Source organism: Paraburkholderia sp. CNPSo 3076 (assembly GCF_026343935.1).
Classification (GTDB): Bacteria; Pseudomonadota; Gammaproteobacteria; order Burkholderiales; family Burkholderiaceae; genus Paraburkholderia; species Paraburkholderia nodosa.
On sequence record NZ_JAPMAL010000014.1, the window covers coordinates 114,836 to 171,256 of the forward strand.

51 protein-coding genes and 1 pseudogene (2 of these 52 only partly in view) are annotated in these 56,421 nt (G+C 65.8%); 26 read left to right on the forward strand and 26 right to left on the reverse strand.

All coding sequences use genetic code 11. The features are described 5' to 3' along the window. On the reverse strand, positions 1 to 1,218 hold the 5' end (the start) of the coding sequence (locus M3A49_RS17690) for a penicillin acylase family protein (protein ID WP_266229881.1). The gene continues 1,305 nt to the left of window position 1, outside the view; only the first 1,218 of its 2,523 coding nucleotides appear in the window; its start codon is at positions 1,216 to 1,218; the stop codon falls past the left edge of the window. A gap of 232 nt (positions 1,219 to 1,450) precedes the next feature. On the opposite strand from M3A49_RS17690, the gene M3A49_RS17695 reads away from it, so the two are divergent. After that, a complete protein-coding gene (locus tag M3A49_RS17695) occupies positions 1,451 to 1,654 on the forward strand; it encodes a DUF3079 domain-containing protein (RefSeq protein ID WP_266229882.1) in 204 nt (67 codons plus the stop codon). A gap of 9 nt (positions 1,655 to 1,663) precedes the next feature. On the opposite strand, the gene M3A49_RS17700 is transcribed toward M3A49_RS17695, so the two are convergent. After that, complete coding sequence (locus M3A49_RS17700; protein WP_266229883.1) at positions 1,664 to 2,443, reverse strand: SDR family NAD(P)-dependent oxidoreductase; 780 nt, start codon at positions 2,441 to 2,443, stop codon at positions 1,664 to 1,666. A gap of 154 nt (positions 2,444 to 2,597) precedes the next feature. Here M3A49_RS17700 and M3A49_RS17705 point away from each other — a divergent pair, with 154 nt between their 5' ends. Further along, the gene (locus tag M3A49_RS17705; protein ID WP_266229884.1) at positions 2,598 to 3,494 is read left to right on the forward strand and encodes an AraC family transcriptional regulator; all 897 of its coding nucleotides are present in this window, start codon (positions 2,598 to 2,600) and stop codon (positions 3,492 to 3,494) included. Between the two features lie 77 nt (positions 3,495 to 3,571). Here the strand turns inward: M3A49_RS17705 and M3A49_RS17710 are convergent, their stop codons facing one another. The 3 genes from M3A49_RS17710 to M3A49_RS17720 all read right to left on the reverse strand — a co-directional run bounded on the left by M3A49_RS17710 (position 3,572) and on the right by M3A49_RS17720 (position 6,206). Then, positions 3,572 to 4,351, reverse strand: a complete 780-nt coding sequence (locus M3A49_RS17710) for an ABC transporter substrate-binding protein (RefSeq protein ID WP_266229885.1) — start codon at positions 4,349 to 4,351, stop codon at positions 3,572 to 3,574. 318 nt (positions 4,352 to 4,669) lie between these two features. After that, entirely contained in the window at positions 4,670 to 4,918 is a 249-nt protein-coding gene (locus tag M3A49_RS17715; protein ID WP_266229886.1) for a hypothetical protein, read from the reverse strand. A gap of 157 nt (positions 4,919 to 5,075) precedes the next feature. Then, positions 5,076 to 6,206 carry a sensor domain-containing diguanylate cyclase gene (locus M3A49_RS17720; RefSeq protein ID WP_266229887.1) on the reverse strand — a complete coding sequence of 377 codons (1,131 nt, stop codon included), beginning with the start codon at positions 6,204 to 6,206 and terminating at the stop codon, positions 5,076 to 5,078. A 349-nt stretch (positions 6,207 to 6,555) separates the two neighbouring features. On the opposite strand from M3A49_RS17720, the gene M3A49_RS17725 reads away from it, so the two are divergent. The 6 genes from M3A49_RS17725 to M3A49_RS17750 all read left to right on the forward strand — a co-directional run bounded on the left by M3A49_RS17725 (position 6,556) and on the right by M3A49_RS17750 (position 11,133). After that, positions 6,556 to 7,047 (forward strand): LEA type 2 family protein, encoded by a 492-nt coding sequence (locus M3A49_RS17725; protein ID WP_416338970.1) that lies wholly within the window; start codon positions 6,556 to 6,558, stop codon positions 7,045 to 7,047. Positions 7,048 to 7,174: 127 nt separating this feature from the next. Next, positions 7,175 to 7,528, forward strand: coding sequence for a response regulator (locus M3A49_RS17730; protein WP_266229889.1), 354 nt, complete (start codon positions 7,175 to 7,177; stop codon positions 7,526 to 7,528). A gap of 114 nt (positions 7,529 to 7,642) precedes the next feature. Continuing rightward, positions 7,643 to 7,912 (forward strand): CsbD family protein, encoded by a 270-nt coding sequence (locus M3A49_RS17735; RefSeq protein ID WP_266229890.1) that lies wholly within the window; start codon positions 7,643 to 7,645, stop codon positions 7,910 to 7,912. A gap of 100 nt (positions 7,913 to 8,012) precedes the next feature. Then, the gene (locus M3A49_RS17740) at positions 8,013 to 9,218 is read left to right on the forward strand and encodes a paraquat-inducible protein A (protein ID WP_266229891.1); all 1,206 of its coding nucleotides are present in this window, start codon (positions 8,013 to 8,015) and stop codon (positions 9,216 to 9,218) included. Next, positions 9,215 to 10,510, forward strand: a complete 1,296-nt coding sequence (locus tag M3A49_RS17745; RefSeq protein WP_266229892.1) for an MlaD family protein — start codon at positions 9,215 to 9,217, stop codon at positions 10,508 to 10,510. Before M3A49_RS17740 ends, M3A49_RS17745 begins: the two co-directional genes overlap by 4 nt. Further along, positions 10,507 to 11,133 carry a PqiC family protein gene (locus M3A49_RS17750; RefSeq protein ID WP_266229893.1) on the forward strand — a complete coding sequence of 209 codons (627 nt, stop codon included), beginning with the start codon at positions 10,507 to 10,509 and terminating at the stop codon, positions 11,131 to 11,133. Before M3A49_RS17745 ends, M3A49_RS17750 begins: the two co-directional genes overlap by 4 nt. Positions 11,134 to 11,169: 36 nt before the next feature. Here the strand turns inward: M3A49_RS17750 and M3A49_RS17755 are convergent, their stop codons facing one another. Next, positions 11,170 to 12,621 (reverse strand): alkaline phosphatase family protein, encoded by a 1,452-nt coding sequence (locus M3A49_RS17755; protein ID WP_266229894.1) that lies wholly within the window; start codon positions 12,619 to 12,621, stop codon positions 11,170 to 11,172. 195 nt (positions 12,622 to 12,816) lie between these two features. Then, positions 12,817 to 13,662, reverse strand: a complete 846-nt coding sequence (locus M3A49_RS17760; RefSeq protein ID WP_266229895.1) for a helix-turn-helix transcriptional regulator — start codon at positions 13,660 to 13,662, stop codon at positions 12,817 to 12,819. 80 nt (positions 13,663 to 13,742) lie between these two features. Between M3A49_RS17760 and M3A49_RS17765 the strand changes: the two genes are divergently transcribed. Continuing rightward, entirely contained in the window at positions 13,743 to 14,648 is a 906-nt protein-coding gene (locus tag M3A49_RS17765; protein WP_266229896.1) for an SDR family oxidoreductase, read from the forward strand. A 93-nt stretch (positions 14,649 to 14,741) separates the two neighbouring features. Here the strand turns inward: M3A49_RS17765 and M3A49_RS17770 are convergent, their stop codons facing one another. Continuing rightward, complete coding sequence (locus tag M3A49_RS17770) at positions 14,742 to 15,938, reverse strand: phytanoyl-CoA dioxygenase family protein (RefSeq protein WP_266229897.1); 1,197 nt, start codon at positions 15,936 to 15,938, stop codon at positions 14,742 to 14,744. A 109-nt stretch (positions 15,939 to 16,047) separates the two neighbouring features. Next, positions 16,048 to 16,989 carry a LysR family transcriptional regulator gene (locus M3A49_RS17775; protein WP_254354796.1) on the reverse strand — a complete coding sequence of 314 codons (942 nt, stop codon included), beginning with the start codon at positions 16,987 to 16,989 and terminating at the stop codon, positions 16,048 to 16,050. Between the two features lie 185 nt (positions 16,990 to 17,174). Between M3A49_RS17775 and M3A49_RS17780 the strand changes: the two genes are divergently transcribed. Then, positions 17,175 to 18,686, forward strand: a complete 1,512-nt coding sequence (locus M3A49_RS17780; RefSeq protein ID WP_266229898.1) for a CoA-acylating methylmalonate-semialdehyde dehydrogenase — start codon at positions 17,175 to 17,177, stop codon at positions 18,684 to 18,686. A 67-nt stretch (positions 18,687 to 18,753) separates the two neighbouring features. Here the strand turns inward: M3A49_RS17780 and M3A49_RS17785 are convergent, their stop codons facing one another. Continuing rightward, on the reverse strand, positions 18,754 to 19,071 hold the full coding sequence (locus tag M3A49_RS17785; RefSeq protein ID WP_266229899.1) for a VF_A0006 family four-cysteine protein: 318 nt from the start codon (positions 19,069 to 19,071) through the stop codon (positions 18,754 to 18,756). A gap of 217 nt (positions 19,072 to 19,288) precedes the next feature. On the opposite strand from M3A49_RS17785, the gene M3A49_RS17790 reads away from it, so the two are divergent. Continuing rightward, on the forward strand, positions 19,289 to 20,353 hold the full coding sequence (locus tag M3A49_RS17790; RefSeq protein ID WP_266229900.1) for a LacI family DNA-binding transcriptional regulator: 1,065 nt from the start codon (positions 19,289 to 19,291) through the stop codon (positions 20,351 to 20,353). A 10-nt stretch (positions 20,354 to 20,363) separates the two neighbouring features. Here the strand turns inward: M3A49_RS17790 and M3A49_RS17795 are convergent, their stop codons facing one another. Then, complete coding sequence (locus tag M3A49_RS17795; protein WP_266229901.1) at positions 20,364 to 21,227, reverse strand: sugar phosphate isomerase/epimerase family protein; 864 nt, start codon at positions 21,225 to 21,227, stop codon at positions 20,364 to 20,366. Between the two features lie 151 nt (positions 21,228 to 21,378). Continuing rightward, positions 21,379 to 22,350, reverse strand: coding sequence for a LysR family transcriptional regulator (locus M3A49_RS17800; protein ID WP_266229902.1), 972 nt, complete (start codon positions 22,348 to 22,350; stop codon positions 21,379 to 21,381). A gap of 110 nt (positions 22,351 to 22,460) precedes the next feature. Between M3A49_RS17800 and M3A49_RS17805 the strand changes: the two genes are divergently transcribed. Further along, on the forward strand, positions 22,461 to 23,477 hold the full coding sequence (locus M3A49_RS17805) for a zinc-dependent alcohol dehydrogenase family protein (RefSeq protein WP_266229903.1): 1,017 nt from the start codon (positions 22,461 to 22,463) through the stop codon (positions 23,475 to 23,477). A 68-nt stretch (positions 23,478 to 23,545) separates the two neighbouring features. On the opposite strand, the gene M3A49_RS17810 is transcribed toward M3A49_RS17805, so the two are convergent. From M3A49_RS17810 to M3A49_RS17830, 5 genes and pseudogenes are all read right to left on the reverse strand, one after another. After that, positions 23,546 to 24,898: a TRAP transporter large permease gene (locus tag M3A49_RS17810; RefSeq protein WP_266229904.1), complete on the reverse strand. Its 1,353-nt coding sequence runs from the start codon at positions 24,896 to 24,898 to the stop codon at positions 23,546 to 23,548. A 7-nt stretch (positions 24,899 to 24,905) separates the two neighbouring features. Then, positions 24,906 to 25,385, reverse strand: coding sequence for a TRAP transporter small permease (locus M3A49_RS17815; protein WP_266229905.1), 480 nt, complete (start codon positions 25,383 to 25,385; stop codon positions 24,906 to 24,908). Positions 25,386 to 25,463: 78 nt separating this feature from the next. Then, the gene (locus tag M3A49_RS17820; protein WP_266229968.1) at positions 25,464 to 26,423 is read right to left on the reverse strand and encodes a TRAP transporter substrate-binding protein; all 960 of its coding nucleotides are present in this window, start codon (positions 26,421 to 26,423) and stop codon (positions 25,464 to 25,466) included. 121 nt (positions 26,424 to 26,544) lie between these two features. Then, positions 26,545 to 26,736: pseudogene (locus tag M3A49_RS17825) on the reverse strand (porin); the annotation flags it as partial. 204 nt (positions 26,737 to 26,940) lie between these two features. After that, positions 26,941 to 27,933, reverse strand: coding sequence for a LacI family DNA-binding transcriptional regulator (locus M3A49_RS17830; RefSeq protein ID WP_254354787.1), 993 nt, complete (start codon positions 27,931 to 27,933; stop codon positions 26,941 to 26,943). 174 nt (positions 27,934 to 28,107) lie between these two features. On the opposite strand from M3A49_RS17830, the gene M3A49_RS17835 reads away from it, so the two are divergent. From M3A49_RS17835 to M3A49_RS17845, 3 genes are all read left to right on the forward strand, one after another. After that, a complete protein-coding gene (locus M3A49_RS17835; protein WP_266229906.1) occupies positions 28,108 to 28,953 on the forward strand; it encodes an NAD-dependent epimerase/dehydratase family protein in 846 nt (281 codons plus the stop codon). A 294-nt stretch (positions 28,954 to 29,247) separates the two neighbouring features. Next, positions 29,248 to 29,646: a helix-turn-helix transcriptional regulator gene (locus tag M3A49_RS17840; RefSeq protein ID WP_266229908.1), complete on the forward strand. Its 399-nt coding sequence runs from the start codon at positions 29,248 to 29,250 to the stop codon at positions 29,644 to 29,646. Continuing rightward, positions 29,643 to 30,974, forward strand: coding sequence for a type II toxin-antitoxin system HipA family toxin (locus tag M3A49_RS17845; protein WP_416338971.1), 1,332 nt, complete (start codon positions 29,643 to 29,645; stop codon positions 30,972 to 30,974). Before M3A49_RS17840 ends, M3A49_RS17845 begins: the two co-directional genes overlap by 4 nt. Before the next feature lie 6 nt (positions 30,975 to 30,980). Here M3A49_RS17845 and M3A49_RS17850 read toward each other — a convergent pair whose 3' ends face one another. Beyond that, positions 30,981 to 31,889 carry a LysR family transcriptional regulator gene (locus tag M3A49_RS17850; RefSeq protein WP_266229909.1) on the reverse strand — a complete coding sequence of 303 codons (909 nt, stop codon included), beginning with the start codon at positions 31,887 to 31,889 and terminating at the stop codon, positions 30,981 to 30,983. A 134-nt stretch (positions 31,890 to 32,023) separates the two neighbouring features. On the opposite strand from M3A49_RS17850, the gene M3A49_RS17855 reads away from it, so the two are divergent. From M3A49_RS17855 to M3A49_RS17865, 3 genes are read left to right on the forward strand one after another with little or no spacing between them, the layout of a single operon-like run. After that, complete coding sequence (locus M3A49_RS17855) at positions 32,024 to 33,442, forward strand: M20 family metallopeptidase (RefSeq protein ID WP_266229910.1); 1,419 nt, start codon at positions 32,024 to 32,026, stop codon at positions 33,440 to 33,442. A gap of 10 nt (positions 33,443 to 33,452) precedes the next feature. Continuing rightward, a complete protein-coding gene (locus tag M3A49_RS17860; RefSeq protein ID WP_266229911.1) occupies positions 33,453 to 34,763 on the forward strand; it encodes an MFS transporter in 1,311 nt (436 codons plus the stop codon). Positions 34,764 to 34,803: 40 nt separating this feature from the next. After that, on the forward strand, positions 34,804 to 35,898 hold the full coding sequence (locus M3A49_RS17865; RefSeq protein ID WP_266229912.1) for a serine hydrolase domain-containing protein: 1,095 nt from the start codon (positions 34,804 to 34,806) through the stop codon (positions 35,896 to 35,898). Here the strand turns inward: M3A49_RS17865 and M3A49_RS17870 are convergent. The 3 genes from M3A49_RS17870 to M3A49_RS17880 all read right to left on the reverse strand — a co-directional run bounded on the left by M3A49_RS17870 (position 35,895) and on the right by M3A49_RS17880 (position 41,564). Continuing rightward, a complete protein-coding gene (locus tag M3A49_RS17870) occupies positions 35,895 to 38,918 on the reverse strand; it encodes an FAD-binding and (Fe-S)-binding domain-containing protein (RefSeq protein ID WP_266229913.1) in 3,024 nt (1,007 codons plus the stop codon). The two genes, M3A49_RS17865 and M3A49_RS17870, sit on opposite strands and share 4 nt — an antisense overlap. Positions 38,919 to 38,924: 6 nt before the next feature. After that, complete coding sequence (locus M3A49_RS17875) at positions 38,925 to 40,211, reverse strand: MFS transporter (protein WP_266229914.1); 1,287 nt, start codon at positions 40,209 to 40,211, stop codon at positions 38,925 to 38,927. A 135-nt stretch (positions 40,212 to 40,346) separates the two neighbouring features. Beyond that, positions 40,347 to 41,564 (reverse strand): pyridoxal-phosphate-dependent aminotransferase family protein, encoded by a 1,218-nt coding sequence (locus M3A49_RS17880; RefSeq protein ID WP_266229915.1) that lies wholly within the window; start codon positions 41,562 to 41,564, stop codon positions 40,347 to 40,349. A 162-nt stretch (positions 41,565 to 41,726) separates the two neighbouring features. Between M3A49_RS17880 and M3A49_RS17885 the strand changes: the two genes are divergently transcribed. After that, positions 41,727 to 42,491 carry a GntR family transcriptional regulator gene (locus M3A49_RS17885; RefSeq protein ID WP_266229917.1) on the forward strand — a complete coding sequence of 255 codons (765 nt, stop codon included), beginning with the start codon at positions 41,727 to 41,729 and terminating at the stop codon, positions 42,489 to 42,491. Between the two features lie 26 nt (positions 42,492 to 42,517). On the opposite strand, the gene M3A49_RS17890 is transcribed toward M3A49_RS17885, so the two are convergent. Continuing rightward, positions 42,518 to 43,471, reverse strand: a complete 954-nt coding sequence (locus M3A49_RS17890; protein ID WP_051481797.1) for a LysR family transcriptional regulator — start codon at positions 43,469 to 43,471, stop codon at positions 42,518 to 42,520. A gap of 165 nt (positions 43,472 to 43,636) precedes the next feature. Here M3A49_RS17890 and M3A49_RS17895 point away from each other — a divergent pair, with 165 nt between their 5' ends. Together M3A49_RS17895 and M3A49_RS17900 are read left to right on the forward strand one after the other, a co-directional pair. After that, a complete protein-coding gene (locus tag M3A49_RS17895; RefSeq protein WP_266229918.1) occupies positions 43,637 to 44,827 on the forward strand; it encodes a M20 aminoacylase family protein in 1,191 nt (396 codons plus the stop codon). After that, positions 44,824 to 46,128, forward strand: coding sequence for an MFS transporter (locus tag M3A49_RS17900; protein WP_266229919.1), 1,305 nt, complete (start codon positions 44,824 to 44,826; stop codon positions 46,126 to 46,128). The genes M3A49_RS17895 and M3A49_RS17900 overlap by 4 nt, the downstream gene beginning before the upstream one ends. A gap of 133 nt (positions 46,129 to 46,261) precedes the next feature. Here the strand turns inward: M3A49_RS17900 and M3A49_RS17905 are convergent, their stop codons facing one another. Beyond that, complete coding sequence (locus M3A49_RS17905; protein WP_266229920.1) at positions 46,262 to 46,651, reverse strand: hypothetical protein; 390 nt, start codon at positions 46,649 to 46,651, stop codon at positions 46,262 to 46,264. 221 nt (positions 46,652 to 46,872) lie between these two features. Between M3A49_RS17905 and M3A49_RS17910 the strand changes: the two genes are divergently transcribed. After that, complete coding sequence (locus tag M3A49_RS17910) at positions 46,873 to 47,427, forward strand: type 1 glutamine amidotransferase domain-containing protein (RefSeq protein WP_266229921.1); 555 nt, start codon at positions 46,873 to 46,875, stop codon at positions 47,425 to 47,427. A 21-nt stretch (positions 47,428 to 47,448) separates the two neighbouring features. Here M3A49_RS17910 and M3A49_RS17915 read toward each other — a convergent pair whose 3' ends face one another. Next, entirely contained in the window at positions 47,449 to 49,383 is a 1,935-nt protein-coding gene (locus M3A49_RS17915) for a potassium transporter Kup (RefSeq protein ID WP_266229922.1), read from the reverse strand. 191 nt (positions 49,384 to 49,574) lie between these two features. Between M3A49_RS17915 and M3A49_RS17920 the strand changes: the two genes are divergently transcribed. Continuing rightward, entirely contained in the window at positions 49,575 to 50,555 is a 981-nt protein-coding gene (locus M3A49_RS17920) for a bifunctional helix-turn-helix transcriptional regulator/GNAT family N-acetyltransferase (RefSeq protein ID WP_266229923.1), read from the forward strand. A gap of 6 nt (positions 50,556 to 50,561) precedes the next feature. On the opposite strand, the gene M3A49_RS17925 is transcribed toward M3A49_RS17920, so the two are convergent. Further along, positions 50,562 to 51,887: an MFS transporter gene (locus tag M3A49_RS17925; RefSeq protein ID WP_266229924.1), complete on the reverse strand. Its 1,326-nt coding sequence runs from the start codon at positions 51,885 to 51,887 to the stop codon at positions 50,562 to 50,564. 43 nt (positions 51,888 to 51,930) lie between these two features. After that, positions 51,931 to 52,815, reverse strand: a complete 885-nt coding sequence (locus M3A49_RS17930) for an isocitrate lyase/PEP mutase family protein (RefSeq protein WP_266229926.1) — start codon at positions 52,813 to 52,815, stop codon at positions 51,931 to 51,933. Between the two features lie 197 nt (positions 52,816 to 53,012). Between M3A49_RS17930 and prpR the strand changes: the two genes are divergently transcribed. From prpR to M3A49_RS17945, 3 genes are all read left to right on the forward strand, one after another. Next, positions 53,013 to 54,974: a propionate catabolism operon regulatory protein PrpR gene (prpR, locus tag M3A49_RS17935; protein WP_266229927.1), complete on the forward strand. Its 1,962-nt coding sequence runs from the start codon at positions 53,013 to 53,015 to the stop codon at positions 54,972 to 54,974. Between the two features lie 139 nt (positions 54,975 to 55,113). After that, positions 55,114 to 55,725, forward strand: a complete 612-nt coding sequence (locus M3A49_RS17940) for a LysE family translocator (protein ID WP_416338972.1) — start codon at positions 55,114 to 55,116, stop codon at positions 55,723 to 55,725. Between the two features lie 28 nt (positions 55,726 to 55,753). Next, on the forward strand, positions 55,754 to 56,421 hold the 5' portion of the coding sequence (locus tag M3A49_RS17945; RefSeq protein ID WP_266229929.1) for an alpha/beta hydrolase. The gene runs 166 nt beyond the window's last position; only the first 668 of its 834 coding nucleotides appear in the window; its start codon is at positions 55,754 to 55,756; its stop codon lies off the right edge, out of view.

Genomic DNA, 56,421 nt, shown 5'->3' on the forward strand with positions numbered 1-56,421 from the left:
GCTCGCACCGCCGTTCACGCCGAGCCGCTCGTGAATCACCTGCGCACGCTCCCATCCGCCGCCCGGGACACGGTAGCGCAGTGGATCGGCCGGATCGCGTTGAAGTTCGACCAGATCGACGAAGCGCCCGTAGCTGTTCGTGAAGCCCCACGCGATATGACCATTGCTGCCGGCCACGACGAACGGCGTACCCGGCAAACTGACGCCCGTGACACGCCGCTCGCCGCCGTTGGGCGCGGGATAGACGAGCGAGATCCGGTACCAGATGTTCGGCAGCGACAGGCCGAGGTGCATGTCGCTCGCGAGCAGCGCGCCGCCGTGTGCGCTGTGCGCGCCGTCGACCGCGCAACCGTTGCTGCCGACCATCGAATCGACCGCGCTCCCGGCGCCCGCGAAGGCGTTCACGAAACCAGGCAGGCCGGCGAGCAGCGCGGTGGTATCCGGTTCGGCATCGGCAGCGGACTGCGTTGACGGCAGCCATGATGGCGGCGCAGCGGGCAGCGCCGCCGGCGGCTGCGCCATCGCGCGCTGCCCGTCGAGCGGGGCGTCCCAACGGCTCGTCTCAGGCAGCAGGAACGCAAGCAGATCGGCCGGCACGCGCTCGCGCAGCGCTGCGCGCGAGAGCACGCGCCTCACCTGGTCATACTGAAGATCGAAGTACATCGCGTAGACGGCGAGCACCGTGTCTTCCGGACGCCACGGCGCCGGTTGCGCGCGCAACAGCCAGTATTCGAACGGCCGCGCGCGAAGCGAGCGCAGGCCGTCGTTGACGCCCGCCGTATAGCGCTCGATTAGTTCCCGCTGGTCGGCGGAGAGCCCGGCGAGCGCCGCCTGCGCGTGTTCGCGAAAGCGCAAGGGCCGGTCGCGGCGGTCCAGCGGCAGCGGCGCCGGGCCGATGAGCGCCGCCATCTCGCCGGCCGCGACCCGGCGCAGCAAGTCCATCTGGAAGAAGCGGTCCTGCGCGTGAAGGAAGCCGCTCGCATACGCAACGTCGCCACGCGTGCCGCCCTGCACCGTCGGCACGCCAAGTGCGTCGCGCCCGATCGTCACCGGTGCGGAGAGCGGCGCGGCACGCGTGCCGTCCAGCTGCGGCAAGCTGCCGCGCAACGTCAGCCAGCCCGCCAGCACCATGGCAGCCAGGACGATGACGACGGCGCACAACAGGATCAGCGGCCACGCACGGCGCCGCTTTGGCGGGAGAAGACTCGAACGGGTCATGGAGAAGCACGCGGGTCGTTGTGTTCAGCGCTTCCAGGCGCGGCGACCGGATCGGCCGGACGCCGTACGACCATAGCATGACCCTGTGGCAACAACACGCAGGGAGAGCGACGCGACTTTTATCCCCTTCACCGAGCTTCCTGCGCGCGACACTCTGCCATCTGCCACCTTGCCGCGGAAGGAAGACAATCTCAATATTGCGTTCTGTCCGAGATCGCACAGGGGCGACGACATGGCAAAGAAGTTTCCGATTCACCCGCTGCACCCCGAGCGCCTGTGCTGGGGCTGCGACCACTACTGCCCGGCCAACGACATGCGATGCGGCAACGGCCAGAGCCGCACGCAGCATCCGGCCGAACTCCTCGGCGACGACTGGCTCGAACAGGGCGACTGGGGTATCGAAGTCGACGCCTCCGGCATAAGCGTCACACCTTAACCCGCGAAATCAAATATGAATGCCGCCGGCCACCTCGATGCGCTGCGCGTTCACCCAGCCAAAGTCATCCGACAGTAGACCCGCAATCACGGGCCCCACGTCAGTCGGCAATCCCGCGCGGCCCAGCGCGGTATGTTCCGCCACCGCCTTGTTGACCTCCGGATTGTCCCGCACGATGCCGCCACTGAAGTCGGTCGCAATGGCGCCCGGCGCCACGACGTTGACCGCGATCCGGCGCGGCGCGAGTTCGAGCGCCATATAGCGCGTGAGCGCTTCGACGGCCGCCTTCATCGGGCCATAAATCGCGCGGCCCGGAAACGCGAAGCGCGCAAGGCCCGAGGAGAGGTTCACGATCCGGCCGCCGTCATGAATGAGCGGCAGCAGCTTTTGCGTCAGCAGAAACGGCCCCTTGAAATGCACCGCGAACTGCGCGTCGAGCTCCGCTTCGGTGCCGGCTGCAAGCGTGGCCGTCGAGGAAATACCGGCGTTGTTCACCAGATAATCGAAGCCCTTTGCATTCAGCGTCCCAAGCGCTTCCCCAAGCCGCGCGACGAAGTCGTCGAACGTGCCTGAATTCGCGATGTTCAATTGCAGTGCGATCGCCCGGCTGCCCGCTTGCGCGACCTCGGCACAGACCTTCTCTGCCTCGGCGCGATTGGTGTGGTAACTGAGAACCGAGTGGACGCCGCGGCTTGCCAGCCGCAGCACCGTGTCGCGGCCGATCCCGCGGCTGCCTCCGGTGACAACCGCGATTTTCGGGCCCGACTGACTGCCGTTCTTCGTTGCCATTTGGCACCTCTCGCTGTGTTGGATAGCGTCGATTCTGCGCCCGACGCCACCGGCGAGTGAATACCCGAACCTGCCCGATTCTTGCCTAATCCTGCTTCGCTGACTAAGATGGGTCGGCGCGCACCTTCCATCGCGCGTTTCTTGTCGAGCCCCCATGACGAACGAACTCGCCGCCGCCCTCCTGCGCTACACGCAAACGCAGCCAGGCACGAGCCCATACAGCACCGCTGTCGACGGACTGCTCATCCTGCGCTCCGACCACCCCGCGCCGCCTACGTTTCGCTCGGCGCGCCCGGCTTTGTGCATCGTCGCTCAGGGCGCCAAATGGGCCAGTTTCGGCGGGGCGCAACTCGAGTACCGGGCCGGTCAAGCGCTCGTGGTCGGCGTGGAAACGCCGTCGCGGGGCCGCGTGTTCGAGGCGAGCCCGGACAAACCTTGCCTGGTTCTGATTCTCGAGCTGGACCTGGCCATGTTGCGCGCCGTGGCAAAGGAGATGTCGCCTGCGCCCGTGCCGGCGGCGGACGCAAGCCGCGGCGTGTTCGTCGCGAACTTCGACGGCCCCCTCGCCGAATGCGCGCTGCGCGCCGTGCGCCTGCTGGACACGCCCGACGCCATCGGCATGCTGTACCCCATGCTCATGCGCGAGATCTGCTACTGGTTGCTAAGCGGTCCGAATGGATCGAAAATCGCGAGGCTGGCGTCGACCGAAAGCCCTTCTCACAGCCTGCTGCGCGCGGTGGAAAATTTGCGGGCGCGGTTCGCCGAAACCGTGCGCGTGGAAGACCTGGCGGCAGTCGCCCAGCTCAGCGCCTCGGCGTTCCACCGGCAGTTCAAGGCGCTGACGGGGCTGCCGCCCCTTCAATACCAGAAGCAGTTGCGGCTTCTGGAAGCGCGCAGACTGCTGCTTTCGCTGTCGATGAGCGTACAGGCCGCCGCATTCGAAGTGGGATACGAGAGCGCCTCGCAGTTCAGCCGCGAATACACGCGGATGTTTGGCGCGCCGCCGAAAAAGGACTCGTCGCAAGCGCGGGCACTGCGCGAGGCCGCGTAGCCTGCTCCGGCGACACGCGGCGCGAGAGCGGGGCGTCCGCTTTCGCGCCGTGCACACGTCACGCTGGACGCATCACATCACTTGCCGTACACGTCGAAGTCGAAGTACTTCTTCTCGATCTTCTTGTACGTGCCGTCCTTGATGATGCCGGCGATCGCGCCGTCGATCTTCGTCTTGAGCGCCGTGTCTTCCTTGCGCAGGCCGATGCCGGCGCCGTTGCCGAGAGTGACCGGATCGTCGAGGTCGCCGCCCGCGAAGCTGTAGCCCTGGCCGCGCGGCGTCTTCAGGAAGCCCACTTCGGCCTGCACGGCGTCTTGCAGCGCCGCGTCCACGCGGCCGGCCAGCAGGTCCTGATAGACCTGGTCCTGGTTCTGGTAAGGCACGACCTCTACGCCAGCCGTTGCCCAATGCGCCTTTGCGTAGGTCTCCTGAATCGTGCCCTGCTCCACGCCCACACGCTTGCCCTTGAGCGATTCCGCCGTCGGCATGATGCCCGAACCCGTCTTCGCGACAAGGCGCGTCGGCGTATTGAACAGTTTGTCCGAGAACGCAATCTGCTCCCTGCGCGCCGGGGTCATCGACATCGACGAGAGCACGCCGTCGAACTTGCGCGCCTTCAGCGCCGGGATCATGCCGTCGAAGTCGTTCTCGATCCACACGCATTTGGCATTCAGGCGGTGGCAGATCTCGTTGCCGAGATCGATGTCGAAGCCGACCAGTTTGCCGTCCGGTGCTTTCGATTCAAACGGCGGATAGCTTGCATCGACACCGAAGCGAATGGTGTCCGCCGCAAAGGCGCCGGCGCTGGCCGTGGAGGCGATCAAGGCAATAGAGACGGCTGCAAACAACTTTTTCATGGGATCCCCTCGGTTCTGGATATCAGGGTGGTCAAGACACGGACACCGCCCGCATGGTTGCGGCGCGGACATTCCCCCGCGGCGCACACCACAAGCGTGATCGACGCTGCGGATGCACCTGCGCCCGGCAAGGTAGCAGTCCAGAATACTCGCGTCGAGTCGTCAAAAACAGGCGGAAACACCTATGGCCTGGGAGAACCCTGGGGGGGAAAACTCGGGACGAGCCGGGCCAGCCCGCCTTCATGGCAGGGAAGACCCTAAAGCGGTTGAGAGCGGCGGTTGAGAGCGGCAGTTGAAGGCCGCCGACGTATGGCCGCATTAAAGGCGCGGCGCCGGATGCATTTCGCGGCGGAGATCGCGGCGAACTTCGCGAAGCCGCCAGACGCGGCGGCGCGAGCGGGCCGCACGCATGCCCGCACTGTCACGCAATCGGGACAGACCGTTTTCCTTCTCGATGGCGGCGTCGTCTAACGCGCAGCACGGGAAGTCGATCAGAGCGGAGAAGTCGGGATTTCGCCCAGCCGGAACGAAGACGCGGGCGAGTTCGGAAAAGAGGCGCTTGAACATGGGCAGTTATCCGGCATGACCACCGTTGCGGACGCCATTGCCCGGGAAATGATTGACCTGCCCGGTACGACGCGCCGGGTCGCACGAAGCCGGCATCGATGCCAGTTTTCGTCAGCGCGAATTTTCCCTGGAATAAATTTGCCGGGCAAGCATTTCTTTAGCGCGATTCGGCGAGGTAGCGGGCTTCGCCTTCTTCGGTATCCGATGTCATGACGACGCGATTGCGCCCCGCCGCCTTCGCCACATAAAGCGCCGCGTCGGCGCGCACTATCGCGCTCTCCAGCGTATCGGCCGGCACGAACCTGCCGACGCCCGCGCTGAGCGTGCAGCGCACGCCTTCGGCGGACGAACGTTCGACCGCAAGCCGCAGCGTATTCGTCAACGTCGCCGCGTCGTGCTTTTGCGCGTATGCAAAGAGGATCGCAAACTCTTCGCCGCCCAGCCGGCCGAACAGATCGCATGACCGCAATTGCGCGGTGACGACCGAGGCGACGTGCGCCAGGATGCGATCGCCGACCGCATGGCCGAAGCCGTCGTTGACGGCCTTGAAGTTATCGATGTCGAGAATCGCGATCGACAAGGGATCGCCCTTCTCCCGCGCCTGCGCAAGCAGGACCTGCGCCCTGGCAATGAACGCCCGCCGCGTGAGCGTGCCCGTCAGTTCGTCGATCGTCGCGATCTTTTCCATGCGCCCAAGGATCCGGTCGTGAGCGAGCATCACCATACCGATCGACATGCAGGGCAACGTGACGATCGCAAGGCCGAGCAGCGCCACGTTCCATGGCGACGGCTGCACGAACGTAAGCGACGGCACGGCCCCGGAAACGATCGCGCCGATCCGCGCGACATAAACGAGCGCACCGAGCCCGGCGGCCACGGCGATCAGCCGGCACGCGTAGCGCGTACCCTCGCGCGAAGCATGCCGCAGCACCAGCGTACCTATCGCGAGCCGCCCATAGATGAGACCCAGTGAAACGAGCACGCCTCGCGCGCCGTTACTGGGCGACACCCACATGAAATAGACCAGCGCAGCGCACATCATGACCAACGCCGCGGATTCCGTGCGGCATACGGCGCGCATGCCGAAGAACTGACGCGTGCCCTGCACGAGGAGCACGACCGCGCCCAGGGTCGCGACCGACGTCGCGACGATCGTGATCGCGCCAGCACGCGGTCCGGCGAGCACGATCCAGGTGGATACCGCGGCCACCAGCGCATAACCCAGACACCAGCGGCCCACGCCCGGCAAGGCGGTTCGAATCAGCGAGCCCAGGACGGCGACGCTCATCAGGCAAGATACGATCAAGATCCCGAATAGAGCGAAGGCGCTGAGCATGAGAACGGGCCGGGCAACGAAAGGAGAAAGTCAGGAGGCGTGAGGCGGCACTCGACCGATGAAAGCCAATTGAAACGATTTTCGGCCGCGTGTGGCGCATCCTGCTTGAGCGCCGGGGACGTATCGTATCGCAGGTTTGGCCTGGATCCATGCAATCCAGATCGATCTGGTCGACCTGGCCCGCTCGAGCACGCGAATCGAAACGCGACGACCGGCGACCGCCCGGCGCACGGCAGAAACCCGCGAACGATCGACGCTACACTAAGCGACACCCGCGGACTCGACCAACGAGGTACTTCCCATGCCAGCACCTGACGCCAGGCGTTCAATGCGACTTGTCTGCGCCTTGCTTTGCGTGCTGTTCTGGCTTGGCGGCTGCGCGGGGTTGATCGGAGACCCGCTGCGGGTCAACGTGGCGGGGCTCGAGCCGCTGCAGGGCGAAGGCATGGAGATGCGCTTCAACGTGAAGCTGCGCATCCAGAATCCCAACGACACGCCGGTCGAATTCAGCGGCGTGTCGCTGCAACTGGACCTGAACGGTCAATCGTTCGCCAGCGGCGTGAGCGACCAAAGCGGCGTCGTGCCGCGCTTCGGTGAAGCGGTGATCGTCGTGCCGCTGACCGTCCCGGCATTCGCCGCCGTGCGCCAGGCTTTCGCCTTTGCGGGCAGCGCACAGGCCGGCAACATTCCCTACGAAATACGCGGACGCCTCGCAGGCGGCATCGGCGGCGGCACGCGCTTCGCCGATCACGGCAAACTGTCGCTGCCAACGCAGGGCCTGCTCGGCCCGTGACCACCGGGCGGGCTCGTTGCAAACGCAACTGGATATAACCCTATTTACCGGTCGGCAATACACGGCTATGACAAAGCCGCATAGAACATGCGGATTGCCGGCACTGGGCGCCCCGTACGGAACCACGATGACGACGCGAGACGCAGATCCGTTGATGAACCCGGCCCCGGTGGTCAGTACCGACCCGGCAACGCTGATCGCCCTGCTCAACGAGGATCTGTCCGCGAGCCGATCGTTGCACGAACCCACGCACGCGATCGCATTCGTGGATCTCGACATGCCGGGCATCGACGGTTGCCAGTTCGCGCAGCGGGTACGCGTGCGGGCAGACTGGCGCGATCTGCGCCTCGTCGCGCTGACCGGCTGGGCGCAAGCCGGCGACGCGCTCCGCAGCGCCCAGGCCGGCTTCGACCGGCATCTCGTCAACCCTATCGGCCTCGATCAGCTCACCGCCGCGCTGACGCTCGTACGCGAGCGCTGATTCGCCGTTGCTTCATCGATCGCCGTGCTGCGGGCATTAGCGTTGCTCCACCATGATTGCGCTAGTGGAGCGCGCATATTCAATGACCCACCCTGAGCACACAGGAGCACGATCATGGACACGAGACACGCACACGCCATCGCGAACGAGGTCGCGGGAGAAGCGCAGCACCTGGCCGGCCGCATGCTGGGCGACCCCGCCATGGGCCTGGCCGGCAAGGCAAAGGTGCTGTACGGCAAGTCCCAACAGGCCTTGAACAATGCCGCCGACGCCACGCGCGACAACGTTGCCGACAAGCCCATGACCGCGCTCGGGCTCGCCGCCGCCCTCGGCTTCGCGCTCGGCGCGGCATGGGCCCTGAACCGCAATAAATCCGAAGGCTGAGCATAAGCACGGCGCGGGAACGTTTTATGCGCGTGGTCCTGAAACTGCCTCACTGATGCGAATCGTGTGTCATCGCGAGGCGTAGTCAGGAGCCCGGCCCATGACGATTGGCTGTCCCGAATGCGGCGCCCTCGAGGACATCCCTCCGCTCGGCCCGCGCATGCTCGCGCGTTGCAGGATCTGCCAGTACCCGCTGGAGCGCCGGAGCGGGCGCAGCATCACCGCTTCGCTCGCCTGCGCCACCACGACATTCGTCCTGCTGTTCCCCGCCAATCTCGTGCCGCTGATGACGGTGCACATGCTCGGCGCCGATCGCTCATCGGTTCTCGCGTCGGGCATCGTGTCGATCTGGCGCGACGGCTGGCTCGCGCTCGCGCTATTGCTCGGTGCGTTCGGCATCGTGCTGCCTTTCGTGCGCTTCGGCGTGCTCATGATCGTGCTGGGACTGGTCCGTTTCGGCGTGCGGTTCAAGCATATCGGCACGCTCTTTCGCTGGACCATCGCGCTCGACATCTGGGCCATGCCCGACGTGTATCTCGTGGGCTGCCTCGTCGGCTATGCGCGCGTCACGCAGAACCTCACGGGAACGATCGGGGCGGGCGGCTACTGTTTCATCCTCGCCGCGCTCATGTCGATGCTCACGCGCGCCTCGCTCGATCGCCGCACCGTCTGGCGCGCCATCGCCCCCGACCAGCAAGCGCCGCACGGGCATGGCGCGCTGTCCTGCCCCGTGTGCGACCTCGTCGTGCCCATCTCGCATGAGGGCCGGCCATGCCCGCGCTGCGGCCTGAAACTGCGCGCGCGCAAGCCGGACGCCGTGGTGCGCGCAGCCGCGCTCACGCTCGCGGCGCTCGTGCTCACGGTGCCCGCCAATTTCTATCCGATGACCATGTCGCGGCAGCTCGGCCATTACGACTCGCACCGCATCATCGACGGCGTTTATCAGCTCTTTCATGTCGGGCTATGGCCATTCGGCATCCTGATCATCCTCACGAGCATCGTGATTCCCCTTGCGAAGCTCGGCGGCATGGTGTGGTTCATCAGCTCGGTGTTGCGCCATTCGCGCCGGCACTTGCGCGCCAAGGCCCATCTTTATCGCTGGATCGACGAACTGGGCCGCTGGTCGAACGTCGACGTCTTCACGATCGCGGCCTTCGTGCCGCTGATCCACTTCGACGGCGTGGCGGTGGCGAGACCCGCTATCGGCGCGACGGCGTTTGCGCTCGTCGTCTTCCTCACGATGATGGCTTCGCGCACCTTCGACCCGCGCATGATGTGGGACGCGCATACGCGGAGTAAGCCATGAGCGGCCCGCATCGCCACCGCACTCAAGCCGAAGTGCGGCGCACCGCCTGGCCCGGCTGGATCTGGGCTGTGCCGATCGCCGCGATCGGCGCGACGGGATGGCTCGGCGTGCGCGCGCTCATCCAAAACGGCGAGACCGTTGTCGTGACGTTCGACAATGCCTACGGCATGAAGCCGGACGACACGATCGTCACGCTGCGCGGCGTGAAGGTGGGCGCCGTTTCGGACGTGTCGCTCGCGCAAGATGGTCAGCATGTCGAAGCAAAGCTCCAGATCGACCGGGCGGAAGACCCGTATTTGCGCACGGGAACGCGGTTTTTCCTGCGCGGCGCGAAGGTGGATTTGAGCGACCCTGCCTCGCTGAAGGCCATGCTTGCGGGACCCGAAATCGTCATGGAGCCGGGTCCCGGCAAGCATGCCGATCACTTCGACGGCAGCGATCGCCGGCCCCCGCTTGCGCCCGGGCACGGCCCGATGGTGACCTATGCGGTGCGTTTCGACGGCGCGCTCGGCAACCTGCAGAGCGGCGCGGAGGTGGATCTGCGCGGCTTTCCCGTAGGGACCGTCACGAGCGTGCGCCTGAGCTACGACGCGCGCACGGGCGCGCTGAGCACGCCCGTTCAGCTCGCGCTGGACCCATCGCAGCTCGGCATCGTCGGCGCGCCGCCGCCCGCGGACGGCAACTGGCGGCCGCTCGTCAACGGCATGCTCGATCACCTCGTCGCCGACGGTCTGCGCGCGCGCCTTTCGCAGGACCCGCCGCTCGTCGGGCCGCGCAAGGTCAATCTCGACTTCGTTGCGGGCGCAGCGGGCGCGACGCTCACCGCCGACAACGGGCTCCCCGTGATCCCGAGCGTCGCCCCCGCCGATTTCGACACCATGACCTCCCGCGCCAGCGACGTGATCAGGAAGATCGACGACCTGCCCATCAAGCAAACGGGCGACGAAGTGCGCAGCATTGCGGCGCACGTGAACGCCATCAGCTCCTCGCCGCAGATCCGCGACAGCCTCATGCATATCGACCGCTCGGTTGCGCAAATCGATCAGACGCTCGCGCAGGTGTCGCCCCAGATCGGCCCCCTCGTCGCGCAGCTGCGCGAGACGGCGAACGAAGCCGATCGCACTGTCGCGGCGGCCAACCGTACGCTGGGCGCCGACGCTTCGAGCCAGAACGACCTGCCCGCCGCGCTGCGCGAGCTGACCGATACCGCGCGCTCGGTTCGCGCGCTCGCCGACTATCTCGACCGGCACCCCGAAGCGCTGCTGCACGGCAAGGCAGAGGAGAGCCAATGATGCGTCGCCACGCGAGTCGCGCCGGATGCGCACTGGCTTCGACCGCGCGACTGCTGCGCGCGGTCATGCTCGTGGGCATCGGCGCCGGGGTCGCCGCATGTGGCCATAGCCCGCCCACGCGTTACGTCACGCTCGACGCGACGCCCGCGCAAGCGCCGCTTTCGACCGCCGCCATGGCGCCGGTGCAACTGAGCGCCGTGCATATTCCCGCCGTGCTCGACCGGCCCGAAGTGGTGACGCATGTCGCCCCCAACCGGCTCGCAGTCGACGACAACGACCGCTGGGGCGCGCCGCTCGGGCAGATGATGCGAAGCACGCTCGCGCAGGACCTGCTGCCTCGCCTGCCGGCCGGCGCATTCGTTTTTCCGGACGCGCCCGCGCCCGCTGGCACCCGCACCCTCGTCGTCACGGTGCTCGACTGCAACGCGAGCGCGGGCGGAACGCTCACGCTGCAAGTGGCGTGGACGCTCCTGGCGGGACAGCCTGCACGAACCACACTGACCCAGCAGGCGGCGCTGAGCGCGCCGGTCGAGGGTCACGATGCGGCGGCGCAAGCCGCTGCGCTCAGTCGCGTGCTCGGCGAGCTCGCCGACCGGATCGCAGCATCGATCGCCGTGCGCTGACACGGCGATCGCTGACACAGATGCCCCCCCGCGGCGCTAACCTCCCGTCTGGAATCCTAACGACGCCGCCTTCGCGCGCAGGTCCGCGAAGCGATCGACGTTCGGGTTGGTCGCGAGCTGCGACTGATCGATCGACGACACCGGATTCGACGACGACGACCCCGGGATCCCCGAGCACTCCCCGCCGAACGTGCCCTGGGATATTGTGAACGCCGGCGCGTCGGTGCGCGGCGCATCGGTGAAATCGAGCGCATAGGCCAGATTGAAGGTCGCCGAATCGCTGCTGCGCACGCCGAGGGGCTGCAAGCCGAAGCGCCATTGCAGCAGCGCGTGAATCGAACTCGGGTCGAACGGGTAGCGCGTGACCGTGCCCGCGCGAACGCGCGGCCCCAGCAGCGCGAGCGGTACGCGAAAACCCAGCTTGCCGTCGTTGCCGAGCGCGAGCTCGTTCTTGCTGATCGGCCTCGTGGGCGGCACCACGTGTTCGAGAAAGCCGCCCCATTCGTCGTACACGACGATCATCAGCGTGCGGCTCCAGGTCGGGCTCGTGCGCAGCGCCTCGTACACCTGCCCGAGAAACGCCTCGCCGTTGCGGATGTCCGCGTGCGGATGATCGTCCGCGGAAGTGCCTTGCGGCTCACCGGCGAAGGCCGGATCGACCATGCAGAACGCCGGCAGCGTGCCCGCCTCGGCATGCGCGACGAAATCCGAAAACGGCCGCGAAATGCCGACATAGCGCGTGCCGTAAAGCGCCGTGAACGGCACGTCGTGATAGTAGTAGTTGCAGCCGATATTCGCGGCGCTGAGCCTGTCCCAGATCGTGGGAAGCGTCGAATTGTCGATGCTGTCGTCGAGGCGATCCGTTGCGCCGCTGTGCAGGTAAAGGCGGTTGGGAAACGTGCTGGTGAGGATGCCGCTGAAGTAGAAGTCGCCGATCGTGTAGCTGCTCGCCACGGCGTCGAAGAACTGCACATCGGCCGACGTGTAATAGCCGATGGGCAGCAAGTCGCCCTGATGCAGGCTCGTGCCCGGCGTGAGGAGAAAGCCGTTCATCTCACCCGAAGCGAGTTGCGTACGCGCGCCGTCGTAGCTGTGATTGGGGTCCTGGTACGCGCACGCCTGGTAGCCATAGGCGGAATTCGCTGCGAGCGAAAACGGCGTTTGTGTCGCGCCGAACGCGTCCTTGAACTGCCGGTTCGCGGGCATGCCTTCGGCGCCCGGCACCCAGCCGAGGAAGTGGTCGAAGGAACGATTTTCCATCGTGACCAGCACGATGAAGTCGATGCCCGAACTCGAGGGATTCGGTAACGCCGGACGCGGCAAGCGATAACGGTCGGCGCCGTCCGGCGAGGGAACGTCGCCGTTCTGGCCGCCCGGGTCGTCACCGCCGCCGCAGCCCGTCAGCGCAACGCTGCCTGCAACCGCCGCTACGCCGGCAAGAAAACGGCGCCGGTCGTATCCGTGATGCGGGCTATTCTCGTCTCCCATGACACGTCTCCTGGTTGGATGCGGCGCTGGCAATCCGCCCATGCCTCGCTGCCGCGAAGCGAAACGCGCTCGCTACGGCGAGCAGCGGACGGCCTTTGCCCGCAAGCCTCGCGCCCGCGGTGGTGCAGCCAGGACAAGCTCGCAGTGTGGCGATGGGAGAGGAAGACGAGCGAGGTCAGGATGCGCGCGGCAGCGTCACGACTGCTCAATGAGCGCCTTGATGCGCTCGGCCTGCCCGGCATCGACCGGGTTGTAGACGATCATGTGCAGGTCGGGCCGGCCATCGACCGAAAACGCCGACTGCTCCAGCGCGATGAGACCCAGCGTGGGATGGCGCAGGCGCTTCACATGGTCGGCTTCCGCATGCGCAAGCACTTCGTTCTCGCGCCACAGCGCGTCGAACTCGGGGCTCACGCTGCACAACTCGTCGACGAGTTCCCCAACGGCCGAAACGAGGCCCGCACGCGCCACGTCGGCCCTGAACGCGCCCACCACGAAGCGGGCCACGCTGTCCCAGTCGTGCTGCTTGGCGCGCACGTCGGGGTTGCAGAACAGGAAACGCAGAATGTTGCGCTGACCCGGCGGCAGCTTGCCGTAGTCGGTCAGCACGATGGCCGCGGCGCGATTCCAGGCCACGACCTCCCAGGTGGCCGTCTTGACGATGGCCGGGCTGAAGCGCAGCGAGTCGAGCAGGCGTTGCAGCCGCGGACTGACCCCGTCCACGGGCTTGTAGCGCACTTCCGGCGGCCGCCCGAGCCCCAGCAGGAAGAGGTGCTCGCGCTCCGGATCGGTGAGCATCAGCGCGCTGCAGATGCGCTCGAGCACTTCCGGCGAAGCCGCGCCGCCGCGCCCCTGTTCGAGCCACGTGTACCAGGTCGGACTGATATTGGCCCGCTGCGCCACTTCTTCGCGACGCAACCCCGGCGTGCGCCTGCGACCGCTGAAACCGAAACTCGCGGGGTCGAGCCGCGTGCGGCAGCGTTTCAGGAAGTCGCCGAGCGAACCCGCCGAGTGGATCGGAATGGAGAGCCTGTTAGTCATCTTAATATGATGAACTCACTACTTTAACGGTATAGAGAATTTGGAGATAGTACGCCTGTCATGACCCAGGAGAGATGACCATGCGTATTTTTCTGACCGGCGCGACCGGCTTCATCGGCTCGGCGCTCGTTCCGGAACTCATCGAAGCCGGTCACGAGGTGATCGGCATGACCCGCTCCGAAGCCGGCGCACAGGCGCTCGCCCGCGCCGGTGCAGGCGTGCATCGCGGCACGCTCGAGGAACCGGCAAGCCTGCGCAGCGGCGCGGAGCAAGCGGACGCCGTGATCCACACGGCCTTCGACCACGACTTCTCGCGCTTCGTCGAAAACTGCGAAAAGGACAAGCGCGCCATTGCGGCGCTCGGCGCCGCGCTCGCCGGCTCCGATCGTCCGTTGCTGATCACGTCCGGCACGGGCATCGGCAATGCCCAGCCTGGCGAGCTGGCGAGCGAGGACGTCTTCAATCCGGGCCATCCCAACCCGCGCATTGCCTCCGAGCTGGCCGGGCAGGCACTGCTGGAACAAGGACTCAATGTGGGCGCGGTGCGGCTGCCGCAGGTCCACAACCCGTTCCGGCAGGGGCTCATTACGCCGCTCGTTGCGATCGCGCGCGAGAAAGGCGTCTGCGCCTACGTGGGCGACGGCCAGAACCGCTGGCCTGCCGGCCACCTCTCCGACGTCGTGCGCCTTTATCGGCTCGCCGTGGAAAAAGGTCAGCCGGGCGCACGCTACAACGCGGTCGGTGAAGAAGGTGTGACGAGCCGCGAAATCGCCGAGGCGCTGGGCCGCGGGCTCGGCCTGCCGGCCGTTTCGATCGCGCCGGAAGAGGCGGCCGCGCATTTTGGGTGGATGGGGATGTTCGTCGGCCTGGACATGCCCGCTTCGAGCGCGCTCACCCAGGCGCGGCTCGGCTGGCGCCCGACGGGCCCCTCGCTGATTGCCGATCTGAGCGAAGCGCGCTTCGCCGAGGTGGGCGCCTCAGAATGAGCCGATAGTCATCCTGAATATTCTCACCTCAGCGTCTCGTGGCCGATAGCGGCCACGAGACAGGCTCCGTGCACGATGCCGTTATCGCTGCGCTCACGCGGGGTCGCGTCGCGCGCCCTGCGCGCGCAAGGCCTCGGCGAATCTGCCCGGCTCCCAGCCCTCGCGCAGCGCGCGCTGCATGAGCGCCTGCTGGCTTTCTGGCGCGAGACCACCCAGGGGCGGGTCACGGTCGAGATTCGTGGGAAACGGATAGCCCTCGGCACACGACGCGATGACCGCCACGGTCGCGAGGTCGACTGCATCGGCTGGGCTCTTCCCGCGCCGCTCGCGTAGCACGGGATAGATCGCCTCGCACATGCTCGTGCGGTCGAGCGCTTCCATTGCGCGCCCCATTGCCGATGAAACCTGCAGCAGGTTCGCCATGCGCTGCACGTCGGCGGTGCGGTTCGCGCCCGCCGCATGAAATAGCGCGGGATTGAAGAACAGGGCGTCGCCCCTGGCAAGCGGCAATTGCACGCAATGCGCTTCGAAATACGCGCGAAAATCGGTTCGCCGCCATGCAAGATAGCCCTCGGCGTAGCGTTGCGAGTACGGCAGGAGTTTCGTCGGCCCGCTCTCGACCGGCATGTCGCTGTGCGCCAACGCCCCCTGGAGCGTGAGGAAAGCGGATACGTGATGCACGTGCGCCGGATAACGCTGCGCTTCCTCGATCGTCTGGAATCCCAAGTGATAGTCGCGGTGCGCTTCCTGCGCGGCGCCGCCCGGACGCACCACGTTGACCTGCGAGGTCATCTGATAGCACGGTCCGAGCCACGCCTCGCATACAGCCATGAGCGGCAGGTTCGCGAAGTAATCGGCGAATACGGCCGGCGCTTCGAGGCAGAGCTTCTGTTGCGCATTCCAGATGCGGTCGTTTGCACCCGCCTTCGCAAAATGGTCAGCACCGCTCGTGCCCTGCTCCCGCTCGGCCCGGATGATCGATTCGAACACGGCGGTCGCATCGTCCACTGGCTGCGTGTTCGCGTAAGCGCGCTCGAGCACCAGCACGCCAGCGCCGTCGCGCAGCACGTGCGCCCATTCCGCCTGCAACTGCGCGCGCTGCGCCGCGTCGTGGAGCACGCCTTCGAGCGCCGCGCAGTCGTACACGGGGATGCGCTGCCTCACATCGCAGGCGTAACGCAGCGGGGTGCCGTCGTCGCGCAGCCGGTTCACGAACGCGTCTAGCGAGCATTCGCGTTCGACGTACCATTGCCGCCCCAAATCCGCCACAGGTGTTTCGCGCTGATCCATGCGTCTGCCTCCGTTTTGAGTCAAGGATAACGTTGGCACCGGGCGCTGTGGATACCAAAAATCTATCAGAAACGCATCAGGAAGGCGGCGCCGTGACTGCTTGCGCACGTCACTCCAGCGGAAAGCCATCCTTGAACGTCTGCCGCAGGAACTCCGTAAAGTGCTTGACCGCGCGCGGCACCTGCGCACCATACGGCCGCACGACGTGCAATTGCGAAGCGAACGCGCCCACGGGGCGCCAGTTGGGCAGCAGGACGACGAGCTTGCCGGCCTGCAGCGCGGCCTGCGCGCTGAAATCGGGCAACAGCGCGATGCCGAGATGTTCCAGCGAAGCGTCGCGCAACGCTTCGCTGTTGTTCGCCGAGAACGGGCCGTTCACCGTCACCGTCTCGCGCGCGCCTTCCGCGCGGCGGCCGGCTTTCTCGAACGACCAGACGCCCGCACCCAGCGCGCGTGGATAGAACAGACAGTCGTGCTGCGTCAGATCCGCGGGGGTTTGCGGCGTGCCCCGCTGCTTGAGGTAAGCCCGCGTGGCGACGATGACCGAGCGCGTGTCGCAAAGCTTCCAGGCCACGTGGGTTTCCGGCACCTGCGCGCTATGGCGAATCGCGAGATCGAAGCCTTCGGTCGCAATCGAGCTGAGCCGGTCGGAAAGCTCCAGCTGCACGCGCACTTCGGGATGCGCGCGCGAAAACTGCGCAAGACGCGGCACCAGTTGCTGGCGCGCGAACGCCACGGGCGCGGTGACGCGCACCGTGCCGCGCGCGACATCGGCCATCTCGCGCACGCTCGCAAAACTCGCGGCAATGCTGTCGAACTGCGCGCGCGTGTCCTCCACGAGCCGCAGCCCCGCCTCCGTGAAGCGTACGCTGCGCGTGGTGCGCTGCACAAGCGGAACGCCCGCCACGCGCTCCAGTTCGGCGATGCGCTGGCTCACGGCCGCCTTGCTCACGCCCAGGCGCGTCGCCGCCGCGGTATAGCTGCCCTGGGTGGCCAGCACGTTGAGCCAGTGCAAATGCGTCCAGAGTGCTTCGACTCGCTGTGTATCCATCGATAAAAAGTCCGCGTCAAACCTCGTGATCCTCGCGCCGATACTAGCATGCCGCTCGCGCACTTTTCACAGACCACGCTAGCGATTGTTCACGGCTGAAAACAATCAATTCAGCGCCAGCGTCTTTCCTCGCCCCCGCCGCGTCCGTAGACTGGCGGCACGCACTCACCTAACGAGGAGATGACATGCAGCCCTATTCCGATTCCGCAGACGTGGTCCACTTCATCGGCGGCAAGACCGAGCGCGGTGCGGGCGACCGCACGCAAGCGATCTTCAACCCCGCGACCGGCGCCGCCGCGCGCCGCCTCGTGCTGGGCGAAGTCGCCGACGTGGACGCCGCCGTGGCGAGCGCGAAAGCCGCGTTCCCGAAGTGGCGCGACACGCCGCCCATTCGCCGCGCGCGCGTCATGCTGCGGTTTCTCGAGCTGATGAATCGTCACGCAGACGAACTCGCGGCGATCATCACGGCCGAGCACGGCAAGGTCTTCTCCGACGCGCAGGGTGAAGTGGCGCGCGGCATCGACGTAATCGAATTCGCCTGCGGCATTCCGCAACTGCTCAAGGGCGACTACACCGAACAGGTTTCCACGGGCATGGACAACTGGACCGTGCGCCAGCCGCTGGGCGTGGTGGCCGGCATCACGCCGTTCAACTTCCCCTGCATGGTGCCGTGCTGGATGTTCCCGGTGGCACTTGCAGCCGGCTGCACGTTCATCCTCAAGCCTAGCGAGCGCGACCCTTCGGCGTCACTTTTCATGGCGCGTCTGCTCAAGGAAGCCGGCCTGCCCGACGGCGTGTTCAACGTCGTGCAAGGCGACAAGGTCGTGGTCGACGCCCTCCTCGCGCACCGCGACGTGAAGGCCGTGAGCTTCGTGGGCTCCACGCCGATCGCGAACTACATCTACGAGACCGGTGCGAAGCACGGCAAGCGCGTGCAGGCGCTCGGCGGCGCGAAGAACCACATGGTCGTGATGCCCGACGCGGACCTCGACAAGACCGTGGACGCCCTGATCGGGGCGGGCTACGGGTCGGCCGGCGAGCGCTGCATGGCGATCTCGGTGGCCGTGCTGGTGGGCGATGTGGCCGACAAGATCGTGCCGCGCCTCGCCGAGCGCGCGCGCAGCCTGATAGTGAAGAACGGCATGGAAGCCGACGCGGAAATGGGCCCGATCGTCACGAAGCAGGCGCTCGAGCGTATCGAAGGTTATATCGCGACCGGCGTGGAAGAAGGCGCGAAGCTAGTAGTGGACGGGCGCGGCCTCAAGGTGCCGGGCCACGAAGAAGGCTTCTTCACCGGCGGCACGCTGTTCGACAACGTCACGCCCGAGATGCGCATCTACAAGGAAGAAATCTTCGGACCGGTGCTCGCCTGCGTGCGCGTGAAGGACTTCGCTGAGGCCGTGCAGCTGATCAACGATCACGAATTCGGTAACGGCGTCGCCTGCTTCACGAGCGATGGCCACGTGGCGCGCGAGTTCGGCCGCCAGATCGAAGTGGGCATGGTGGGCATCAACGTGCCGATTCCGGTGCCGATGGCATGGCACGGCTTTGGCGGCTGGAAGCGCAGCCTCTTTGGCGACATGCACGCGTATGGCGAAGAAGGTGTGCGCTTCTACACGAAGCAGAAGTCGATCATGCAGCGCTGGCCGGAAAGCACCGAAAAGGGTGCGGAGTTTTCGATGCCGGTAGCGAAGTAACGGTTGTTGGTGAGAGAAGAAAGCCCACTTCGCGTGGGCTTTTTTTATGCTTCACAAGCGGGTGGCGTTACATCTGCCCCCGCCGCGAGCAGATCTGGGCGATGCGCGAGATCGCGGACGGTTCCCTCGCGCCCGGCATATTCTGCAGGATGCACTCGTGATATGCCTTCTCGCGCGGCAGCAGCATTTCGCCGTTCCGGTACAGCGCGTAGCACGAGCGCTGGATATAGTTCGACGCCACCTCGTTGCGGGCGTCGCGCAATCCAGCCAGCATGCAGTCATCATAGGACGACTGACCATCGGCCAGCGCCGCATGCGAGGTCAGGAGGCCCAGCAGGCCAATCGCAGTCCGCAGGGTGAAGCTCCATCCGCCATTCTTTGCCATGACGTTCCTTATTATGCTTCTTGTCTGTCTGCGTGAATTTGCGTGGCGTGGACACTGGCCTCGCAGTCGCAGCAGTGTATCAAAGGACGTCATTCATGCTTTGATGGAAGTGTCACCTGGGAGTCGGCATGGGTCTCATGACGACTTCAGTATTGCGAGGTTCGTACGAGGCTCATGCGATTGAGGGAATACTGCTGCAAACGGAAGGAGTCGCCCCATGAAGGACACCGCTTCGCCGCGCCGCAAGCGCACGGCGCGTTTCGTGGAGATTGCCGAAGCCGCGGGCGTGAGTCCCGCCACGGTGGACCGCGTGCTCAACGAGCGCGGCAGCGTGTCCGCCGCGATGCGCGCGCGTGTCGTCGCGGCCGCCCGCCAGCTCGGCGTGCCGCGCGTGTTACCCGAAACGCATCACGGGCTGGTGCATATCGACGTGCTGCTGCCGCAAAACAGCGCGCCGTTTTTTCAGCGCCTGACGCTGGGCCTCGAGCGCTCCATGCAAATGCTCGACCGGCGCATCGTGCTGCACCGGCAGTTCCTGCCCGAAGCCGACGACGACGTGATCACGCGCGCCATCCTGCGTCCAAACTACAAGCGCGCGGGATTGATCATCACGACGCATGACACGTCGGCAGTGCGAGACGCGCTGCGCACGGTCATTGCGCAAGGCGAGGCCGTGGTCACCATGGTCACCGACATCGACCAGGTCGAACGCGTGCATTACGCGGGCATCGACAACCGGCTTGCGGGCCGCACGGCGGGCTATTTTGTCGGGCGCCTGGCAAAGGAACCGGGCCGCGTGCTGCTGATCTGCTCGCGCAAGGACTATCACGCGCATATCGAACGGATCAGCGGGTGCCGCGAACAGTTGGCCGAATTGTTTCCGCACCTCGTTTGCGACGAAGAGGCTGTGGAAACCCTCGATGACGTGGACCAATGCCATCGCGCGGTGCTCAAGTCGCTCAAGCGCGGCGGCGTGGTCGGCATCTACAACAGCGGCTACGCGTCGGCGGGAATCGAGGCTGCGTTGCGCAAGGTGGGCGCGACGGGAAAGATCGTGTGGGCAGGCCATGAAATGCTCGACCTGCACCGTCAGTACATTGAGCAAGGGACGATGGATATCGCCATCGACCAGGACCCTGACGGGCAAGTCATCTCGGCATTGCAGCACGCGCTGAACGCATGCGGTGTGCTCGAAACGCCAGCGCCTCCGGGGCCGGTGGAGTTCCGGATTTTTTGCTCGGCGAATGTGAGGCGCAACCCATATCTGGGCGTTGGGGTTTGAGTGTCCAGTTTCAGGCCGCGGCATTGTCGCGCGCAGACTCCTTCTCGACTTCTTGCCACAAATCGCAAATCCAGTCGCGCATGAGCAGCGATTCGCGCCAGCGGTCGGTCGTGTCGTTGCCATCCGGCCCGATGATCGCGTAAGGCTGCGGCCCCAGTTCGCAGGTGAACGCGAGCGTATCGTCCGCGCCCGCACGCTTGCGCCAAGAACGAAAGCCGTAGCGCCACCAGTCGAGAAAGAGATCCACCCATTTGCGGTGCGGCGCGAAAGAAAGCTCGATCTGCACCTGCTCGCGGCTCGCCACGCGGCCATGAAATGCCCACGAAGCATCGAGTATGCGATGCATGAGCGCGTGATTCTCTTGCGAAACCGGCCACGCGAACTCGCGCCCTACGAGATAGTGCGAAATGTCGCCAAGCAGCTTGAGGTCCGGCCGCGCGTCGAGCAGATCCAGCGTGAAATACAAATCCGTCGTCATGCGGTCGCGATGCGTTTCGATGTAGACGGGCACGTCCACCTGCTCGGCCAGCCGCTGCCAGCCGTCCAGCAAGGCGAGCGCCTCGCGCTGCGTGCGCGGGCGCACGTCGGGCTGAAGGTCGACGTGGTGCAGGCCGAACTCGGTTGCGAGTTCGAGCACCGGTTGCAGGTCGTCGACGGTCGTGGGGAAGCATTGGCCTTCCGCCGCGAGCCCGTACGTTTTGCGCAGCTCCGCGAGGCGCTTCACGTCCTCGCGCTGCGCGCAATGCGCGCTCACGCCGTCGAAGCCCGCTTCGGCGATCATCTGCACGTTTTCCTCGAGCGTGCGCTCGTAGCCATCGGTATGGCGGCGTTCCATCGACCAGAGCGACTGGAACACCATGAGTCGTTGCGCCATCATGTCTCCGTTCTGCGTCTTAAAGGGCTTCCGTGTTCGACACCGATGTCTCCTTGATCCGGTTGGCCGTGCTTCGAGCGGCACCGTCTTCCTGGAATCCAACATAAGCGGCGCGCCTGCCGCGCTCAACGGAAACCTTGATGAAATTTCGTCAATTTTCGTCCAGGTCGATGTGGTCCATCGGGTTCGTATGGTCCATCGGGTTCGTATGGTCCTGTTCCGTGCCGAGCATGCGCGAAATATCCGCGACGAGCGCATCCACCGCCACGCGCACCTTCGACGGCATGTGCCGCGCCTTCTGCCGCACGACGTGAACTTCGTCGCCCATCACGCTCCTGCTGTCCATGACGAGTTCGAGTCGGCCGTCGCTCAAATACGGGCCCATGAGCCAGCACGGCAGCCACGCGAGACCGGCGCCGGCGGCCGCCGCATCGGCGATCGCCAGCAGGTCGTCGAAGCACAGCCGCGACGCGAGCCGGCACTCCTCGACTTCGCCGCCGGGGCCGCGCACGCGCCACGCCGGGCTCTGTCCGGCGCGGCCATACGCGATGCCGGTATGCGTGGCGAGCGCGGCGACGTCCGCGGGCTTGCCGTGCTGCGCGAGATACGCCGGCGACGCGCAGATGCCCATCCGCTGCACACCAAGCCGGCGCGCGACGAGCATGCTGTGGTCGGGCAGCGTGCCGATGCGCACGGCGAGATCGAAGCCGTCCTCGACGAGATCGGCCACGCGGTCGCTGAACGAGAGTTCGACATTCAGACGCGGATGCTCCTCGACGAGCCGCCGCACCACGGGCGCCACGCACTGGCGCCCGAACAGCACCGGCGCGGTGATCCGCAAGCGCCCCGCAGGCTCGCGCCGCCCGTGATCGAAGGCGGCTTCCACGGCGCTCAGGTCGCCCAGCACGCGGCGGCACTGCTCGTAGTAGGCATGGCCTTCGTCGGTGAGGCTCAAGCTGCGCGTGGTCCGCTGGAGCAGGCGCACGCCCAGGCGCTGCTCGAGCCGCGCGACGATCTTCGCGACCGCCGAGCGCGTCACGCCAAGGCGCTCGCCCGCGGCGGAGAAGCTGCCCGCGTCCACCACGTCCACGAATTCGGCCACGCCGCTCAGGCGGTCCTTCATATCCCCACTCCTTTTGTATCCTTTACGGCGACAACCAAACTCCGGAATCTCGCCAATGTCGCCTCGCAAGCAACACTATCATAGCTGCTCCCACTCGTACTGGAGCAGTCATGAACGCATGGAAACTGAAGGCCGGCAGCGGCTATGGCGCACTCGCGCGCACCGACTTCACGCCGCGCACGCCCGGCCCGCATGACGTGGTCGTGAAGATTCACGCGGCCGCGCTCAACTATCGCGACCTGATGTTCGCGCGCGGCGATTACCTCGGTCTTGGCGACACGCCGCTTGTACCGCTCGCCGACGGCGCGGGCGAAGTGGTCGAAGTCGGCGCGGCGGTCACGCGCTTCAAGCCCGGTGACCGCGTGATCAACACCTACTTCCCGCATTGGGTGGACGGTGCGCCCGCGCCGTGGAAGGTGCGCGAGTCGGCGGGCGCACAGGTTGACGGCGTGCTCGCAGAGCGCTTCGTCACCGCGGAAACCTCGCTCGTGTCGATCCCCGCGCACCTGAGCTACGAGGAAGCCGCGACGATCTCGTGCGCCGGCATCACCGCCTGGAACGCGATCTTCGCCGATGGCGAGGCGCACCCTGGCGCGACCGTGGTGCTGCTCGGCACCGGCGGCGTGTCGATCTGGGCGTTGCAGCTCGCCCACGCGGCGGGCTTGCGGACCATCATCACATCGTCGAGCGACGAGAAGCTCGAACGCGCCCGCGTGCTCGGCGCGACCGAGACCATCAACTATCGTTCGCACCCCGAGTGGCAGGACGAAGTGCTGCGGCTCACGGGCGGCGAAGGCGCGGATATCGTCGTGGAAGTGGGCGGACGCGATACGCTGCCGCGCTCGGTGGCCGCCGCGAAGATGGGCGGGCTCGTGTCGATCATCGGCGGCGTGACGAGTTTCGCGGGCCCCGAACTGGGGCTGCTATCGGTGATCGGCGGAATCAAGCGTCTGCACGGCATCATGGTCGGCAGCCGCACAATGCTCGACGACGTCACGCGTTTCGTCGCCGCGCAGCAGATTCGCCCCGTGGTGGATCGCGTGTTCGCTTTCGACGAAGCGCCCGAAGCCTACGCGTGGCTGGAAGCCGGCAAGCATTTCGGCAAGGTGGTGATACGCGTGGCGTAACAGCACGCAGGCAGAAAAGCGAAGCGGGCACGCCAGGTGCCCGCTTCGTTCTACAGATACCGGTCGCTTTAGAAAACCGGATGCCCGTTGATCAGGCTGGGCAGCCATGTCGAGAAGAACGGAAAGTAGGTGACCAGATTGATCGCGCTAAAAATCGCGAGGTAGTACGGCCACGCGACTTTGGTCGTTTCCCCGATCGACACGTCGCCAATTGCACAGCCAATGAACTGCACCGAGCCGATTGGCGGATGCACGAGGCCAAGCGCACAGTTCAGCAGGATCATGATGCCAAACTGCACCGGGCCCACGCCGCTATGCATGGCGAGCGGCAGGAAGAGCGGCGTCGTGATGAGGATGTGCGCCGCCATGTCGATGAACGTGCCCAGAAACACCTGGATGATGTTGATGTAGAGAAGCATCAGCCAGGGAAGCGTCGTGGCATGTTCGAGCACGCGCTCGATGGCCTCCGGAATCTCCAGATAAGCCATCTGATAGCGCAGCATGTTCGACACCGCGATCAGCAGCAGCACGACGCCCGTGGTCTTGGCCGCGCGCGAGAGGGCGAAGAACAGCTTCTCCTTCGTCATCGAGCGATACACGACCACGGTGAGCGCGAGCGAATACACCACGGCAATCGCGGCCGCTTCTGTCGCGGTCGCAATGCCCCGCGCCACGCAGAAGAGAATGATCGCGATCACGAGCAACCCGGGCAGCGCGCCGAGGAACGCCCGCACCACGGCGAGCCAGCCGGGAAACACCTGCAGCTTGGTCGAGCCGTCCGCGCTGCGCGGATAGCCGAAGCGGCGCGCCTGCCAGTACGCGGCAACCAGCACGAAGCCCATCACCCACAACACCGGCAGCAGACCCGAGAACAGCAGGTCGCCAATCGAAACGCCGCTCATCTGCTGGCCGTTCAGTGTGCCCGTAATGCCTTGCGCCGCGAACGCGTAGATGATCATGTTCGTCGAGGTGGGCATCAACGCGCCCGCCAGCGACGAGTGCGTCGTCACGTTGACGGCATAGGCTGCGCTATAACCTTCGCGCTTCATGAGCGGAATGACCACGCCGCCCATGGCCGACGTGTCGGCGGAAGGCGAACCGGAAACGCCGCCGAACAGCGTGCACGCGACGACATTGGCCATGCCGAGACCGCCGCGAAAATGCCCCACGGCGGCCTGGGCGAAGCGCAGGATGCGGTCCGCAATGCCACCGTGCAGCATCAGCTCACCGGAGAAGATGAAGAACGGCACCGCGAGAAACGAAAACGCGTTCATGCCCGAGATCATCGACTGCATGGCAGTCGCGGCCGGCAGTCCTTCGTAAAGGTACGTGCTGACGCAGGCGAGACCCAGGGAGAAAGAAACCGGCACCCCAACGGCGAGGAGCACCAAAAAACTGAGCGAAAGAATTGCGAGTTCCATGTTTGCCCTACTTTGCCTTGCGTACGAACAGTGCCAGCAGATGCTCGAGCGAAAACAGCACGATGCAGGTGCCGGCCACGATCGGAATGACATAGCGCACCGCTTCCGGCACACCGAGAATCGCGATGCGGTCGTCCATGGTCGTTTCCGCCATTTGCAGGCAGCCGAAGAAAATCGCCACGCCAAGCGCAATCAGGCAGAGGTGCTGGAACGCTTCCGCGATCCGTTGTCCCCGCGGGGATAGCTTCTTGACAAGCGAATCGAGACCGATATGCCCGCGCTCGCGTACCTTGAGCGCGGCGCCGAACATGGCGATCGTGACCACCAGCAGCAGCGCGATCGGCTCGACGAAATCGGGTGCACTCTCGAACACGTAGCGCATGATCACGCCGTAGAAGACGAGAACCGTCAGCGCGGCGAGCGCGACAGAGGCCAGGATCGTCAGCAGGCGAAACAGCAAATCGTTGGGAAGTTTCAGGAAAGTCATGATCCATCCTTGCACGGCACACACTGCACAACTGCGCTTTTCCGGCTCCGCGCCGCAAGCGACGCGGAGCCCCGGGCTTTAGTGAATCGCCTGGATTTCGTCCACGATCTTCTTCATATCGGTCGTCTTTTCATACTTCGTCCAGACCGGCTGCATGGCCTTCACGAAGGCTGCGCGATCGACCTGCGCAGCCGGAATGATGGTCGCGCCGCCCTTTTCCACCGTCTTGCCCGCCGTGTCTTCGCGCGCCGTCCAGAGCTTCACGTAGTACGGCACCGAGTCGGCTGCCGCCTTCTTGATGATCTCCTGCTCCTGCGGCGTGAGCGTGTCCCATACCTTCTTCGAGAACACGAGCACTTCAGGCGTCATGGCGTGGTCCGTCTCGGAGTACACCTGCGCCACTTCGTAGTGCCTGGTTTCCTCGTACGACGGCAGGTTGTTTTCCGCTGCGTCCACGAGGCCCGTCTTCAGGCCCGTATAGACTTCGGCGAACGGCATCGGCGTGGGCGTGCCGCCCATGGCCTTGATTTCGTCGACCATGAGGTCAGACGGCTGCACGCGCACCTTCAGGCCTTTCATGTCGGCCGGCGACTTGATCGGACGCTTCGCGTAGATCGAGCGCGCGCCGCTCTCGTAGAACGTCAGCGCGATCATGCCCTTGGCCTTGAACGCGTCGAGAATCTTCTGGCCTTCGGGGCCGTACATCACCTTGCGGAAATGGTCGATGTCGCGAAAGAGGAACGGCAGCGAAGGAATCATCGATTCCGGCACGATCTCGTTGAACGCGGCGCCATTGGCGCGAACCATGTCGAGCGCGCCAATGCGCACCTGGTCGATCGTATCGTTCTCCGAACCGAGCGCGCTGTTGCCGAACACCTTGATGGAATCCTTACCGCCCGTGGCCTGCGAAATCTCCTCGCCCATGTGCTTGAGCGCCATGTTGGTCGGGAAGGTGTCGCTGTGAACGTCGGCGACGCGGAACGCGCGCGCGTGCGCGGCGCCTGCGGTGAGCGCGAGCGCCGCGGCCAGAACGGTCATTGCGGTCTTCGCGGTGCGTGCACCATGTGAGTTGCGAAAGGTCTTTTTCATTGCTTGCCCCAAGAATGGAAGAGTTGTTTTCGAGCCGTGTTTGGGCTGATTCGCTGGCCAACCGGGTGTCTCAGAACCGGTGGATGATGCCTGCACCTACTGCGACCATGCTGCGGGACGAAGACGGCGTGGTCTGGAAGCCGTCGCCGATCGTCGCGGTCGCGTTGATGATCTGCGTACCGTTGCGTGCCGGCGTGAGGGTCTTGCCGTTTGCACGCTGGAAAGCCTGCAACGCGTAAATTCCCGTGCGCCTGGAAAGCGCCTCCGATCTCCTTTTGTTCTTCGCGCACCACTTCTGGAAAACGTTTTCTCGAAATTTAATGTGTTCCTTTCGAAATGGCTAGTAGGTAGTTACGCGGAGCGGCGCAGGGTTGGCGCGTGCGAGTCGGCGGATCGGGAGCAGGCGTGACGAGGCCGCCGGCCGTTGCCTGGCGGCCAGCGCGGGGGAAGTACAGCGATCAGGAAATCAGCGGCAGGCGACGGTCGAGTCGCGCACGACCAGGCGGGGTTCGAGCACGACCTGCTCGACATCCGCGCGGCCGGCGAGGACGTCGATGAGCTTTTGCATGGCCAGCTCGCCCATGCGCTCGCTCTGCCCGTCGATCGTGGTGAGGCGCGGCTCGACGTATTCGCCATACGGCACGTTGTCGATGCCGGCGACCGAGACGTCCTGCGGCACGCGAAAGCCGAGCAACCTGGCCTCCTTCATGAAGCCGAGCGCGATGAGGTCGTTGTAGCAGATCACCGCCTGCGGGCGCTTCGGCCCCAGCATCACCCGCGAGCAGGCCTGCTCGCCCGCCTGGGCGGTCGGCGCATGCGTCTCGTAGACGTCGAGCGTGAGGCCGGCCTCGGCCAGCGCCTCGGTGGCGCCGGCAATACGCTCGTCGTTGATGGTCGCCGCGGCGAACCCCAGATAGGCGACATGGCGGTGCCCGAGATTGAGCAAATGACGCACCAGCATCGACGTCGCGAGCCGGTTGTCGAACCCGACGGTGGGCATGTCGAGCCCGCGCACGGTCCGGAGCATGACGACCGGCTTGCCCAGATTCTTCGTCCACCTGGCGATCTCCTCGGAAGCCCGCGAGCTGAGGATGAGGCCGTCCACGCGCGGCGCGAGCGCTTCGATGAGCGAGCGCTCGCGCGCGAGATTCTCCTCGGCGTCCACGAGCAGCAGCGTGTAGTCGTGCTGGAGCGCCACGCGGTTCGCACCCTTGACCACGTTCGTGAAGTGCGGGTTCGCGATGTCCAGAATGGCGATGCCGATCGTGCGCGTGCGCCCCGTGATCATCGAGCGCGCCAGCGGATTGGAGCGGTAGCCGAGCAGCTCGATGGCGTCTTTGACTTTCGCCTCCACCGCCGGCGAAAAGCGCTGCGTGCCGTTCACGTACTTCGATACCGTCGCGACCGAGACGCCGGCCATGGCGGCGACATCGCGAATCGTCGGGGAACCACTTTTCATAGGTTGGCAACGCCAGGGAGGATCGACGGCGAGCATTGTCGCAGAAACAGACCTGGGGTGAACCCCGGTATTCGCCGCAGGTATTCCTCCATTGACGCTGCGACTCGCGATGGCTATATTCGGAAAACGTTTTCCTCGTGTTTTCAATATCAAAATAATTCCCAGGGAGCCCTGATGTCGCAACACTCACTTGCAGCCAAACCGTTCGGCCGTCTTCTTCTTACTGGCGCAGGCGGCAATCTGGGCCGTCAGTTGCGCGGCGCGCTCGCGAACTGGGCCGACATCGTGCGCGTCAGCGACATCACGGAACTGGGCGAGGCGGCGCCGCACGAGGAAACGCGCCGCGTCGACCTCTCGGATCGCGAGGCGGTCATGCAACTCGTGGAAGGCGTGGATGCGATCGTGCACCTGGGCGGCATCTCCATCGACGCGCCGTTCGACGATCTCCTCGAAGCCAACATTCGCGGCACGTACAACCTCTATGAAGCCGCGCGCAAGCACGGCATCAAGCGCATCGTCTACGCCAGCTCCAATCACGTCACCGGTTTTCATCCGGTGACCAGCGTGCTCGATACCGACGCCGCGCACCGGCCGGACAGCCTGTACGGCGTGACGAAATGCTTCGGCGAATCGCTGTCGCGCTATTACTTCGATCGCTTCGGCATGGAAACGGTTTGTCTGCGCATCGGCTCGTCGTTCGAAGAACCGAAGAACGCACGCATGCTCGTCACGTTCCTGAGCTATCGCGACTTCATCGAACTCGTGCGCTGCTCGCTGTTCACCAATCGCGTGGGTCATGCGATCGTCTATGGCGTGTCGGACAACCCGGCAAGCTGGTGGGACAACGGCAAGGCGGGTTTCCTCGGCTACCGGCCGCGCGACAGCTCGGCGGCGTACGCCGAGCGCTTCCCGGCGAGCGCGCCGAACGCCGAGCTTGCCGACTCTGCGCAGCAGTACCAGGGCGGCCCGTTCGTGCTGGGCGAGCCGATGCAAGGCGCCGAACTCTTATCGGAGTCCTGATAAATCGGGAGACCGCGCGGGAGACCGGCTCGGTCGCCTGAGGGCAAACCGCCCTGGCCGCGAAGCGGCTGGGGCGGGGTTGTGCGGCGATGGACAGTTAGTTGCACATTTATTGGCGCCACGCGCCCACGGCTACCCTAGCCCGGCGAGCGGATACAACCTACAGGCTGTATTTTCAAATTACAGCCTGTGATTTGTATTTTTACTTTACAGGGTATAGACTGTATTCGACCGTGCCGCGCGTTTCCGTTTGCATCGGCCGTCTGCAGCGGCATTGCGCCGCCCGGAGTTGCCTTGGACTACCCTCTCAAGACCCTGAGCCAGCTGCGCCCGATTCTCGTCGGCTTCCGCAAAAAAGCCGGCCTCACCCAGAAAGACCTCGCCACGCGGCTCGGCATCTCGCAGCAAAGCTATGCCGCGTTCGAGGCGAATCCCGAAGCGGCGAGCGTCGAGCGGCTCGTGCGGGTCCTGCGGCTCGTCGACGTCGAAATCAAGCTCGGCGCGCCCAAAGCCAAAGCCGCGCCGGTCGCGGAGAAAGCCGCACCGCGTCCGGCCAGAACCCCCGCAGCCGCGGCCAAGATGTCGAGCGCGGCCAAGCCCCCGGCCGCCCGCAAACGCACCCGCACTACGCCAGCGGCTCCAGCGCCGCAGCGCCAGTCCGCCGCCCGCCGCAAGCCGAGGGAGGACTGGTGAGCGCACGCCCACGCCTGCCCAACCGGCTCGACCTGTGGATGAACGGCCTCCCAGTGGGCTACTGGGAGAACGCGCGCGGCAACGAACGCCTCGCGTACTTCGACAGCTGGCTCGACGACGAGCAAGGCCGCCCCCTCTCCCTCTCGCTGCCGTTCACGCCCGGCAACCAGCCCTACCGCGGCCGGATCGTCGCGGACTATTTCGACAATCTGCTGCCGGACAGCGACCGCATTCGCAGACGCATCGCCGCGCGCTACCAGACTGGCGGCACCTCGCCGTTCGAGTTGCTCGCCGCGCTCGGCCGCGATTGCGTGGGCGCGCTGCAGATACTTCCCGCAGGCGTTGCGCCTGCCGGCCTGAAGAGCATCAAGGGGCGCGCCCTGAGCGAAGGCGACATCGCGCAGCTGCTGCGCGAAACCACCGCTACGCCGCATGCGGGCGAGCCCGATGCCGTGGACAGCCTGCGGCTGTCGATCGCCGGGGCGCAGGAAAAGACCGCGCTGCTGCGGCATGGCGGGCAGTGGCTGCTTCCGCAAGGCAGCACGCCGACCACGCACATCCTGAAGCTGCCGCTCGGCCTCGTCGGCAACATGCGCGCCGACATGCGCACCTCGGTGGAAAACGAGTGGCTGTGCACGCAGATCATCGCCGCCTACGGCTTGCCCGTCGCGCCCTGCGAAATCGCGCAATTCGAGGACGCGAAGGCGTTGGTCGTGGAGCGCTTCGACCGGCGTCTTGCGAGCGACGCCAGATGGATCGTGCGTCTGCCGCAGGAGGATCTGTGCCAGGCCACGGGCACGTCCGGCCTCGCCAAATACGAAGCCGACGGCGGCCCCGGCATCGACACGATCATGCAGGTGCTGGACGGCTCCGCGCGGGCCACGGCCGACCGCCGCAACTTCTTCGTCACGCAAGTCATCTTCTGGCTGCTCGCGGCCACGGACGGCCACGCGAAGAACTACAGCATTGCGCTGCTGCCCGGCAGCCAGTACGCCGCCACGCCGCTCTACGACGTGCTCAGTGCACATCCGGTCGTCGGCCGGGGCCGCAATCATATAGCGCCGCAGCGCGTGAGCCTGGCGATGGCCGTGCGCGGGCGCAACCGGCACTATCGCGTCGAGGAGATCTATCCGCGGCACTGGATCGCGCAAGGCCAGCGCGTGGGATTCGCCGCGGCGGAGGTCGAAGCGATGCTCGCGCAGGTGGCGGCGCAAACGCCGCGCGTGATCGAAGCGGTCGCAGCGCAGCTCCCCGCCGGTTTCCCCGCAGATGTCGCCGACGCCGTTTTCGCCGGCATGCGCCGGCTCGCCGCGAGGCTCAGCGCGTAGGCGAAATCAGCCGCAGGCAAGCTCCTCGCCGTCGATCGCACGCGTGAGCAGGTCGAGAAAGGCCTGCATGGTTTGCGGCAGCGTGCGGCCCGCCATCGTCTGGATCTGCAGCGTGCGCTGATGCAGCTCCGGGTTCGTGAGCGGCACGGCGGCCAGTCCCTCCACCTCGAGACGGCCGCGCACGGTCAGAAAACCGGTGAACGTCACGGCATCGGTCAGGCGTACGAATCGTTGCAACGCCACATGATAGTTGCTGACGAACACCGGCTCGAAGATCAACCCTTCGAGGCTGCACGCGATGTCGAGCAGCTGGCGGATCGTCACGCCCTGGCTGTTCATCGCGACCGGCCACGGGATCAGATCGCGCAGCGACAACGACTCGCGCGCCGCCAGCGGATGATCGCGCCGCATGAGCGCGAATATCGGCGCGCGCTGCGAACCATGCACGGCAATCTCCTTCTCGGGCGCGACGCTGAAGCACAGCGCGATATCGGCCGTGCCCTCGCGCACGCGCTGCGTTGCAACAGAAGGCGCCGACACGTCCAGCTGAAAATGCGTTTGCGGATACGTCCTGAGAAAGTGAGCGAACACCTGCGGCAGAAAATCCGGCGCGAGGCCTTCTGAACTCGCGACACGGATGGTCGCGCGGCCGCCCTCGCTCAGCCCGCGAATCTCGCCGACCACGCGCTCCGTTTCGAGCAGGCTGCGCCGCGCGTGTTCGGCGAGCATGCGCCCCGCCTCGCTCAGCACCATGCCGCGCGGGCGCCGTTCGAATAACGGCGTGCCGAGTTCTTCTTCGAGCCGGGCGATCTGGCGGCTGAGCGCCGAAACGGCGACGTAGAGCCGCTCGGACGCCTTGCTCAGCGAGCCGCTGCGGGCCACCTCCAGAAAATAGCGCAGTGCGGTGTTGTCCATATCGATGAGCGCGGTCTCGTCCGCTTTGCCGTTTCGGCAAAGATAAATCACAAATATTGTAATTGTGCAGAAATATCGGCGGTTGCACGATCGCTCGACGGCTGCAGACGGCCTTAAATAGAGGGAGACGCGCGTTGACCCGTGACACCGCCATTCAAACCGCAGCCGCTCAATACGATTCAGGCCGCTTCCTGAACGATCTGCGCCGCCGCGTGGCGTTTCGCACCGAGAGCCAGGAGCCGGAGAGCGCCGGCCGTTTGCGCAGCTATCTGGACGAGGAGCTCACGCCGCTGCTCACCCAATGGGGTTTCACCTGCCGGGTCGTCGAGAATCCCGCCAAAGGCGCGGGCCCCTTCCTGATTGCCCATCGCCACGAAGACGACGCGCTGCCCACCGTGCTCAGCTACGGCCACGGCGACGTGGTGCGCGGCTACGACGCGCAGTGGCGCGCGGGCCTCACGCCGTGGGATGTGACCGTCGACGGCGAGCGCTGGTACGGCCGCGGCACCGCCGACAACAAAGGCCAGCACAGCATCAACCTCGCGGCACTCGAGGCCGTGCTCGACGCGCGCGGCGGCCGGCTCGGCTTCAACCTCAAGCTGCTGTTCGAAACGGGCGAGGAAGTCGGCTCGCCGGGCTTGCACGAACTGTGCATGCGGTTGCGCGACGAACTCACCGCCGACGTGCTGATCGCCTCCGACGGCCCGCGCCTCAGTGCGCACCGCCCGACGATCTTTCTCGGCTCGCGCGGCCTCGTCAATTTCAAGCTCGAACTCACGCTGCGCGAAGGCAGCCATCATTCGGGCAACTGGGGCGGCCTGCTGCGCAATCCGGGCGTCGTGCTCGCGAACGCGATCGCCTCGATGGTCGACGCGCACGGCAAGATCCTCGTAGAAGGCCTGCGGCCGCCGCCGATTCCGGAAGCCGTGCGCCGCGCGCTCGCCGATATTCGCGTGGGCGGCAATCCAGGCGAGCCCGAGGTCGATCGCGACTACGGCGAGCCGGGCTTCACGCCAACCGAGCGCGTGTTCGGCTGGAACAATCTGGAAGTGCTTGCGTTCCGCACGGGCAACCCCGAGAAACCCGTGAACGCAATTCCGCCGCACGCTATCGCCTACATGCAGATCCGCTTCGTCGTGGGCACGAACTGGCAGAACCTCGAACCGATCGTGCGCGCGCACCTCGACGCGCACGGCTTCGAGATGATCGAACTCGAAGTGGAACGCGGCGCGCCGGCCACCCGTGTCGATCCCGACAACGCCTGGGTGCAGTGGGCGCTGCGCTCGCTGCGCGAGACCACGGGAGCCGACCCCGTGCTGCTGCCGAACCTGGGCGGCACGTTGCCCAACGACGTATTCGCCGAAGTGCTCGGCATGCCCACGCTCTGGGTGCCGCACTCGTATCCTGGCTGCTCGCAGCACGCGCCGAACGAGCACCTGCTCGGCCCGGTCGTGCGCGACGGGCTGCGCATCATGGCTGGCCTCTTCTGGGACCTCGGCGCAAGAGAGGCCGGCGCGTCCAATCCAGCACCGCATCCGACAACGCTCGCATGAGGACGTCCCAATGAGCATCGATTCCCTACCCGCGCATCACGGCAGCGAGCCCTGGTCAGAGCCCGCTCAAAGCACTTCAGGCAAGAACGTCAAACGGCTCATCCTCGCGACGTCGATTGGCAACGCGCTCGAGTTCTACGATCTGCTGGCGTACGGCTACTTCGCCTCGACGCTCTCCAAGCTCTTCTTCCCCGTTCACAACGCAACGATGTCGCTGCTGCTCACGCTCGGCACGTTCGCGCTTTCGTACCTCGCGCGGCCGGTCGGCGCACTCGTACTCGGCTCATACAGCGACCGCAAGGGCCGCAAGGCGTCGCTCACGCTCTCGATTGCGATGATGACGATCGGCACCGGCATGGTCGCGCTGATGCCCACCTACGCGACCATCGGCATCCTCGCGCCCATCGGCATTTTTGCCTCGCGTCTTCTGCAGGGCTTTTCGGCGGGCGGCGAGTTCGGCAGTTCCACCGCCTTCCTGATCGAGCATGCGCCGCAGCGCAGCGGTTTCATGTCGAGCTGGCAGTTCTCGAGCCAGGGCGCGAGCACGCTGCTCGTCTCCTTGTTCGGTGCAGTGCTGACGGGCATGCTCACGCAGCCGCAGCTCGAAGGCTGGGGCTGGCGCATTCCATTCCTGTTCGGTGTGCTGATTGGTCCCGTGGGTCTTTATATCCGCAGACGCGTGGACGAAACGCCCGAATTCGAGCGCATCGAAAAAGCCGAGTCGCCCGTGCGCGAACTGTTTGCCACGCAGAAGGCGCGCGTGATCGCATCGATCGGCGTGCTGATCCTGACCACGTCGGCCCAATACGTGCTGCTCTACATGCCGACTTATGCGGCGCGGCAGCTCGGCCTCGCACCTTCGTCGGGTTTCATCGCCACGCTCGTGGCCGGCCTGATCGCCATCGTGCTCACGCCGATCGTGGGCCACTGGTCGGACAAGGTGGGCCGCACGCGCATCATGTTCGTGGCGGGCGTGCTGTTCCTGCTCACCATCTATCCCGCGTTCATGTTCGTCACCACCCATCCTTCGCTGCCCTCGCTACTGGCCGCCGTGGTCTGGATCGCGGTGCTGAAGGTGACCTATTTCGCCTCGATTCCGGCGCTCATGGCCAGCTTCTTCCCCACGCGCACGCGCACCACGGGCATGGCGCTCGCCTATAACGTCGGCACGACCGTATTCGGCGGCTTCACGCCGCTGGCCGTGGCCTCGATCATTGCGGCGACGGGCAACAATCTCGCGCCGGGGCTCTGGCTGATGTTCGCGGCCGTGTTGAGCCTCGCTACGCTGATCTGGGCGAGCGTACGCCTCGGCGCCCGTTGAAACGGCGCCGTACAGGAACACCAACAGGAAACACGCACGTATGCAACACGATTTGCCGCAGGAAGTTCAGGACGCCATTCAGTTTTCCGTCGATCACGAATCGGCATGGGACCGTAACGCCGACGGCAACTTCGGCGTGCACGTGAACGACCCGCCGCCGTGGAACCGCTTGCTGGGCCCCATTCACGATCGCGGCCCGGTGTCCGGCGCCGTCGCCGTGAACGGGCGCCCGCTCGCGCAATGGGGCGAGCCCGATCGGCCCGATCTGACCTTCAGCATCGCGAAGACGTATCTGGCGCTGCTCGCCGGCGTGGCGCACGACCGCGGCCTGCTGCCCGATCCCGACGAGCCCGTCCACGTGCGCGTGCCGGGCATCGGCTTCGACGATGACCACAATGCGCGGGTCACGTGGATGCATCTGCTGCAACAGACGAGCGAATGGCAAGGCAAGTGCTTCGGCCTTTCCGATCAGGCCGATCACTATCGCGCCGTCACGTTCGGCGAGCCGCCCGACGGGAAAAAGGGCGACTTGCGCCCGTTGCGTGCGCCCGGCACGTATTGGGAATACAACGACGTGCGCATCAACCAGCTTTCGTTCGCCCTCCTGCGTCTGTTCGGTCGTTCGTTACCCGAAGTATTTCGCGAGACGATCATGAGGCCCGTTGGCGCGAGCGAGAACTGGCAATGGGTCGGTTACGACGACGCGTGGATCGACCAGGGCGGCAGACGCGTGCAGTCGGTGCCGGGCGGCTCGCACTGGGGCGGCGGCATGTCGGTGAGCGCAAACGACCAGTTGAAGGTCGCGCAAATGCTGCTCGACGATGGCTTAGCTTCGGGCCACCGAGTGCTGTCGAGCGAATGGATCGCGCGCATGCGCACGCCCTGCCCGCTCGCGCCGTTTTACGGCTCGCTGGTCTGGCTCAACACTGGGCGGCGCATGTTTCCGGGCGTGCCCGAGTCAAGCTGGTTTGGCGTTGGCGCGGGCAGTTCGTTCATGTGGATCGAGCCCGAGCGCAAGATCGCGTTGATCGTGCGCTGGCTCGATTCGCAATTCGCCGATGCGTTCTTCGGCAAGATGCTGCACGCCCTGGATGCCGTGTGCGCACGCCAGGGCACGAGCACGCTGGCGACCTAGCGCATCGCCATGTCCAGCACCCGCGCCACGTGCAGCGCCGTGGCGTTTGCGCCGTCGTGGATCTGGTGGCGGCAACTCGTGCCGTCCGCCACGACGAGATCGGCGCGATCCGCCTTGCGCACGGCGGGCAACAGCGCAAGCTCGGCCATCGCCATCGAGGCTTCGTAGTGCTCCGCTTCGTAGCCGAAGCTGCCCGCCATCCCGCAGCATGACGATTCGATCGGCTTCACCTCGAGGCCCGGAATCCAGCCCAGCACCGTGAGCACGGGCCGGAAGGCGTCGAACGCTTTCTGGTGGCAGTGGCCGTGCACCCACGCGCGCGGCGCGTCGAGTTCGTGGAAGGCCAGGTCGAAGCGGCCCGCGCTTTTCTCGCGCACGAGGAATTCCTCGAACAGGAACGCCGCGGCCGACAGCTCGCGCGCTTCGTCGCCGTAGCCGTATTGCAGGAATTCGTCACGCATCGAGAGCAGGCACGAAGGTTCGAGCCCGACGATCGACACGCCGCGCGCCACGAACGGCATGAGCGTATCGAGCAGGCGCCGCGCCTCGCGCTTCGCCAAGTCCACCAGTCCGGCTGCGAGGAACGTGCGACCGCAGCATAGCGGTCGCTCTTCGCCGCGCACGTTGAAGTGCACGAAATAGCCGGCCGCTTCGAGCACGCGTTGCGCGGCGCGGGCGTTTTCAGGCTCGAAGTTGTCGTTGAAGGTGTCGACGAACAGCACCACTTCTTTCGTTGCCGCGGCTGCGTCCCGCTTTGCGGCCGCAACCCCCGCAAGGAACGAAGGCCGGAACTGCGGCAACGAGCGTTGCGGCGCGATGCCCAGCACGCGCTTCGCCCACGCGGAGACCACGGGGATGCGCTCGCCCGCCGCCGCCAGGCCGCCGGCTTGCGCCGCGCGACGCGCATAGCGCGGCAAAAACGCAATCATCTTCTCGCGCAGCTTGAGGCCGTGCTTCGTGTTCCAGGCGGCGCGCGCCTCGATCTTCAGCTTCGCCATGTCCACGCCGGTCGGACAGTCGCGCTTGCAGCCCTTGCACGATACGCACAGGTCGAGCGTGTCCTTCACGTCGTCGCTCGCGAGTCCGTCCTCGCCCAGCTGCCCCGAAATCGCGAGCCGCAACGTATTCGCGCGGCCACGCGTCACGTGCTTCTCGTCTTTCGTCACGCGGTAGCTCGGGCACATCGTGCCCGCGTCGAACTTGCGGCAGTGGCCGTTGTTGTTGCACATTTCCACGGCTTTCGCGAGGCCGCCAGTCAGGTCGTCGCCGCTACCGGGCGGCGTTTCCACACCCGTTAGCGGATCGCGGCCCACGTCCCACGCCGACCAGTCGAGCATCGGTCGCATCTGGCGCTCGCGATAGCCCGGCGCGAAGCGGAACAGCTTCGCGTCGTCCATCTTCGGCGGCCGCACGATCTTGTCGGGATTGAAGCGGTTCTCGGGGTCGAACAGCTGCTTGATTTCCGAGAATGCGGCGTTGATCTTCGGTCCGTACTGCCAGGCAATCCATTCGCCTCGGCACAGACCGTCGCCATGCTCGCCCGAAAACGCGCCCTTGTACTCGCGCACCAGTTCCGCAGCCTGTTCCCCTATCGCGCGCATTTTCGCCGCGCCGTCGCGGCGCATGTCGAGTATCGGCCGCACGTGCAGCGTGCCGACGCTCGCGTGCGCGTACCACGTGCCTTCGGTGCCATGCTGATGGAAGATGTCGGTCAGGCGGCTCGTATACTCCGCGAGATGTTCGAGCGGCACGGCGCAGTCCTCGATGAACGAGACGGGCTTGCCGTCGCCCTTCATGCTCATCATGATGTTCAGGCCCGCCTTGCGCACTTCCCACAGCGCCTTTTGCTCGTTCGCATCGGTCATTTTCATGACCGAGTCCGCAAGGCCGAGGTCGCCCATCAGCTCGACCAGTTCATCGAGGCGGCGCACCTGGGCGTCACGCTCGTCGCCCGCGAATTCGACCAGCAGGATCGCATCGGGTCTGCCCACCAGCGCCTTCTCGATCACCGGCTTGAAGCCCGGGTTGCCGAGCGCAAGCTCGATCATCGTGCGATCGACCAGTTCGACCGCCGTCGGCTTGAGCTTGACGATGTGCTGCGCCGAGTCCATCGCCTGCCGGAAGGTGGGAAAGCTCACCACGCCCAGCGTTTTATGCGCGGGAAGCGGCGCGAGCTTCAGCGTGATCTGCCGGCTGAACGCGAGCGTGCCTTCGGAGCCCACCAGCAGGTGCGCGAGATTCGCCACGCCGTCGTCGGTATAGGCGAGCGGGTTCTGGCAATCGAACAGGTCGATGTTGTAGCCGGCCACGCGGCGCAGCACCTTCGGCATGCGTTCGGCGATCTCGCCGCGCTCGCGCGTGGCGATGCGCTGCACGCCTTCGAGCAGCGCCGCGAGCCGCGCGCCTTCGTGCGGGAGGTTCAGCGACTGGAAGCGCGCTTCGCTGCCGTCCGCGAGAATCGCGTCGATGCCGAGCACGTTGTGCACCATGTTGCCGTATTCGATCGAACGCGAGCCGCACGAGTTGTTGCCCGCCATGCCGCCGATCGTGCACTGCGCGGCCGTCGAGACGTCCACGGGAAACCACAATCCGTGCGGTTTGAGCCATGCGTTCAGATGATCGAGCACGACGCCCGGCTCGACCGTCACCGTGCGCGCAGCGGCGTCGAAATCGACGATGTTGTTGAGCCACTTCGACGTGTCGATCACGAGCGCTTCGGCCACCGTCTGCCCGCACTGGCTCGTACCCGCGCCGCGCGCCAGCACGGGGGCATGCGCGAGGCGCGCCACTTCCAGCGCGGCGCGCAAATCGTCCTGATCGCGCGGCACGACCACGCCGATGGGCATGATCTGATAGATCGAGGCGTCGGTCGCGTAACGGCCGCGGCTCGCGGCGTCGAAAAACACGTCGCCGCGCAGGGCTTCACGCAGGCGCCGCGCGAGCGGCGAGCCGTGGCCCTCGCTCGAGGGAACAAGATGAACCGGCTTGACCAGCATGCCCGAGGTGCGTGCGCCTTCCATCGCCGTTCACACTCCCTGATGAGAACCTGCGGGTTCGTCGGCCTTCTTGCCCAGCTCGAAGCGGCTGTCCGGCTGCATGCGGAACGCGAGAATCACGCCGCACCCCATCAGTATCATGCTGCCCACGAACGGCAGGTCCCAGTTGCCGAAGCGGTCGATCAGAAAGCCGCCCGCCACGGGCGAGATGATCGCAGCCAGCGCCGAGCCCGTGTTCATCATGCCGCTCGCCGTGCCCGAGAACTCCGGGGCGATATCCATGGGAATCGCCCACATCGGCCCGATCGTCATTTCGGCGAAGAAGAAACCCGCCGCGAGGCAGGCCATGGAAATGACGGGATCGTGCACGAACATCAGCGGCACGAGCACGATCAGCGTGATCAGCATGCACACGGAGACCATCCAGCTGCGCGCGCGCTTGAGGTTGCCCGTGCGCTGAAAGAGCCAGTCGGTCACGAGGCCGCCGAGCGTGTCGCCCACCACGCCCGCAAGGAACACCACGGAGGCGAAGATCGCCGACTTGCCCAACTGGAGGTGATAGTTGTGCAGGAAGTATTGCGGAATCCAGCTAAGGAAAAGCCACAGCGTCCAGCCGTAGCAGAAGTAGACGATCGTCACCGGAAGCATGCGCCTGAAGAGCGCCATCCACGGCAGGCCTGTTACGCGTGGCTTGGGCGGCGGCAGGATCGCGAGTTCGGCCTCGGTGATGCGCGGGTGATCCTTCGGGTGTTCGGTGAACGTGAACGCCCACACCACCACCCACAGCAAGCTGAGCGCGCCGCAAACGTAGAACGATTCGCGCCAGCCGTAGCGCGCCATCACCAGCACGACAACCGCGGGCGCCACCGCATTGCCGATGCGCGACGCGGAGTGCGTGATGCCTTGCGCGAAGCCGCGCCGCTCTTTGGCGACCCAGCGCGACATGGCCGAGGTCGAGGCGGGAAACGTCGCGCCCTCGCCGAAGCCGAGCAAGAGGCGCGCGGCGAGCAGCGTGACCAGGCCTCCCGCCATGCCCGTGAGAATCGTCGCCACACCCCACAACGCGCCGCAGAAAAGCAGCGTGCAGCGCGCGCCGAAGCGGTCGCTCACCCAGCCGCCGATGATCTGAAACAGCAGATACGGATACGCAAACGCCGAGAAGACCAGCCCCACCTCGGTATGCGATAGCTGGAACTCCTTGCCGAAGCCCGCCGCCGCCGTGCTCACGTTCACCCGGTCGAGGTAGGTGATGAAGTACATGACGCAGAGCATGATCAGCACGATGCTGCTCGCGCTCGTCAATCGATACCGTTTCATCGTCTGTCTCCGTTGCTGGTTCTATCGGCCGCATCGCCCTTCTCGAAGTGGCGTCCGGCATGGGAACGTCCTGGCATCACCTGGAATCGGCCTGGATGCCGCGCCCCGTGCGCCGCAAGTGCAAAAGCGCTGGTTTCAGGCGGCTATCAGCGACACCACGTTGGGTTGTGCCGCGAGATATTCCATCGCGGCGGGCAAGCCGCTGTCCTTCAAGGGCACGCCCGCGACGCGCAGACCCATCTCGCAGCCGGCCAATGCCGCCAGCAGCGTGAGGTCGTTGCAGTCGCCCAGATGCCCGATGCGGAACATGCGCCCCTTGACCTTGCCGAGGCCCGTGCCGAGCGAAAGATCGAAGCGCTCGTAGATGATCTTGCGCACCGCATCCGCATCCACGCCTTCGGGCACCATCACGCCCGTGAGCACGGGACTGTAGACGGCGGCATCGGCGCACTGGATCTCGAGGCCCCATGCGCGCACCGCGCGCCGGCACGCCTCGCCCAGCCGCTGATGCCGCGCGAACACGTTGTCCAGCCCTTCGTCCAGCAGCATGTCGAGCGCCTCGGAAAGGCCGTAGAGCAGGTTCGTGTTGGGCGTGTACGGCCAGTAGCCGCTCTTGTTCATCTCGATGATCTCGGCCCAGCCCCAGAAGCTGCGCGGCAGCTTTGCCTGCTCGCTCGCGGCCAGCGCCTTCGCCGAAACGGCGTTGAAGCTGATGCCCGGCGGCAGCATGAGACCCTTCTGCGAGCCGGAGACGGTCACGTCCACGCCCCATTCGTCGTGGCGATAGTCAGCGCTGGCCAGACCCGAAATCGTGTCCACGAGCAGCAGCGCCGGGTGACCGGCGGCGTCGATCGCGCGGCGCACCGCGGCGATGTCGGAGGTCACGCCGGTCGAGGTCTCGTTATGCACGACGCACACCGCCTTGATGGCGTGCTGCGCGTCCTCGCGCAGCCGCTTTTCGATCATGTCGGCCTGCACGCCGCGCCGCCAGCCTTCGATGCCGGGCAGGCCGAGAAATTCCGGCTTCAGGCCAAGGCGCTCGGCCATCTGCTTCCATAACGTCGCGAAATGGCCCGTTTCGTACATCAGCACCGTGTCGCCGGGGCTCAGCGTGTTGGTGAGCGCGGCTTCCCACGCGCCGGTGCCGGAGGCCGGGTAGATCACCACTGGCTGCTGCGTCTTGAAGATCTTCTTGATGCCTTCCAGCACCTTGAGCCCGAGCACGCCGAACTCGGGGCCGCGATGGTCGATGGTCGGATAGCTCATCGCATGCAGGATGCGATCGGGTACCGGGCTCGGCCCGGGAATCTGCAGGAAGTGGCGACCAGCGGGATGGAAATCGAGCTTCAACATGCAATCGCTCCTGTTTTGAATTTTGCATTCAAAAAACTATAATCCAGCCAGCTCATGTGCAGACAGACAATTCTGACGTGGTTTACCCCAATCACAACTTGCTTCTTTGGGGTCCTGTCCTTGGGCTAGAATTCGCTGGAAATCGATGGAAATGCCTTTTGCATGCAAAACCCGAACCTGAACCCCTCTGTCGTTAGCCCGGTAGTTAGCCCGGTAGTTAGCCCGGTAGTTAGCCCGGTAGTTAGCCCGGAGCTGCCGCCCATTCCGCGCCAGCAACTCCATGACACCGTCGTCGACCATCTGCGACGGTTCATCGTGGAAGGCGTGCTCGAGGCTGGGCGCAAGCTCAACGAACGCGAGCTGTGCGAAACGCTGGGCATTTCGCGCACGCCGCTGCGCGAGGCGCTGAAGGTGCTCGCGTCCGAAGGGCTGATCGAGATTTCGCCGAATCGCGGCGCCTCGGTCTCGAAGATGTCGGAGGCGGAGCTGCGCGAGACCTTCGAACTCATGAGCGGGCTCGAAGCGTTTTCAGGCGAGCTGGCTTGCGAGCGGATCACCGCGGCCGAGATCGCCGAGATCAAGGCGCTGCACTACGCCATGCTTGCCTGCCGCGCGCAGAACGATCTGGCCGGTTACTACAGCCGCAATCAGGCGATTCACGACAAGATCAACGAAGCGGCGCGCAATTCGGCGCTGCGGCAAACGTATATCGCGGTGAATCGCCGTTTGCAGGCGCTGCGGTTTCGCTCGAACTTCGAAACGCCCAAGTGGGACCGCGCGATCCATGAACATGGCGAAATGCTGGAGGCGCTGGACGCGCGCGACGGCAAGCGGCTCGCGGCGATACTGCGGCAGCATTTGCTCGCCAAGCGCGATGCGGTGTTGCGGATCGGGGATACGCCGCCGGTGCAGGACGCCGGCAACTGACTCGTTGCGCGCGCAACGTCTGCCGACTACTTCGCTGCCGACTCCAGAAAACTCTGCGCAAGCTGCTTCCTCAGGTGATCGGCGGCGGGCGAGAGCCGGCGGCCCACGCGCGTGACCATCTGGCTCGAAAAGCCCGCCGCGATCGGATGATCGATCGGCACGGCCACCAACTCGCCCAGATCGATGCCGCGGCGCGCCGTAATCGACGACATGAACGCCACGCCAAGACCAGCGGCCGCGAGCGTCTGCGCCGTGTTGAACAGATCCACGCGATAAGCCGGCATCACGTTCAGACGCGCGTCGTCGAACAGCGACTGCACGAAGTGCTGCACACCGAACGACTCGGTCATGAAGATCAGGCGCTCGCTGGCGAGTTCGGCGGGCGCCACCTTCTGCATCTTCGCAAAGCGGTGCGAGGGCGCGACGAGCGCACAGAGCGGCCGCGACGCGAACGGATGAATGCGCATGGCGGGGTCGTCGGAAGTGCGCGTGCACAGGCCGATATCGACGACGTCGTCACGCACGAGCGAGAGCACGACCGGCGTCGGCCCCGAGCGGATCTCCACGAGAATGTCCGGGTACGTCATCGAAAAACGCTGCAGCGCCCGCGCGATCAGATTGCCGATGAAGCCCTCGCCCACGCCCAGCGCCACGCGACCGCGCCGCAGGTGCCGGTACTCCTCCAGGCGCGCGGCCAGATCGCGCTGGCGGCGCTGCCCATCGCGATAGTGGTCCACGAGCACCTGACCAATCTCGGTCACGGCCACGCTGCGCCCGCGCCGCTCGATCAGCGGAAAGCGCAGTCGCCGCTCCAGCGCCGCCACCTGCCGGCTGATGACCGACGCGTTGATGCCCAGCGCCTCGGCGGCCATGCGCACGCCGCCTGCCGCTGCGATTTCGGCCAGATAGCGCAGCGGCCGCTCGCCGATATCGTCGATCGCGCCGCGCGCCGCATCTTCCCGATCTGCCTTTCCCCGCACTGCATCGCTCCTTTCGCGCGCGTTGTCTTGCTGCGCCGCGACAATCGACCGTTGACTTGAAGTCAACATTTTCGATGCTTTTCCGTCATGGGTCGAGTTTTTCGTCGATGCAATACTCGGCCTTTGGCTTGTGCCCAAAACCTATTCCAATAAAAGGAGTCCCCCGTGAGCGAGCACCACTACTGCGAAGTCGCCGACCTGGCCGAAGCCCGATCGGAACTCGACGAAATCCGTCATCACCTCCACAAGCACCCCGAGCTGTCGTACGAGGAAGCCGACACGTCGCGCTTCGTCGCCGACAAGCTCGAGTCCTGGGGCTACGACGTCACGCGCCACGTGGGCGGCCACGGCGTCGTGGCGGCGCTCAGGGCGGGCACGAGCGCGCGCACCGTAGGCGTGCGCGCCGACATGGACGCCCTGCCGATCCAGGAGCTGACCGGCCTCGACTACGCAAGCGTCCACGCGGGCAAGATGCACGCGTGCGGCCACGACGGCCACACCACCGTGCTGCTGGGAGCGGCGCGCCAGCTCGCCAGAACACGCAATTTCGACGGCACCGTCCATCTGATCTTCCAACCCGCCGAGGAGGCCGGTTCGGACAGCGGCGCCGAGCGCATGATCGCCGACGGCCTGTTCGAGCGCTTCCCCTGCGAAGCCATCTTCGGGCTGCACAACCATCCGGGCGTGCCCACCGGCACCTTCGGCTTTCGCGCCGGCCCGCTGATGGCCGCGTGCGACACCGTCAAGCTGCGCGTTCACGGCAAGGGCGGCCATGCGGCGCGCCCGCATCTGGCCGTCGACCCGGTGCTCGTGGGCAGCAGCATCGTGATGGCCCTGCAGTCGGTGGTGTCGCGCAACGTCGATCCCAACGAAGCCGCGGTCGTGACCGTCGGCGCGTTCCGCTCGGGCCACGCACCGAACGTGATTCCCGAAGACGCCGTGCTCGAAATGAGCGTGCGCTCGTTCTCGCCCGAAGTGCGCGCGACGCTCGAGGCACGCATCCGCGCCCTCGTTCAAGCGCAGGCGCAAAGCTACGGCGCGACGGTGGACATCGAATTCATCCGCGGCTATCCCGTGCTGATCAACAGCGAAGCCGAAACCGAATTCGCACGTCAGGTCGCCGAGGAACTGGTCGGGCCAGAGCACATCATCGCGCCGTTCCCGCCGATCGCCGGCAGCGAGGACTTCGCGTACTACCTGCAGCAGCGGCCCGGTTGCTTCGTACGCCTTGGCAATGGCGAAGGCCGGCCGATGCTGCACAACGCGCGCTACGACTTCAACGACGAGAACCTGACCATCGGCGCCGCGTTCTGGACGCGCCTCGTCGAACGCTTCCTCAGCAAGGACCGTGCATGAACGCCGCCACTAAACCGCTTCTGGAAGCGGCCGAAGAAGCGCCGCTCTCGCCGGGCTACCAGCGCAAGATCGTTCTCGCGGCGGTGATCGGCAACCTGCTCGAATTCTTCGACTTCACGGTCTATAGCTATTTCGCGCTCACGATCGGCCATCAGTTTTTTCCGGCCGACAGCCAGGTCACGTCGCTGCTGCTCGCGTTCGCGGTGTTCGCCGTGGGCTTCGTGATGCGCCCGCTCGGCGGCATTGTGCTCGGCCGCTACGCGGACCGCGCGGGCCGCAAGCCGGCGCTCACGCTGACCATCCTGCTGATGGCGGTGGGTTCCGCGTCCATCGGTCTTGCGCCCACCTATGCGCAGATCGGCCTGGCCGCGCCGCTGCTGATCGTCGTCGCCCGCCTCGTGCAGGGTTTCGCGCAAGGCGGCGAGTTCGGCGCGGCAACCGCCACCCTCCTCGAAATGGGCGGACAGGCGAGCCGCGGTTTTCGCGCGAGCTGGCAGCTCGCGAGCCAGGGCGCGGCGGCGCTGCTCGGCTCGGGCCTCGCGGCGAGTCTCGGCTTTCTGCTCTCCGCGGAAACGATGCATAGCTGGGGCTGGCGCATTCCGTTCTTGCTGGGCACACTCATCGCGCCGGTCGGCATCTATCTGCGCCGGCACATTCGCGAAGAGCCCCCGGCGCAGCGCGTGGTCGCGGACCGCGACGATCCGAAGCGCGGCCTGTACGTGCGCAACTGGTTTCTCACGATCTTCGCGATCATGGGCATGTCGGTTTCGACCTACGTGATGATGTACTACATGCCGACCTACTGCATCCAGTACCTGGGACTGCCACCCAAAATGTCGATCCTCGCGGGCGTGGCGTCCAGCACGATCTCGCTCGTGATGTGCCCGATCTACGGCGCGTGGTCGGACCGCATGGGCCGCCGCAAGCCGCTCACGGTGATCGGTCGCGTCGCGCTGATCCTGCTGCTCTATCCGGCGTTCTGGCTCATGACGCACTTTCCGTCGCTGCCGGTTGTGCTCGCCGCGCTCGTCGTGCTCATGCTCTGCTATGCGATGGGCTCCGCGCCCGCTTACGCGCTGATGCCGGAAAACTTTCCGAAGCATCTGCGCGCAGGCTATATGTCGAGCGCGTACGCGATTGCGGTGTCGGTGTTCGGCGGCACGGCTCAGCTCGTGGCCGGCTGGCTCATCCATGCGACGGGCAACAAGATGGCGCCCGCATGGTACATGATCGGCTGCGTGCTGATTTCGCTCATCGCCGTTTCGATGTTCGAGGAAACCGGCAACAAGGCGATTGACTGACCGCTCGCCTGAAAAGCATGCAGCCTTGAAAAAGGGCGGGCTACGCGGGGTGCGTCGCCCGCCCTTCACTACCTCCCCGATTATTCTTCGATAGTTAGTTTAACTATATATAGTTTAACTACGTACCCCGTCTTTACTGGCTCCCCTGCGAGCCGCCGCCAGGCTGGGTGTTCATCCCGCCATTGCCGTAACCATTGTCATTGTTATACGGCATGGTCCGGCGGGTTCCCGGTGCAGGCGCAGGCGCCGCGCCAGTCCCCGTTCCCTGGCCGCCGCCCGTCGCCGTGGTGCCGGGCGCGCCATAGCCGCTGTTCTCATAGCGGGTGCCTGCGGTGCTGCCCGGCGGACGCGCCGTGTTGATGCCCGCCGCGCCCGTCGTGCCGCCGCCCGCGCCTACGCCATTGCTACCGCCGCCGGCTCCCCCGGCTCCTCCGCCGGCGCCGCCTGCGCTCTGCGCGAGCGCCGCTGCCGAACACGTTGCGATGACGACCCCAGCCAGCAATTGTTTGATCGATCCATTCATTTCGCTCTCCTTGCGTGTTGTGGATGGAACTACTGCGTGGCGACCCGGTGGCGCGCCACGCCTACCTCTTGTCCCGCAAGCGCCATGCCGCCGGGAAGTGGAGCCCGGCGGCGCGCCGTTTGCGTTGATTCGCGTTCTACGCGCCGCGTGGCATCCGCCTTGCTGCAGTTGAGAATGGTTGCAAGCGGTCTCAGACGGTCTCAATCGAGGAGGAAATCGCAATGGCCAACATGCTCGATAACTGCAAGGTCGCAATCCTTGCCATGGACGGATTCGAGGAAGTCGAACTTACCGAGCCGCGCCGCGCATTGAAGGAAGCGGGGGCGCAGGTGGACGTGATATCGCAGAAAAGCGGTGAAATTCAGGGCTTTCGTCACGTCGAAAAGGGCAGCAAGATCAAGGTGGACCGCACTTTCGGCAGCGCGAAGGCGGATGACTACGACGCGGTCGTGTTGCCCGGCGGGGTAGTGAACAGCGACGCGATCCGCCTGATTCCGGAAGCTCAGGCGTTCGTGCGCGCGGCCAACGACGCGCACAAGATCATTGCCGTCATCTGCCATGGAGGCTGGCTGCCGGTCTCGGCCGGTATCGTCAAGGGGCACACCATGACGAGCTGGCCCTCGCTGCAGGACGATATCCGCAATGCGGGCGGCAAGTGGGTCGACAAGACCATGGTCCACGACGGCAACTTCATCACGAGCCGCAAGCCCGACGATTTACCCGCCTTCAACGCGGAGATCATCTCCACGCTTTCGGCGGCAGCTGGCACCGCTTGACAGCGCTGGCCGGCGTCATGTTCATAGCGCCACCTGTACGCCGAGCTCGACCACATGCGCGGGAGCCAGACCGTAATACTCGGCGCTCGAAGTGCAGTGATACGACATGAACGCGAAGAGCCGCGCACGCCAGCGGCTCACGTCCTGCTGGGCTTGCTCGCGCAGCACCTCGTCGCGCGGCAAATAGAAGGTGGTCTGTTGCGGGTCGAAACGCCAGTCGCCCAGCCTGCCTTGCAGCGATGCCAAAAGGCGCGGCAGATTGGGCCGCTCAACAAAGCCATGATGCGCGACGATCTCCCAGCAGCCCGCACCGAGGTCGCGCGCTTCAATGCGCGTTTCATCGTCCGCCTGTGGTGCGGACTCCGAAACATTGGCGAACACGATCACCGTACGATGCCGGACGTGATTGTGACGCACGTTGCTCGCGAGCGCGGCCGGCGTCATGCCGGGTGCGTTGCCCGGGTACACGGCCGTGCCCGGCACGCGAAGCGGCTTCGGATCGGCAGTGCAGATACCACGTAAAAAGGCGTCCACCGATTCGCCGCGTGCCGCATGGCGCGCCTCCAGTTCGCGGCCCCGGTTCCAGGTACTCATCGTGATGAACAGCAACGCGCCCACGGAAACCGGGAACCAGCCGCCCGTGGGAATTTTCGGCAGGTTCGCGGCGAGCAGCATGCCGTCCACGACCAGCAGCGGCACGCACGCGAGCCACGTGGCGACGCGCGGCCAGCCCCATACTTCGCGGCACACGGATAGCATCTGCATCGACGTGGTCACCATCGTCATCGCCACGGCGAGCCCATACGCGGACGTGAGCCGCTCGGAGTTGCGAAAGAACAGCACGAGAAACACCACGGCCACGAGCAACCCCGCGTTGACCGCCGGCACATAAACCTGGCCGCGCCGCGTGCTCGACGTTTCGATCGTGCGCATGCGCGGCAGGAAGCCTAGTTCGATGGCCTGGCTCGTCATTGAAAACGCGCCGGAGATCACCGCTTGCGAAGCGATGATGGTCGCGAGCATAGCGATGCCGACCGCCGGAATGAGCGCCCAATGCGGCACCGAGCGAAAGAACGGCTGGCTGGCGCCGCGCGGCTCGAACAGCACGGTCGCGGCCTGGCCGAAATAGCCCACGACGATCGCGGGCAGCACGACACAAAAGAACGCAATGCGGATGGAGCGCGTGCCGAAGTGGCCGATGTCGGCGTAGAGCGCCTCGGCGCCCGTCAACGCAAGAATCACGCCGGCGAGCACGCCGAACGAGAGCCCCGGATGCGCGAGCGCGAGCCGCACGGCCCAGACCGGCGACGTCGCGGCGAGAATCGCCGGATTGAGCACGATGTGATAAACGCCCACCGCACCGAGGCTCAAAAACCAGAGCGCCATGACGGGCCCGAACGTGCGCCCGACCACGGCGGTGCCGCGCGGCTGGAACAGGAAGAGCGCCACGAGAATCGCCAGTGAAACCGGCAGCACGGCGCTGTCGAATGCGGGATTGATTTCCTTGAGCCCTTCCACCGCGGAGAGCACGGAAATGGCGGGCGTGATCATCGAGTCTCCGTAGAACATCGCCGCGCCGACGAGCCCCGCGAGCACGAGCAGACGCGGCGCGGGCCGCCCCGCCTTCGCGAACCCGGCGCGCACGAGCGCCGTGAGCGCGACGATGCCGCCCTCGCCTTCGTTGTCGGCGCGCATGACGAAGCAGGCGTACTTGAGCACCACGACGATCAGCACCGCCCACAGGATCATGGAGAGCACGCCCATCACCACCGGCTGCGCCGTGGAATCCGCCGTCTGGACGGCTTCGCGCAGCGCGTAGATCGGGCTCGTGCCGATGTCGCCGAACACCACGCCGAGCGCGCCGAGCACCAGTGCGCGCTGGCCGGAGTCGTCGTCCTGCTTGCGCGCCTGCTCTTTCGGCGAGTTTTCGTGCGGGTTGAGGCGTTCTTGAAGCATGGCTGTGCAGCGTTCGTGGAGGCGTTGCCTTCTCGCAATTGGCGTTCCTCTTGAGCCTGAGCCAGTGAAGGGTCGAACGGCAATTTCCCGGCTGCGTTGCGAACTTGCCTTATCCGTCACGCGCGCCTATATTGAGTCCGAAATGGTTGCGACTCGCAACCATTAGCATGAAGTCCATAACGGAGACCATCATGGATTTTGTCGACGTGCCCGCGCAGCCCCGCGAGACGACCATCCTCGAGCTGCGCGAGTTCTCGCGGCGGCTCGTGCGCGAGCTGGGCTTCATGCGCACGACGCTCGCCGACAGCGATCTCGCCCCTTCCGCCGTGCACGCCATCATCGAGATCGGCGCGCAGCCGGGCATCAACGCGAGGGCGCTGGGCGACCTCCTGCGGCTCGACAAGTCGAACACGAGCCGGCAGGTCGCGCGGCTCGAGGCGGCCGGTCTCGTCAAACGCAGGACCGCCGCCGACGACGCGCGCTCTTCCGAACTGACCCTGAGCGCGGCAGGCCAGAAGCTGCGCGCGAAGATCGACCGCTTCGCCACGGACCAGGTTTCCAACGCGCTGCGCAGGCTCGTTCCTGCCGACCAGCAGGTACTCGTGCGGGCGCTCGCGCTCTACGCCGACGCGCTCGCGCACGACAACCCCAACGAGATCAGCGCGACCGCGCCGGCGGCGGGGGTGCAGATCGTGGAAGGCTACCGGCCCGGCTGCATTGGCGACATTGCGAGCCTGCACGGGCGGTTCTACGCGGCGAACTGGGGCTTCGGCGCTTACTTCGAGAAGAAGGTGGCGACGGAACTCGCCGACTTCGCCGGCGCCTTGCCAGCCGTTGGCAAGGCGCTCTGGCTCGCGGTGGAGCGAGATCGCGTGCTGGCGTCGCTTGCCATCGACGGAAACGGGAGCGGCAACGCCGGCGTCGCCCACCTGCGCTGGTTCATCGTGGACGACTCATTGCGCGGCACCGGCATCGGCAGGCAGTTGATGACGAACGCGATGCAGTTCGTCGATGCGCACTACGCCGAGACCTACCTGTGGACCTTCAAGGGCCTCGATGCCGCGCGGCATCTGTACGAGTCGTTCGGCTTCCACCTCGCGGAAGAGTCCGAAGGCGACCAGTGGGGCACGAAGGTCACGGAGCAGCGCTTCGTGAGGCGACGCTCCGTTTGACTCGCATCACACGGAGCTTGCCGGGCGCCCGCGCGTCTCAGGCATGCGCAGATACACGATCAGCGAAATCGCCGCGCAGGCCGTCACGTACCAGTAGAAGTCCTGCTCGTGGCCGCTCGCCTTGAAGCGCAGCGCGACGAACTCCGTCGTGCCGCCGAGAATCGCCGTCGTGAGCGCATACGGCAGGCCCACCGCGAGCGCGCGGATGCGCGTGGGGAACAGCTCCGTTTTCGCGAGCATGTGCACCGAGGTGAAGCCGCTCAGCATCACGAGACCGGCGAACGACAGCAGGAACGCCACCAGCGGATCGCGCGTATGGCTCAGCGCCGTGAAGAGCGGCACGGAAAATAGCGTGGTCGAAAGACCAAAGCAGATCAGCACCGGGCGACGGCCGAACACGTCGGAGGCGAGTCCGAAGAGCGGCTGAAGCGGCATATACAGCAGCAGCGCGCCGGTGGAGACGAGCGTCGACATCTCCTTCGAAAGGCCCACGGTGTTCACGAGGTACTTCTGCATATAAATCGTGAACGTATAGAAGCCCACCGTGCCGCCCACGGTAATGCCGATGGCGAGCAAAATCTGCCGCCAGTGCGAGAGTAGCTGCTTCAGCACCGGCGGACCGGCCTCACGCCGGCCACGCTCGAAGGCTTCGGTTTCCGTCACGTTGCGCCGCATATAAAGCGCGAACAGCGCGAGCGCGCCGCCCAGCAGAAACGGCACGCGCCAGCCCCAGCGCTCGATCTGTTCGGCCGTCATCAGCAGGTTCTGCATGACGAGCATGAGTGCGAGCGCAACGAGTTGCCCGGCCACCACGCTCACCTGCAAAAAGCCTAGATAGAACCCGCGCCGGTTGGCGGGCGCGATCTCGCTGAGGTAAGTCGCGCTGGTGCCGTACTCGCCGCCCATGCTCAGGCCCTGCAGGAGGCGCGCCGCAATCAGCACGACAGGCGCGAGCACGCCGATGCTCGCGTAACCGGGCGTGAGCGCGATCATCAGCGAGCCGATGCACATGGCCGTGACCGACCACGTAAGCGCCGACTTGCGCCCGTGACGGTCGGCGTAGAAGCCCACGAGCCAGCTGCCGAGCGGCCTCGCAACGTAGCCCACGGCCGCGATGGCCGCCGTGTTCATGAGTTGCACGGTCGGCTTGTCGCTCGGGAAAAACGACTTCGCGAAGTAAATCGAAAAAATGCTGTACGCCAGAAAGTCGTACCACTCGATCAGGTTGCCAGCCAGACCCCCGACGATCGAACGGATGCGTGGCCGCGCGACTGGCGCAGTTTCCACCGTCTCGTTGTCGATTCGGACTCCGAAATCCGCGTCGTTCGACATGCGTGTCTCCTCCTCTTGTTTTCAAAATTGCGCGGTGTGGCGTTCAGTCCTTCGGTGCGTACTCGCGATCGAGCCGGTCGAAGAGCGGCTTGTTGACGAGGCGCTGACGCTCGGCGAACGGCGCGACGATCGTCGCGTCTTCGTCGAGGCGGCCGTTTGCGCGCAACTGCCCGAGAGCACGCTGCATGCCGACCACCGCGCCCTGCAGCGCCGCGTTCGCGTACAGCACCAGCGCGTAGCCAAGGCCCGCCAGTTCTTCACGCGACTGCACCGGGGTCTTGCCACCAATCACGATGTTGATGAGTTGCGGCGCGTCGATGAGTTTGGGCAGGCGTTCGATGTCTTCGAGCTTTTCCGTGGCTTCGATAAAGAGAATGTCCGCGCCCGCCTCGATGAACGCGTGGCCGCGCGCAATCGCCTCTTCGATGCCGTGCACGGCGGCGGCATCGGTGCGCGCCATGATGAGCAGGTTGCCGTCTTCGCGCGCGTCCACGGCCGCGCGGATCTTGCCCACCATCTCGCTCGCGCCGATCACTTCCTTGTTGGCGAAGTGGCCGCACTTCTTCGGCATCACCTGGTCTTCGAACTGGATCGCATCGGCGCCGCTGCGCTCGAGCGTGCGCACGGTATGGCGCACGTTGAGCGCGTTGCCGAAGCCCGTGTCCGCGTCGACGATGAGCGGCAGGTTGACCGCGTCGCGCACGCGCGCCGTGTGCTCGGCAATGTCGCTCAAACCGATGAAGCCGAGATCGGGCAGGCCGAACGACATGTTGGTGACGCCCGCGCCCGTGAGGTAGAGCGCTTCGAAACCGGCGTCCTCGATCACGCGGGCGCTCATGGCGTTGAAGGCGCCCGGCACGAGCAGGCCGCGGCGTTCGTTGACTTTGGCGCGGAACGCGGCGCGGCGTGCGGTAGTGGAAGTGGTCATCGCAATGACTCCGTTCAGTGGGTTTTGAGATGGCTCAGACATCCGCACGATGTATGCCAACCAGCAGGAGCTGAGCGCAAGCCATATAAAACAATACCTTAGCCGGCTCCAGCGCACGACCGGCGTTTCATGCCACAATCTCTGGAACGTTTCATGAAACGTTCCAGAACACCCAACTTCGCGCCGAGGATTCCGCCGTGCCTCCCCCCAGTCCGCCCCAGGCCGCCAGTCGCCCGAGCATCGCGCTCGTGAGCATCAGCCGATTGCGCAATCTCTGCGAAACCGTGGCGCCGCGCTATGCCAGCGAGGCCCGCTTCTTCAACGTGCGCGAAGGCTATGGCGACGCCGTCACGGCGCTGCAGCCCTATATCGAAGCCGGCACCGTGGACGTGGTGCTCGCCGCCGGGTCCAACGGCGCGTACTTGCGCGACAACCTGAGCGTGCCCGTGGTCATGGTGAAGGTGAACGGCTTCGACGTACTGGCCGGCATCACACACGCGAACGCCACCTGGCCCGGCGCGCCGATCGGGCTGATCCTGCACGAAAGCGTTTCGCACGAACTCGCCGACCTCGGCGCGTGGCTCAACCTGCGCCTCACGCAGCGCGCCTATCGCACGGTGGACGAAGTGCGCGACGCCGTCACGGCGCTCGCCGCCGAGGGCTGCCGCGTCATCATCGGCCCCGGCATGGCCTGCGATCTTGCCCAGGCGGCGGGACTCGAAAGCGTGTTCCTCTACTCGCTGGGCGCGGTGCACGAGGCGTTCGAGCGCTCGGTGGAACTGGCGCGCGTGAGCCGCCAGAAGGAGTCCAAGCGCGTGCGCCTGAATACGATCGTTGCGCACCTGCGCGACGGCGTGGCCGCTTTCGACGAAGCCGGTCAGCTCGAAGCGGTCAATCCGGCCATGCTCGACCTGCTCGGCCTCGACCGCGCGCGCGATGTGAGCGCACAACTGGTCCGCTCGGTGGGGCCGCTGCTGCATGAAGTGGCTGGCAGCGTTGCGGCAGTCGATGAACGCATCGAGCAGATCGGCGGCCGCTCGCTGATCGTGAGCTGCGTGCCGATCGTCGAGCAAGGCGCGCGCTCGGGCGCGGTGGTCACTGCGCAGGATGCGCTCGTCGCGCAGCGCATCGACCGGTCGCTGCGCACGACCCAGCGACCGCGGCACCTCGTGGCGCGCTACGAACTGGACGACCTGGTGGGCGTTGCGCCCTCCATGGCACGCGTGCGTCGCCTCGCGGCCATGAGCGCCGCGCACGACGCCACCGTGCTCCTCACAGGCGAAAGCGGCACGGGCAAGGAACTCGTCGCGCAGGGCATCCATAACGCGAGCCGGCGGCGCGGCAATCCATTCGTCGCCTTCAACTGCGCGGCGCTGCCCGAGGGGCTGATCGAAAGCGAGCTGTTCGGTCACGAAGAAGGCGCGTTCACGGGCGCGCGGCGCGGCGGCAAGCCTGGCCTCGTCGAAATCGCACATACGGGCACGATCTTTCTCGACGAAATCGGCGAGATGCCGCCCGCGCTGCAAAGCCGCCTGCTGCGCGTGCTCCAGGAGCGCGAGGTCATGAAGCTGGGCGCCAGCCGCGCAACGCCCGTGGACGTGCGCGTGATTGCCGCCACGCACCGCGACTTGCGCGCGCTGGTGCAGGAAGGCGCATTCCGGGCCGACCTGTATTTCCGGCTCAATCTGCTGCCAATTCCGTTGCCGCCCTTGCGCGAACGCCGCGAGGACATCGCTACGCTCGCGCGCCATCTGCTCGAACGCATGGCCGATCGCTACGCCCTGCGCCCCGCCGCGATCGAACGCGTGCTCACGCTGTTCGCGCCGTACTTCGCGAGCTACGCGTGGCCGGGGAATGTTCGCGAACTCGAGAATCTGCTCGCGCGCGCGGCCATCTTCCTCGCCGATGAAACCGGCTGCACACACGCAGATAGTTCGTTATACGACGTATTTCCGGAATTCGCGCAAAGTGACGCAGCGAGCGATACACCGCGGCGCGCGCCGACTGCCTCAAACGGCGCGCGCCGCGACGACGCCACGCCGGTCACGCGGGAAGACGTCGAGCGCGCGCTCGCCGCGCACGACGGCAATCGGGCCGCCGCCAGCCGCGCGCTCGGCATAGGTCGCACGACGCTTTGGCGTCTGATGAAAGGCGCCTGAGCGCGTACAACGGCTTGCCCGCCAGCAGATTCTGCCCGATCGTTTCGAGCGCCGTGCCGCGCAGGCGCACGGAGTATCATGACAACCTCGACGATGCGTCGATTGAGGGCGCATCGAACCTGCCGCGGAACCTGCCATCGTGAACTATTTCAACGTCCTGCTCGCGCTCTCGGGCGTCCTGCTGCTGAGCGTCGCCAGCCCCGGGCCGAACTTCGTCATCGTCACCTCCGCGGCGGTGGCCTCGCGGCCCGCGGGCCTCGCGACCGGCCTCGGTCTCGCCGCCGCCTCCGGCACGTGGGCATGGATCGCCATCGCGGGCCTGAGCCTGATCGTCACCCACGTGGCCTGGATCGGCACCGGGCTGCGCATCGCGGGCGCGGGTTATCTGGTCTGGCTCGGCGCGAAAATGCTCCTCACCGCGCGGCAGCCCTTGCAGGTTGCGGCACAGGCGGGCGCATCGGGTTGGGCCGCCGCGAAGAAGGGCTACGTCGTCAGCATGACGAATCCCAAGGCCATTGCGTTCTACGGCAGCATCTTTGCGTTGATGGTGCCCGCAGCCGCGCCGCGCTGGCTCGAAGTGGCAGTCGTCGTGATCGCGATCCTCATCTCGTGCGCCTGGTATTGCTCGATGGCCCTGCTCGCCTCGCATCCCACGGTGCGCCAGTTCCTCGTCCGGCGCAAAGCCGCGCTCGACTCGGTAGTGGGCGTCGTGCTGATCGGGCTCGGCGGGCGCATGCTCGCGGGGCGCTGAGCCTCGTCACGCGGCCATGAACGGGCGCATGGCTGCGCGCTGGCTGCGCGCCGCGCCGCTGGCGTCGGCATTGACACTGGCGTTCGTGCTCGCAGCGTCGTCCTTGCTGGCCCACGCGCAAAGCGCGCCCAAGGTCGTCGACCTTCCTACCCGGCCCGGCGTCACCCAGCGCTTCCTTTTCATTGCGCCCGCCGCGCCAAAAGCGGTCGCGATTCTTTACGCGGGCGGGCACGGCGGCCTGCAACTGGACCCGCAGGGAAACTTCGGCTGGGGCGCCAACAACTTTCTCGTGCGCAGCCGCATGCTGTTTGTGAACGGCGGCGTTGCCGTGGCGATCCTCGACGCACCGAGCGACCGGCAATCACCGCCCTACCTGGACGGCTTTCGCCTCGCGCCGGAACACGCCGCGGACGCCCGCGCCGTGATCGCGTGGTCGCGCGAACAACTGCGCGTGCCGGTCTGGCTCGTTGGCACGAGCCGCGGCACGCAGTCGGTGGCGGCCATCGCCATTGCGCTCGCGAAAGACGACGCAAACCCCGGCGCAGGCCCGGACGGCATCGTGCTGACCTCGACCATCCTGCGCGAAAACCGGGGCGGCGACCCGGTCACAGGCATGAACCTCTCCGCGCTCAAGCTTCCAGTGCTCGTGGTGCACAACAAGGACGACGCCTGCAAGGTGTGCCCGGTAGCCGAAAC

Coding starts and splice junctions, on each gene's coding strand:
- M3A49_RS17695 (WP_266229882.1), top strand. CDS start 1,451: ATGGCAAAGAAGTTTCCGATTCACCCGCTGCACCCCGAGCGCCTGTGC.
- M3A49_RS17700 (WP_266229883.1), bottom strand. CDS start 2,443: ATGGCAACGAAGAACGGCAGTCAGTCGGGCCCGAAAATCGCGGTTGTC.
- M3A49_RS17705 (WP_266229884.1), top strand. CDS start 2,598: ATGACGAACGAACTCGCCGCCGCCCTCCTGCGCTACACGCAAACGCAG.
- M3A49_RS17710 (WP_266229885.1), bottom strand. CDS start 4,351: ATGAAAAAGTTGTTTGCAGCCGTCTCTATTGCCTTGATCGCCTCCACG.
- M3A49_RS17715 (WP_266229886.1), bottom strand. CDS start 4,918: ATGTTCAAGCGCCTCTTTTCCGAACTCGCCCGCGTCTTCGTTCCGGCT.
- M3A49_RS17720 (WP_266229887.1), bottom strand. CDS start 6,206: ATGAGCGTCGCCGTCCTGGGCTCGCTGATTCGAACCGCCTTGCCGGGC.
- M3A49_RS17725 (WP_416338970.1), top strand. CDS start 6,556: ATGCCAGCACCTGACGCCAGGCGTTCAATGCGACTTGTCTGCGCCTTG.
- M3A49_RS17730 (WP_266229889.1), top strand. CDS start 7,175: ATGACGACGCGAGACGCAGATCCGTTGATGAACCCGGCCCCGGTGGTC.
- M3A49_RS17735 (WP_266229890.1), top strand. CDS start 7,643: ATGGACACGAGACACGCACACGCCATCGCGAACGAGGTCGCGGGAGAA.
- M3A49_RS17740 (WP_266229891.1), top strand. CDS start 8,013: ATGACGATTGGCTGTCCCGAATGCGGCGCCCTCGAGGACATCCCTCCG.
- M3A49_RS17745 (WP_266229892.1), top strand. CDS start 9,215: ATGAGCGGCCCGCATCGCCACCGCACTCAAGCCGAAGTGCGGCGCACC.
- M3A49_RS17750 (WP_266229893.1), top strand. CDS start 10,507: ATGATGCGTCGCCACGCGAGTCGCGCCGGATGCGCACTGGCTTCGACC.
- M3A49_RS17755 (WP_266229894.1), bottom strand. CDS start 12,621: ATGGGAGACGAGAATAGCCCGCATCACGGATACGACCGGCGCCGTTTT.
- M3A49_RS17760 (WP_266229895.1), bottom strand. CDS start 13,662: ATGACTAACAGGCTCTCCATTCCGATCCACTCGGCGGGTTCGCTCGGC.
- M3A49_RS17765 (WP_266229896.1), top strand. CDS start 13,743: ATGCGTATTTTTCTGACCGGCGCGACCGGCTTCATCGGCTCGGCGCTC.
- M3A49_RS17770 (WP_266229897.1), bottom strand. CDS start 15,938: ATGGATCAGCGCGAAACACCTGTGGCGGATTTGGGGCGGCAATGGTAC.
- M3A49_RS17775 (WP_254354796.1), bottom strand. CDS start 16,989: ATGGATACACAGCGAGTCGAAGCACTCTGGACGCATTTGCACTGGCTC.
- M3A49_RS17780 (WP_266229898.1), top strand. CDS start 17,175: ATGCAGCCCTATTCCGATTCCGCAGACGTGGTCCACTTCATCGGCGGC.
- M3A49_RS17785 (WP_266229899.1), bottom strand. CDS start 19,071: ATGGCAAAGAATGGCGGATGGAGCTTCACCCTGCGGACTGCGATTGGC.
- M3A49_RS17790 (WP_266229900.1), top strand. CDS start 19,289: ATGAAGGACACCGCTTCGCCGCGCCGCAAGCGCACGGCGCGTTTCGTG.
- M3A49_RS17795 (WP_266229901.1), bottom strand. CDS start 21,227: ATGGCGCAACGACTCATGGTGTTCCAGTCGCTCTGGTCGATGGAACGC.
- M3A49_RS17800 (WP_266229902.1), bottom strand. CDS start 22,350: ATGAAGGACCGCCTGAGCGGCGTGGCCGAATTCGTGGACGTGGTGGAC.
- M3A49_RS17805 (WP_266229903.1), top strand. CDS start 22,461: ATGAACGCATGGAAACTGAAGGCCGGCAGCGGCTATGGCGCACTCGCG.
- M3A49_RS17810 (WP_266229904.1), bottom strand. CDS start 24,898: ATGGAACTCGCAATTCTTTCGCTCAGTTTTTTGGTGCTCCTCGCCGTT.
- M3A49_RS17815 (WP_266229905.1), bottom strand. CDS start 25,385: ATGACTTTCCTGAAACTTCCCAACGATTTGCTGTTTCGCCTGCTGACG.
- M3A49_RS17820 (WP_266229968.1), bottom strand. CDS start 26,423: ATGACCGTTCTGGCCGCGGCGCTCGCGCTCACCGCAGGCGCCGCGCAC.
- M3A49_RS17830 (WP_254354787.1), bottom strand. CDS start 27,933: ATGAAAAGTGGTTCCCCGACGATTCGCGATGTCGCCGCCATGGCCGGC.
- M3A49_RS17835 (WP_266229906.1), top strand. CDS start 28,108: ATGTCGCAACACTCACTTGCAGCCAAACCGTTCGGCCGTCTTCTTCTT.
- M3A49_RS17850 (WP_266229909.1), bottom strand. CDS start 31,889: ATGGACAACACCGCACTGCGCTATTTTCTGGAGGTGGCCCGCAGCGGC.
- M3A49_RS17860 (WP_266229911.1), top strand. CDS start 33,453: ATGAGCATCGATTCCCTACCCGCGCATCACGGCAGCGAGCCCTGGTCA.
- M3A49_RS17865 (WP_266229912.1), top strand. CDS start 34,804: ATGCAACACGATTTGCCGCAGGAAGTTCAGGACGCCATTCAGTTTTCC.
- M3A49_RS17870 (WP_266229913.1), bottom strand. CDS start 38,918: ATGGAAGGCGCACGCACCTCGGGCATGCTGGTCAAGCCGGTTCATCTT.
- M3A49_RS17875 (WP_266229914.1), bottom strand. CDS start 40,211: ATGAAACGGTATCGATTGACGAGCGCGAGCAGCATCGTGCTGATCATG.
- M3A49_RS17880 (WP_266229915.1), bottom strand. CDS start 41,564: ATGTTGAAGCTCGATTTCCATCCCGCTGGTCGCCACTTCCTGCAGATT.
- M3A49_RS17885 (WP_266229917.1), top strand. CDS start 41,727: ATGCAAAACCCGAACCTGAACCCCTCTGTCGTTAGCCCGGTAGTTAGC.
- M3A49_RS17900 (WP_266229919.1), top strand. CDS start 44,824: ATGAACGCCGCCACTAAACCGCTTCTGGAAGCGGCCGAAGAAGCGCCG.
- M3A49_RS17905 (WP_266229920.1), bottom strand. CDS start 46,651: ATGAATGGATCGATCAAACAATTGCTGGCTGGGGTCGTCATCGCAACG.
- M3A49_RS17910 (WP_266229921.1), top strand. CDS start 46,873: ATGGCCAACATGCTCGATAACTGCAAGGTCGCAATCCTTGCCATGGAC.
- M3A49_RS17915 (WP_266229922.1), bottom strand. CDS start 49,383: ATGCTTCAAGAACGCCTCAACCCGCACGAAAACTCGCCGAAAGAGCAG.
- M3A49_RS17920 (WP_266229923.1), top strand. CDS start 49,575: ATGGATTTTGTCGACGTGCCCGCGCAGCCCCGCGAGACGACCATCCTC.
- M3A49_RS17925 (WP_266229924.1), bottom strand. CDS start 51,887: ATGTCGAACGACGCGGATTTCGGAGTCCGAATCGACAACGAGACGGTG.
- M3A49_RS17930 (WP_266229926.1), bottom strand. CDS start 52,815: ATGACCACTTCCACTACCGCACGCCGCGCCGCGTTCCGCGCCAAAGTC.